The organism is Amycolatopsis sp. NPDC104863 (genome assembly GCF_055582965.1).
In genome coordinates this window covers 341,600-395,622 of record NZ_JBVJOW010000008.1, presented here as the reverse complement: position 1 = coordinate 395,622, position 54,023 = coordinate 341,600, and the positions used below count along the sequence as shown (strand labels likewise).

Below are 54,023 nucleotides of genomic sequence, written 5' to 3'. Positions count from 1 at the left end.
GTAGAGCTCGTTCGGCCCGGTGAGCCCGGCGTCGCCGATGGTGCCGATGACGCGGTGCGGGAAGCGGGGCCGCAGCAGCTCACCGTCCGGGGAGGCGAGGAGTGCAACGAGCGCCGGAGAAAGAACGGCTTCCCCGGGCCCGGGCAGCCGCCCGACACCGGGGGCGGCGGGTGGGTGCGGGCCGGTCGGCTGTACGAGGTAGCCCTCCAGGCCGCGACCGCGGAACTCGTCGTCCCGCTGGACGGCGAAGACCGAATCAACGCCACCGACGGCTTCGGCGATCGGCATCCGCGCGGCGCCACGATCGCCTCGGGCGCCGAGCATGTGCGGGAGGGAGGTGGCAGCGAGGAGAACGGCTACACCGAGCCCGACACCGACGGCGGTCAGGCTGAGGCGCAGGAGGGCGGTCCGGGCGCCTCCACCGCCGAGGGCGAGGCGAATGCCGAGGAGAAGGTCGGCTGTCCAGCGGCGGATCATCGGGATACCTCGGGAGTCGGAGCACCGGAGGTGCGCGCCAAGCCTCTGAACCACAGGTCAGTTGGGCTGCGGTGGACCACCGCGAACCTCCAGCCACCGCGCGGCAAGTCAACGGGCCGATGCCGAATCCCGCTGGCCCTCCGGCCGCTCAACCCGCACACCAACGCCACCCCGCGGCCGAGCCTCAGACCGCTCCTCCCCCACCCGATCATCGGGTCATCTCCAACTCTCGAGTCCGGCCGTCGCGAACCACCACTTCACGGTCCGAGTACGCCGCCACCCGGGCCTCGTGGGTCACCAAGACCACCGCCGTGTCGCGCTCGCGGGCTGCCGCCGTCAGCAGCTGCATCACCTGTTCACCGTTGAGGGAGTCCAACGCACCCGTCGGCTCGTCGGCGAACACCACCCGGGGATTCGTCACCAGAGCTCGAGCCACCGCCACCCGCTGGCCCTGGCCGCCCGACACCTCGCCCGGCCGCTTACCCGCCACCTCCGCCAAACCCAGCTCCGCCAGCATCGCCCGCGCTCGCGGTGTGGCCGTCCGGGCGCGGTCGCCGTTCAGGCGCATCGGCAGCGCCACGTTCTCCAAGCACGTGAGCTCCGGGACCAGCTGGCCGAACTGGAAGACGAACCCGAACTCCGTGCGGCGCAACGCCGATCGCCCGCGGTCGGTCATCTCCGCCAGGTCCGCGCCCTGGTAGCGGACCGTGCCGGCGTCGGGCCGGACGATGCCCGCCAGGCAGTGCAGGAGCGTGGACTTGCCCGCCCCCGACGGCCCCATCAGGGCCACGATCTCCCCCGCGCGCACCCGCAGGCTCGCGCCGCCCAGTGCGTCGGTGGGGCCGTACGCCTTCCGGACGTCCAGTGCCTCCAGCAGGACCTCGCTCACGCGATCTCCTTCGCCAGCTGGTCGAGCCGGGCCGCCGTCAGCTCCAGCCAGCGGAGGTCGGCCTCCAGGTGGAACAGCGCGTGGTCGCAGATCAGCTGGTCGACCAGGTCACCCGCGGTCTTGCGGCGGGTCAGCTCGCGCATGGCGTCGAGGTGGGCCGCGCGCTGGACGTCGAGGACCTCGGCCGCGGGGCGCCCGGACAGCAGCGCCAGCACCACCTTGGTGTACAGCGTGTTGTGCAGGTACGCGTCGGGCTTCTCCGGGGTCGCCAGCCAGCTGCCGACGTCGGCGACCCCGGCGTCGGTGATCGCGTAGCGCTTGCGCTCGGGGCCGCCGTCCACCTCGACGCCGTCGGCCTCCACCAGGCCCTGCTTCAGGAGCCGGGCCAGCGTCGAATAGACCTGCCCGTAGTGCACCTGGCGGTCGTGCCCGAACCGGTCGTCATAGGCGCGTTTCAGGTCGTAGCCGTGCCGGGGGCCGTTCTCCAGCAGGCCGAGCAACGTGAGTCCGATCGACATGCCGACGACTCTACACGGTGTGTATAGCCGGAGTTTATACACCCCGTTCATAGTGATCTTTTGCGCGTTTCGTGCGCATTTTCGGGTTCCGGCGTAACACCTTCCGGACGTCCGACGGCATATCGGACAGCTTCGACGCTTTTGTCCGGTCCCCGGCGTTCAGGAGTTCGTCATGCGTTCCTCGTCCCGAAGATCCCGAAGATCCCGGCGCGCCCTGGCGGCGGCCGTCGTGCTGCCGCTGGCCGGCGCCCTCGCGGTGGCCGTCGCGCCGCCCGCCGCCGCCGTTCCCACCGGCTTCGTCGACACCGTCGCGATCGGCGGCCTCAGCTCGCCGACCGCCGCGGCCTTCGCGCCCGACGGGCGGGTGTTCGTCGCCGAGAAGAGCGGGCTGCTCAAGGTCTTCGACTCCCTCGCCGACCCGACGCCGACCGTGTTCGCCGACCTCCGCACGCAGACCCAGGACTTCTGGGACCGCGGCCTGCTCGGGCTCGCGGTCGACCCCGCGTTCCCCGCGCGCCCGTACGTCTACGTCTCTTACACCCTCGACGCCCTGCCCGGCGGCGCCGCGCCGAAGTGGGGCGACACCTGCCCGACCCCGCCGGGCGCGACCGACCAGGGCTGCGTCGTGACCGGCCGCGTCTCGCAGCTGACCATGGGCCCGGCCGGCATCGCGGTCAGCGAGAAGCCGCTCGTCACCGGCTGGTGCCAGCAGTTCCCCAGCCACTCCGTCGGCGCGCTGGCGTTCGGCCCGGACGGCGCCCTGTACGCCGGCGGCGGGGACGGCGCGAGCTTCAACTTCGCCGACTACGGCCAGGTCGGGAACCCCTGCGCCGACCCGCCTTCGCCGGCCGGGACCAACCTCGCGCCGCCGTCGGCCGAAGGCGGCGCGCTGCGGTCGCAGTCACCCCGGCGCACCGCCGGGCAACCGGTGCTGCTCAACGGCGCGCTGCTGCGCCTGAACCCCGACACCGGCGAAGGCCTGCCCGGCAACCCCTTCGCCAGCAGCGCCGACGCCAACGCCCGGCGGGTCATCGCCTACGGCTCGCGCAACCAGTTCCGCTTCGGGTTCCGGCCGGGCACCGGCGAGCTGTGGGCCGGTGACGTCGGCTGGAACACCTGGGAAGAGATCAACCGGGTCGCCGACGCGGGCGACGCGGTGGCGGAGAACTTCGGCTGGCCGTGTTTCGAAGGCGCCGCCCGGCAAGCCGGTTACGACGGCGCGAACCTCGACCGGTGCGAGTCCCTGTACTCGGCCGGCGGGCAGAGCGCGCCGTACTACGCCTACAACCACAACGCCAAGGTCGTCGCGAGCGACCCGTGTCCCACCGGCGGTTCCTCGATCAGCGGGATCACCTTCGAGGCGGGCAGCAACTACCCGGCCGCCTACGCCGGCGCGTTGTTCTTCGCCGACTCCTCGCGCGGTTGCATCTGGGCGATGCAGACGGCGAACGGCCAGCCGAGCCCGAGCCGGATCGTGCCGTTCGTGACCGGCGTCAACGCGCCCGTGCAGGTGCTCACCGGGCCGGGCGGCGACGTCTTCTACGTCGCGCTGGGCAGTGGTGAGCTGCGGCGGGTGAGCTACCCTGGCGGCACCAACCGCCCGCCGGTCGCGGCGGCCACGGCCACCCCGTCCAGCGGGCCGGCGCCGCTGGCCGTCCGGTTCGACGGCACCGGGTCCACCGATCCGGACGCCGGTGACGTGCTGACCTACGCGTGGGACCTCGACGCCGACGGCGCGTACGACGATTCGACGTCCCCGCAGCCCACCTGGACCTACACGGCCGCGGCGGCGGTCGACGCGGGGCTGCGCGTGACCGACTCCCACGGCGCGACGGCGACCACGACGGTCCGGGTGACCGTCGGGAACCCGGCGGGCCTCGATCCGGTGCCGGTCATCGACTCCCCCACCGCCGCGCTGACCTGGTCGGTCGGGCAGACCGTGCCCTTCGCCGGCCGCGCGATCGACGCCCAGGACGGCACCCTGCCGCCGTCGGCGTTGTCGTGGCGGCTCGCGATCCGGCACTGCGCGGCCAACGGCACCTGCCACACCCACAACGTCCAGGACTTCCCCGGGGTGGCTTCGGGTTCGTTCGTCACGCCGGACCACGAGTACCCGTCGTACCTGCAGCTGACCCTGACGGCGACGGACTCGACGGGCCGGACCGGCTCGAAGACCGTCGACCTGCAGCCGAAGACGGTGACGCTGAACTTCACGTCGAACCCGGACCAGACGCTGCTCACCGTCGGCGGGACCCAGCAGCGCACACCGTTCTCCCGGACGGTGATCGCCGGGTCGACGAACTCGATCAGCGCGGACAGCCCGCAGAACCTGCCGCCGCTCAACCTGAAGTACGCCTACACGAGCTGGGCGCACGGCGGGGCGCGGGCGCAGAACGTCGTCGCGCCGCCGGCGGGTGCGACGTATCAGGCGAAGTACCGGCTCTGCTGGCTGCTGCAGCCCTGCTGAGCGGATGACCCGGCCCCGCGGGGCCGGGTCATCCCTCCGGGTTCTTCGTCTTCTCGGGTTTTGCCGACCTGGACGCTTGCTTTTCGGCCTTCCTCGACTCTTTCGCCGCTTGTTTCGACTCTTTCGCGGCCTGCTTCGACTCCTTCGCCGCCTGCTTGTCGTTCGTGGCCGCACCGGTCTCCGTCGCGGACTCCGACTCCGCGGCGGCGGCCGTCTCGTCGGGCGAGGTGGGCGGCGCCGACGTGAGCTGCGCCGACGACGTGTCGCGCGGGCCCCCGTCGGCCGGCACCGCGCCGCCGGGCCGGGTCGGAACCGGTTGCACCGTCGTGGTTTCGCCGCCGGGAGCCGGGGGCGGCGCCACGACGGCGGTGCTCGCGCCGATGGTCACCGTCGTCGCCAGTGCCGCGCCGGCCGCGGCCACCTTCGCCGCGGTGACCCACGAGAGGGTGGACGCGCTCGTGGCGCCGGAGGAAGCCAGGGATCCGGTGGCGGACAACACTTGCGTCACGAGCGGGACGCCGAGGATGAGCGGCGCGACGGCGGCGGGCAGCTCTTCGTTCAGCTGCCGCAGGCCGCCGGCCAGCTCGCGGCACTCCGCGCAGCGGGCGAGGTGCGTGGTGATCCGGTTCGCCTTGTGGTCGCCGATCCCGTCCCGCACCCACCGCGCGAGCTGGCCGGAGACGTCCCGGCAGGTGCGCCGGCGGGCCACCGGGACGTGCTGGTCGAGATAAGCCTGGCGCAGCCCTTCCCGGGCGCGGTAGGCCAGCGCGGCGACGCTGTTCGGCGTCATCCCGAAGTCTTCGGCGATCCGGGCGGGCGACTCGCCTTCGATCTCGGTCCGCCACAGCACGGCGCGCCAGCGTTCGGGCAGGCTCGCGAACGCGTTCGCCGCGACGGAGGCGTGCATCCGGCTGCCCACGCGGTCGTCGCTGCCTTCGCCCGGCAGGACGTCCGGCACCTCGGCGACCACGGCCACGGCGGAGTCGCGCCGGCGCCAGCTGATCATGGTGTTCCGGATGGTGGTGAGGAGATAGGGGCGGAAATCCTCGTCCGGCCCCTCGCCGGAGCGCAGAATCCGCAGTACGCGGGTGAAGCCTTCAGCGACCAGGTCGTCCCGCTCGGCCTCACCGTCCGCGATCGCGGCCGCCACCCGCCGCGCGGCGACGTAGTGCCGGTCGTACAGATCCCCATACGCGGCAATGTCTCCGCCGCGCACGGCTTCGATCAAAGCCGCGTCGCTCGAACCGGTCATCGCCGGCGCCAGGTCGGTCACCACACATCCCCTCGCCCGTGCGCTTGCACGTGCAGAACATCGTGCATGGTGGCGTAACGGGTGGCCGGACGCAAGGTTCGGAGCCCGCCGAGAATGTGCGCCGCGGTCGGCCACGGCGACGCCGGGTCACCGAAACCGTCGCCGAGGCGCCAACCGGACGCGCGGCTCGCTCTTTTTCCGCCGCCCGCCACCGGATTTCGAAGTGACACCCGGCTTCGAATTGACTCTTCCCAGGCCGGCGGCCGGGCCAAGCGGGCGTTTCCGGCACAGGAACCCGTTCCACCGGCCCGCGGCGCGGACAAGTCTTGCGCGGGGAGGGTACAGTGTCGAAAACAGTAACGTGTTCTAGTTTGCGCCGTGGAGGGAACCGGGATGGACGAGCAGCCGATGCGGTATCCGAACCACCTCGGTCACCTGGTCGTCTCCGCTCTGAAACGCCACCGGGACGCCTCGGTGATGGTGCTGGGCGAGACCACGATGACCGGGGGCCGGACCGCCGAGCAGGTCAGCCAGTACGCCCAGGCCTTCGAGACGCTCGGGGCCGGCACCGGCGCGGCGGTGGCGCTGCTGTCGCTGAACCGCCCCGAGGTCCTGCTGATCATCGCCGCGGGCCAGCTGCAGGGCTCCCGCCGGACGGCGCTGCACCCGCTCGGCTCGCTCGACGACCACGCCTACATCCTCGGCGACGCCGGGATCACGACGCTCATCATCGACCCGGTGCCCGCGTTCGTCGACCGGGCGCTCGGCCTGCTCGAGAAGGTGCCCGGCCTGACGAAGGTGCTCACCATCGGGCCGGTGCCCGACAAGCTGGCCCACGTCGGCGCGGACCTGACCGCGGCCGCCGCGGAGTTCGAGCCCGGCCCGCTGGCGCCCGCCGACCTGCCGCCGGACCAGGTCGTCTCGATCACCTACACCGGCGGGACGACCGGCAAGCCGAAGGGCGTCATGGGCACCGCGCAGGCGATGGCGACCATGACCCAGATCCAGCTCGCCGAATGGGAGTGGCCCGAGGCGCCGAAGTTCCTCATCTGCACTCCGCTGTCGCACGCCGGCGCGGCGTTCTTCGCGCCGACGCTGCTCAAGGGCGGCTCGCTGGTCGTGGTGCCGAAGTTCGACCCCGCCGACGTGCTGCGCATCATCGAAGAGCAGCGGATCACCGCGACGATGCTCGTGCCGACCATGCTCTACGCGCTGATGGATCACCCCGACTCGCGCACCCGCGACCTGTCCTCGCTGCAGACGGTCTACTACGGGGCCGCGTCGATCAACCCGGTGCGGCTGCGCGAGGCGATCGACCGGTTCGGGCCGATCTTCGCGCAGTACTACGGCCAGTCCGAAGCGCCGATGGCGATCAGCTACCTCGCCAAGGGCGACCACGACGACGCGCGCCTGGCCTCGTGCGGCCGGCCGTCGGCCTTCCTGCGCACGGCGTTGCTCGACGCCGACGGCAACCCGGTCGCCCCGGGCGAACCCGGGGAGATCTGCGTGGCCGGGCCGCTGCTCGCCGGCGGCTACTGGAACCTGCCCGAGATCACCGCGGAGACGTTCCGCGACGGCTGGCTGCACACCGGCGACGTCGCCCGCGAGGACGAGGACGGCTTCTGGTTCATCGTCGACCGCGTCAAGGACATGATCGTCACCGGCGGGTTCAACGTCTTCCCCCGCGAAGTCGAGGACGTCGTCGCCGAGCACCCCGCGATCGCGCAGGTCGGCGTGATCGGCACGCCCGACGACAAGTGGGGCGAAGCCGTGACGGCGGTGGTGGTCCTGCGCTCGGACGCCGACTCCGGCGAGGCCGCGATCGAGAAGCTGACGGGCGAGATCCAGGCGTCGGTCCGGGAGCGCAAGGGCCCGGTGCACGTGCCCAAGCAGGTGATCGTCGCCGCGTCCCTGCCGATGACCGGGCTGGGCAAGCCGGACAAGAAGGCCCTGCGCGCCCAGTACGAGCCCCGGAGCGCGACCGTGTAGGGCGTTATACGGCCGCGGTGAGCTTGCCGGGGTTCATCATCCAGAGGACCTGGTCGATGCCTTCGGCGGACGCGGTGATCGTGACCACGGCGAAGACCTCGCTGTCGCGGGTGAGGCGCATCGCGTGCGCGCCGTTCACCTGGGTGGGGGTCACCTCCACGCCGGTCCAGAAGCGGTCGGCGAACGCGCGGACGTACTTCGCGACGGTGGTCGCGCCGCGGACCGGGATGCGCGACGCGCGGGCGACGCCGCCGCCGTCGGAGTAGCTGACCACGTCGGCGGCGAACAACCGTTCCAGGGCGGGCAGGTCGCCGGCCTGGGCCGCGGCGACGAACGCGGTCAGCAGCCGCCGCTGTTCGGGCGGCGCGGCCGGCGCGCGCCGTTCCGCCGCGAGGTGCTTGCGCGCGCGGCTGACCAGCTGGCGCGCCGCGACCTCGGTCGTCTGCACGATCTCGGCGATTTGGCGGTACGGGTAGTCGAACGCCTCGCGCAGGACGTAGGCGGCGCGCTCGGTCGGGGTCAGCTTTTCCAGCAGGAGCAGCACGGCGAGCTCGAGCGCGGCGCCCCGTTCGGCGCCGAGCTGGGGATCGGCAGAGGTGTCGACGGGCTCCGGCAGCCACGGGCCGATGTAGGTTTCGTGCCGCGCGTAAGCGGTCCTGGTCGCGTTGATCGCCAGCCGGGTGGCCGTCGTCGCGAGGTAGGCGCCGGGGTTGGTCACGACGGACCGGTCGCACAGCTGCCAGCGCACCCACACCTCCTGCAGGAGGTCCTCCGCGTCGGCGGCGCTGCCCAGCATCCGGTAGGCGATCCCGAACAGCCGCGGCCGCACCCCGGCGAAGACGGCGGCCGCGTCGTCGAGGTCCTCCATGCGCGCGGATTCCTTCCGGGGGGCGGGTTTTCGGATGGGGTGACCGGACGGCAGCGTACTCGCCACCGTCCGGTTCCCGGGGCAGACGAGCCCGTGATCAGCCGTTGGGGCGAACCCCGCGCGGCGCCGGCATCGGCTGGCCGGGCACGTAAACCATCATCACGGCCAACGCGGATTCCGTGTCGGGCAAGTCGTTTCCTCCCTGAAGGTCGGCTCGACTACTCGGACAAGACGTGTCGCGCGGCTGTGACACGACCTGCGTCACACCTGGGCGGGCTGCCTTGTCGAAAGGGCGACCCCGAAAGGAGCGCCGCGCATGGCCGATCCCCCGCTGGCCGAGCTGCTCGCCGAACGCGGTCACCTGCTCGCCGTGGCGGACTGGCTGACCGGGCCGGGCGCCGGCCGGGTCGTCGACGAGGCGTACCGCGCGTGGTACGCGCTCACCGGGCCGGAACGCGCCGCCGTCGGTTCGCCGGGTGCCTGGCTGACCCGGGCCACCGGACGCCGCTGCGTTCACTGGCTCGCCGCTCCCCCACGCCTCAAGCCTCCGGAGTCCCGGCCGCCGTCCGACGAGTTCGCGAGCCGGGTGCGCGCCGCCTGCGAACACGGATCGGTGACGGCGCTGGGTGTGCTGCTGGCGGACGGTGTCACCGCCTGGTTCGACGGCGGCGGGAAGGTGCGCACGGCGGACCGGCTGGTGCGGGGGCGCGCCGCCGTCACCGCCGCGGTCCTGGCGCTGCTCGCGCCCGCACCCGGCACGCGGGTGCGCGAACAAGCGGTCAACGGCGGCACGGGCTTGGTGGTGCAGGTGGCCGGCGAAGTCGGCGCGATCGTCCTGTGGCGGGCCCCCGACCGGGTGATCACCGAGCTGTGGGTGGTGCTCAACCCGGTGAAGGTGCGGAACTTCGTCACGAACGCGGACGCGGCCTTGTCGTAGTGGGTGCGCAGCCGTCCCGGACCCACCGGGAGCGCGCCGAGCGGAGGGAACGGACATGAAGGTCGTCGTCATCGGCGGAACCGGTCTGATCGGCAGGAACCTGGTCGCACGGCTGGCCGAGCACGGCCACGAGGCGGTGCCCGCCGCCCCCAGCACCGGGGTGAACACCCTGACCGGCGAAGGGCTGAAGGAGGTGCTGCAGGGCGCGGACGTCGTCGTCGACGTGTCGAACTCGCCGTCGTTCGCCGACGACGACGTCATGGCCTTCTTCCGCACGTCGACCGGGAACCTCACCGAAGCCGCGCGGGAAGCGGGCGTCGGGCACTACGTCGCGCTGTCGGTGGTGGGCACCGACCGCCAGCCGGACGTCGGGTACTTCCGCGCGAAGGTCGCGCAGGAAGAGCTGATCACGGAGTCGGGCCTGCCGTTCTCGATCGTGCGCGCCACCCAGTTCTTCGAGTTCGCCGGCGGGATCGCCGACGGTTCGACGACCGACGGCAAGGTGCACCTGCCGGGCGCCGGGGTGCAGCCGATGGCGGCCGCCGACGTCGCCGCGGCCGTGGGCCGGGCCGTCGCCGGGAGCCCGGTCGGCGGGGTCACCGAGGTCGCGGGCCCCGAGGTGCTCGGCCTCGACGAGTGGGTGCGCCGGGTGCTGTCGGCCCGCTCCGACGCACGGGAGGTCGTCACCGACCCGGCGGCGCCGTACTTCGGCGCGGTCCCGGGACCGGAGGACCTGCTGCCCGGCCCGGACGCGCGCCTCGCGGAGACCACGCTCGCCGAGTGGCTGGCCCACGATTCCCGGGCCTGACCCCGCCCTATACACCACCACCGTGACGGTGGCCGGCGGTCCGCTCGCGCACGGCCGGGTGTCCGGTTCTGCGCGTTCCGCGGACGCGGGGCTGTGCGTCGAGCTGCGGCTTCCGCCCGCCCTCGGCGGCGCCGGCGACGGCACGAACCCGGAGCAGCTGTTCGCGGCCGGGTACGCCGCCTCGCTGCACGGCACGGTGAGCGTGCTCGCGCGCGAGGCCGGCGTCGACCCGGCCGCCGTGACCGTCGCGGTGACGGTGGCCGTCGGCCCTGACCCGGCCGGCGGCCACCGGCTGCGCGCCGGTGTGGTGGTCACCGGCGTGGCGCCGCACCTGGTCGAGCGGGCGAAGACCCGCTGTCCCTACACCAGGCTGGTGGCCGGCGGGGACCAGCCGTATGCTCCGGGGAGACTACTAAATTAGTTGACTATGCGAGGTGTGGGTATGAGCAGCTTCCGCAAGGCCGTCGAGGCCCGTGATCCCGACGCCATGGCCGCGGCGCTGGCGGACAACGTGGTGTTCCGGAGCCCGGTGGCGTTCCGGCCGTACCCGGGGAAGGCGATCACCGCCGCGATCCTGCGGGGCGTGCTGCGGGTGTTCGAAGACTTCCGTTACGTGCGCGAGCTGACCGGCGGTGACGGCCGTGACCACGCGCTCGTCTTCGAGGCCCGGATCGGTGACGCGCGGGTCGAGGGCTGCGACTTCCTGCACCTGGACGACAACGGCCTGATCGACGAGTTCACGGTGATGGTCCGCCCGCTCTCGGCCGCCCAGGCGCTGTCGGAGGCGATGGCCGCGCAGTTCGACCAGATCCAGCGCGAAGCACTCAACTAGGTGAGTATGGCACTCCGGCACGCGCTGATGGCGGCGCTGCTCGAGGGCGAGGCGTCGGGCTACGACCTGGCGAAGGGCTTCGACGCCTCGGTGGCGAACTTCTGGGCCGCGACCCCGCAGCAGCTCTACCGCGAGCTCGACCGCATGGCGTCCGACGGCCTGGTGCACGCCCGCCTCGTCCACCAGGAGCGGCGGCCGGACAAACGGCTGTTCGCCCTGACCGAGGCGGGCCACCACGCCCTGCACGAGTTCACCTCGCGACCGCCCCGGCCCGGCGTGATCCGCGACGAGCTGATGGTGCAGGTCCAGGCGCTCGACGCGGGTGACGAGCCGGCGGTCCGGCGCGCCCTCGAGGAGCGGATGACCCGCGCGAAGGACAAGATCGCCCGCTACGAGCGCCTGCGCGCCCGGCTCCTGGACGGCCGTTTCGAGGAGGACTACCTCGCCGAGGCCGAGCGGATCGGGCCGTACCTGACGTTGATGCGCGGGCTGTCGTTCGAGCGGGAGAACCTGCGGTGGTGCGAGCAGTCGGCGAAGATCCTGGACCGCCGCGCGGCGCGGTAGGCCTCAGCTCAGCCCGGCGTCGTGGACGGCGATCGCCACCTGGGTCCGGTTCGCCGCCTCCAGCTTCGCCATGATGTGTCCGATGTGGACCTTAACCGTCGACTCGCTCACCACCAGGGCTCTGGCGATCTCCGCGTTGCTCAGCCCGCGTCCGATGTGGACGGCCACGTCGTGCTCGCGCGGGGTCAGCACCGCCAGCCTCGCTTGGGCCCGGGAGGTCCCGCCCCCGGAGGCGAAGTCCGTCAGCAGCCGCTTCGTGATCTTCGGGGACAGCATCGCCTCGCCACGCGCCGCGACCCGGACCGCCGTGACCAGCTCGCGGGGCGGGGTGTCCTTGAGCAGGAACCCCGCCGCGCCGTGCCGCAGCGCCGCGTAGACGTACTCGTCGACGTCGAACGTCGTCAGGACCACCACCGCCGGGGCCGCCGGGTGCCCGGCCAGGCGGCGGACCACCTCGATGCCGTCGACCTTCGGCATCTGGACGTCGGTGAGCACGACGTCCGGCCGGTAGCGGTCGGTCAGCTCCACCGCCCTCGAGCCGTCGGTGTCCTCGGCGACGACCTCGACGTCGTCGGCCGACTCCAGGATCATCCGGATGCCGCTGCGGACCAGCTCCTCGTCCTCCAGCAGCACGACCTTGACCGTCACTCCGCCTCCTCGCCCACCGGGAACCCGGCCGCCACCCGGAACCGGCCGTCGCCGGTCGGGCCGGTCCGCAGCTCGCCGCCCGCCAGCTCCACCCGTTCGCGCATCCCCACCAGCCCGTAGCCCGACCCCGGGACGGCACTGCCGTGCGGGGTCAGCCGGTTGGTGACCTCCACCGCCAGCCGGTCGCCGGTGACGGCCAGCCGGACGTCGACGGCCGCGTGCGGCGCGTGTTTGCCCGCGTTGGTCAGGGACTCCTGCACCACCCGGTAGACGGCCCGGCCGACCTGGTCCGGCACCACCGGCAGCGGGTCCGGCAGCGCCAGCTCGACCCGGGCCCCGGTCGCGGTGACCTCGTCCACCAGGTCCTCCAGCGAGGCCAGCACCCCCGGGTTCGCCTCGCCGGCGGGAGCGTCGTCGCGCAGCACCCGCAGGATGCCCCGCAGCTCGTCCAGCGCGGTCGCGCTGGTGGCGCGGATCGTCTCGGCGGCCTGCTCGGTCTTCTCGTCCGGCGCCCGCAGCGAAAGCGCGCCCGCCTGCAGCGCGACGGCCGTGACGCGGTGGGCGACGACGTCGTGCATCTCCCGCGCGATCCGCCGCCGTTCGGCGAACACGGCCTGGTCGGCCAGCAGCGTCCGGGTGCGCTCGGCCTCGTCGGCCCGCTCGCGCAGCACGGCCAGCAGCGCGGCGCGCTGGTGCATCCACAGCCCGGCCAGCACCGGCCCGAGCACGAACATGACCAGCGCGAGCGCGAACGTCGTGAGGTTCACCGCCTCGGTGAAGACCCGGAAGAGCTTCCCGGCGACCGCGGCGGCCACGACGGCGACACCGGTCCGCACCCCGACGCCGTGCCGGGCGGCGACCGAATACACGGCCACCGTCATCGGCAGCAGCGTCACCCCGGCCGGCAGGCAGGCGACCGCGACGACCAGCACCACGAACGGGTACCGGCGGCGGGCCAGCAAGGCGAGGCCGGAGACGACCACCGCGGGCACGTACAGCGCCGGGTGCGGGTCGCGCGGGTCGCCGCCGGTCAGGCTCACCACGATCACGGCCGCGGCCACCGCGACGTCGAGCGCGAGCAGGACGACCCGGCCGTCCCACCAGCTCAGCCACCGCTTCATCGCGACCAGGGTAGAGCGCGCCCGCTCAGCCGGCACGACGTGCCAGGGTGAACGCCGTCGCGCCCAATGCTAAGACGACCAGCGCCGCGTACACCGCGGTCCCGGTGGCCGCGGCCAGCGCCGTGCCGCTGAACGGCAGCGCGGTCACCGGCACGCGGGCCAGCGCCGCCAACGTCGTCTCCGCGACGAACGCCCACACCGCGAACAGGCCGACGGCGAGCCCGGTGTGCCGCAGCAGCCCGCCGAGCGCCACGCCGGCGAGTCCGGAAAGGACAGTCAGCGCCAGCACCGCGCCGGCCGCCCTGCCCGCCGCCCCCGCGTCGGCGGGCAGGGCTCCCCCGCCGGTCAGCACCCCGGCCGCGGTCAGCACGACCATCAGCAGGCCGGCGAGCAGCCCGAGCCCGGCGGTGACCAGGGCCCGCGCGGTGACGATCCGCGCCGGCGAGCGCAGCACCAGCCGGGTCGTCGCGAGCGTGCCGTGCTGGTGGTCGAGCCCGAACGCGGCGACGCCGACCGCCGCGACCAGCAGCGCGCCCAGCCGGTCGACGAGCCCGAACGCCGAGGTGAACGCGTCGAGGTCCCCGAGGTCGCGCTTGAGCCCCCAGTACAGGCCGGACGCGAACTGCAGCACCCCGGCGCCGACCAGCAGCAGCCACGTCGAGCGCAGCGACCGGACCCGGACCCATTCGTAGGCCAGCGCGTTCTTCACGACGCCTCCCCCCGGTGTTCGACGGCGGCGGAGGTGGCGGCGAGGAAGGCGTCCTCCAGCCCGCTCTGCCGCACGAACAGCTCCCGCACATCAACGCCTTCCCGGCCGGCGATCGCCGCCACGCGGCCGGTGTCGGCGGTCTCGACGACGAGCTCGGCGGCTTCCTGCCGGACGCGCAGCCCCTCGCGGGCCAGGGCGACCAGCAGCACGCTCGGCCGGTCGGCGCGGACGACGACGTCGGCGCGGGCGTGCCGGCGGACGAACTCGGGCAGGGGCCCGGCCGAGACGAGCCGGCCGGCGCCGATGACGATGAGGTCTTCGGCCAGCAGCGACATCTCGGCGAGCAGGTGTGACGACGCGAGGATCGTGCGTCCCTCCCCCGCGAGCCGGCGCAGCAGGTCGCGGATCCAGCGCACGCCCTCGGGGTCGAGCCCGGTGGCCGGCTCGTCGAGGATCAGGTACTCGGGGTCGCCGAGCAGCGCCGTGGCGAGGCCGAGCCGCTGCTTCATGCCGAGGCTGAACCGGCCCGCGGGGCGGCGGGCCACGGACTCCAGGCCGACGGTCGTGAGGACCTCGCGCACGCGCCGGGCCGGCAGGCCGCCGCCCGCGGCGACCATCCGCAGGTGCGCGGCGGCCGTCCGCGCCGGGTGCACCGCCGCGGCGTCGGTGAGCACGCCGACTGTCCGCAGTGGACCGGGCACCCGTGCGTAGGGGCGGCCGCCGAAGGTGGTGTGCCCGCCGCCGCGGGTCAGGCCGAGCATCAGCCGGATGGTCGTCGACTTGCCGGCGCCGTTCGGCCCGAGAAAACCGGTCACCACGCCGGGCCGCACGGTGAACGACAGGTCGTCGACACCGCCGCCGCCGCGGTAGGTCTTGGTGAGCCCTTCCGCGACGATCATCGGCGCACCGGGACGTAGGCGTCACGCCGGCCGACCACGAACCACAGCACGCTGCCCAGGAACGGCGCGCAGAAGGCGAAGATCACCCAGACGAGCTTCATGCCGCCGGTCAGCCGGGAGCCGAGGATGCTGACGAGCGCGGCCAGGAACAGCACGACGAAGGCCAGCACGACGGCGCCGGTCAGGCCGAGCACGAGCCACGACCAGGTCTCCTCGTGGCCTTGGATCAGGGCGGCCGGGTGCATGGGTCTCCTCCGGGGCTGCGGCCCGCCGGGTGCGGGCTCCTGACACCACGATCGCGGGTTCCGCGGGCGCGCACATCGGATCTTCGGCGACGCCGGGATAGGCGGAAAGTACTAGGCCGCCCGCCGCCGTTGTACGGCTCTTGTACGGCGGCCGCCCACGATCCCTCCCGACATCCCGATGGAGGAAACGTGAAAACCACACTCAAGGCGGCGGTGGCCACGGTCGGCCTGGCCGTCGCGGCCACCGGGCTGGCCGCCGCGCCCGCGGCGCAGGCCGCCTCGACCTACCCCGTCACGACCACAGTGGACGGTCGCACCGTCAAGGACCCGGACGTCGCGGTGGGCGCGCAGCGCATCGCGAACATGTACCAGTCCGGCACTTCGGTCACCCTCGCCTGCCAGGACAGCGGCCCGGCCTACGGCGGCAGCAGCATCTGGGACCTGACCACCGACGGCCTGTGGATCCCGGACGCCTACGTCAAGACCGGCTCGACGTCGATGGTCGCGCCGCAGTGCACCACGCCGCACGCGTACCCGGCGAAGGCGGACCTCAACGGCCGCGCGAAGAAGGGCGACGCGGCGGACGCGGCCGGCAGCGTGGCCAACAAGTACCTGACCGGCGCCTCGGTGCCGGTGGTCTGCCAGGCCACCGCGAAGGACGAGATCTGGGACTTCACCGCGGACAACCTGTGGGTGCCGGACGAGTTCGTCAAGACCGGGACCGAGGGCTTCGTGAGCGGCGTCCCGCACTGCGACACCGACGGCCTCAAGCCGGGCGGCTCGGCCAACCCCGCGGACCCGCGCGCCGACAGCGCGATCGCGTTCGCCAAGGCCCGCCTCGGCCACACCGACTGGAACAACCAGTGCGAGCTGTTCGTGGAACGCGCCTTCGGCACCAGCGGCCGGTTCGCCAGCGCCACCACGCACTACCAGTGGCAGAAGAACAACGGCCGCATCCACACCGGTTCGGTCGCGCCCGCCGGCGCCGCGGTGTTCTTCACCAGCACCACCAGCAACGGGCACATCATGCTCGCGCTCGGCGGCGGCGTGGCGATCAGCACCGGCCCGTCGGTGTACCAGACCAGCACCTACGCGCAGCGCTCCGACTACCTGGGCTGGGCGTACGTCCCGTCCGGCTGGTGAGCGCGGTCGTCCCCGTCGAGGTCGACCTGCCACCCGGCGAGCACCAGGGTGCGGCAGGCGCGCTCGAGGCACACCCGGTGCTCGTCACCCGGCGGCCCGGGCTCGGCGTCGTCGGCCATCAGCGTCTCCTTCCCGACGGATGTGATCACAGCACACCGCCCGCACCACACAGGTCTCAATGTGAGACGACGTGGAACGCTCTCACCACATCGGACTATTTGGGGGTCTCATGACATCGCGCCACCGATGGGCCCAGGCGGCACTCGCCGCCGGGGTGCTCGCGGGCCTGCTCGCCGCTCCGGCGGCCGCCCAGGCCGCGGCCGGACCGGCGACCCTGCCGGCCACGCAGTACACGCTGAACGCGAACTACCACCAGTTCGACGCCGTGAACTCGGCGCTCGTCTCGACGCTCGGCACCGCCGCAGTCCACACCGTGATGGACAACGCGAACCACGACCGCACGGCCCTGCCGTCGTCGTTCTCGGTCGCCGGGCTCTCGACCGGGTTCCGGTTCGACTCGGGCGACAACTCCGACTGCGCGAACTACCCGCAGGGCATCACGACCAGCCGGGACGCGGTCGGCACCGCGAACAGCGGCAACTACGACGGGCACCAGCTCGTGCTGGTCAGCTGGTACACCAAGGACGGCTGCGACGGCGGTCAGGCCCGCAGCCGGATCACCCTGGCCGACTGGGACGCCACCTACCCGAACAAGTACCGCAAGGTGCTGCTGGTCGAGCCGACCGGCACGGCGGCGGCGCCGGACTTCAAGGACATCCCGATCCACGCCGGCGGGGTGTCCTGGTACGGCGACTACCTCTACGTCGCCGACACCGGACGCGGCATGCGCGTGTTCGACATGCGCAAGATCCTCAAGACGGACTCCGGCGGCACGGCCGACCAGATCGGGCACGCGACCGGCAGCACGTACTACGCGCACAACTACGCCTACGTCCTGCCGCAGGTCGGCACGGTCACGTCGGCGACGACGTCGGGCACGAACCTCGCGTGGTCGTCGATCTCGCTCGACCGGGTGAGCAAGTCGATCGTCATGACGGAGTACACCTGCCCGTCCGGCTGCACCGACTACCCGAACCGCGCGCCGCGGGCGATCCGCTACCCGTTCGCCTCGTCCGGGACCTTCGCCGCCACGACGACGGCGAGCCAGGCGTTGCAGCTGCCCTGGTACAAGCTCAACGGCGTGGCGTCGCACAACGGGCGCTGGTGGTTCAACTCGTCCGGCCAGAAGCAGCTGTACTACTGGACGCCGTCGGCCGGCTCGTCGACGTTCCCGTGGGTCAGCAGCGGCGAAAGCCTCTCCTACTGGGAGGACGACACCAGCGCCGACCTGCTGTGGTCGCTGCAGGAGGGCGCGGGCAACCGCAACGTCTTCGCGGTGACCCAGGCCACCTACGGCGGCGGCTGAGCCACCGGCCGGTAGCCTGACCACATCGGACGAACCGGACAGCACCCAGCACCGAGGCGGGCACCGCGTGCCCGCCTCGGTCTGCTGCTCGCCGTCCTCCTGCTCTTCGGCGGCGCCGCACCCGCGCTCAGCGCGGGGACATCCGCGCCCGACAGCCGGGCGGCGATCACCGCCCCGCCCACGCACGACCTCATCTCCGGCCGGGGTGCGCCTTTGCGCGTCTCGGCCGTGCCCACGCCGGTCCCGTGGGCCGTCCTCCCGGCCGCCCCGGGCTTCGGCCCGGCTTCCCCGGTCTTCCGCGTCGACACGGCCGATCTCCACCTTCCGGCCGACGCGATCCCGACGTCGCACCCGGCCCGGGCACCGCCGTCCTCAGTGAGCTGATCCCTTACCCGGCACCGCTTTCCGCGGTGTCGCGCTCACTACTGCCCGAAGGACGGGACCCATGTCCGTTGTCGTGTTGACCCTGCTGACCGCCGTCGTCGTGGTGGCCGTCGACCTGTTCGTGAAGATGCTCCGGGACGACGAGCCACTGCTCGGCGGGCTCGGCCTCTGCCTGCTGGTCGGCCCCGGCGCCGTGCTGACGTTCGCCCACGTCGGCCTGGCCGCCTAAGCCGGCGAGGAAGCCGTCGACGGGGCGGCGGCAGCGCGCCCGCCAGGGGTCATCGATCCGACGGGTCGACGCCGTAGCGCTCCCAGGTCAGCGCGCCGGCGGTGATGTCCGCGCAGACCGCGCGTGCCCAGTCCAGCTCCGTCGTGGTCAACCCGCGGGTGTACTCGTGCTCCAGCAGGTGCACCCGCGGGACTCCGTAGTCGACGGAGCTCGCGAGCACCGCCTCGGTCGCCGCGAGCCGCTGCTCCAGCGCGACGATCCGCCGCTCCAGCCGTTCACGCGCCTCCCGCGGGTCGAGCAGGTGCAGGAACGACACCACCGCGGGGAACAGCGGAAACTCCCGGGCCGGCGTCGCGAGGCTCTCCCGCAGCCCGTCCAGGAGCGCTCCGCGCCCAGCCTGCGTCACTTCGTAGACCGTGCGCTCGGGGCGTCGCGCGTCGCGCTCGACGGCGTGCACGCGGATCAGCTCGTCGCGGACCAGCCGGTCGAGCGCCGCGTGGAGACCGGACCGGGTGCGCACGTTGACCACCAGGTCGACACCGCGTTCCCGGATCAGCTGCTGCATCCGGTAGGCGTGCATCGGCCCTTCGGCCAGCAGGGCCAGGACGGCGATCACGACCGGGGAAAGTTGTCCACGCGACGGCATAGCGCGTACTGTACTAGTCTGTGACGGACTAATCATCTTGAGGGGGGATTCCATGACGAAGCCGGCCGGATTCCTGACGGGCCTGCTGGAGCTCGCCTTGTCCATCGGGGGCTACTACCTGCTGCGCGCCTTCGGCGTCGGCGTCTTCTGGGCGCTCGTCGGCCCGGCAACGGCGGTGGCCGTGGTGGCGGTGGCCGCCACCGTCCGGAGCCGGCGCGTCGATCTCCTCGGGCTCCTGGTCCTCACCGAGATCGCCGCGACGCTCACGTGCTCGCTGGTGACGCAGAGCCCGAGGATCGCGGCGCTGCGCGAAGTCGCCTACATCTTCGTCGCCGGCGCGTTCTGCCTCGCCACTCTGCTGCGCCGGAGACCGCTCACGCACGTCAGCACCTCGTCCGTCGCCTCCTTCGGCGACCCGCGGCGCGTGGCGGCGTTCGACCGGGCCTGGCGGGACATCCCCCGGTACCGCGCATGGCAACGGCTCCTGACCGCCTCGCTCGGGGTGATCATGGTCGGCGCGGCGGCAGTCCGGGCCGTCGTGCTCCTCTCCGCCCCGGACACCGGGATCGCCCATGCCGTCGACGTCTCGACCACGCTCGGCCTCGTCATGATCGCCGCGCTGGTCGGCACGAGCGCGATCCTCATCCAGCCACCACGCCGGATCATTGAAGGATTGCTCAAGGACACCCACGAAGTCCGGTAACCTGAAGTCCGTGTTCACGAAGTGAACAGTGATTCCAGACTTCCGGCGGAGGCCCCCGTGACCAAACCGACGCGGTCCCCGGACACGCGCGGGGACCAGGCGGACATCCAGGCGGTCAGCCGGGTCAGCCAGATCCTGTCGCTGTTCGACCCGGCGACCCCCGAGGTCACCGCGACCCAGGTCGCCGAACGGCTCGGCCTCAACCGCACCACGGCGTACCGCTACTGCACGTCCCTCGTCGCGGCCGGGCTCCTGGAGCGCAGCGCCGAAGGCGGTTACGTGCCCGGCGGCCTGCTGCTGCAGCTCGGCGCGTTCGCCATCGGGCACCGCCGGGTGGTCAACCTCGCGCCGCGGCACATGCAGGCGCTCTCGCGCGCGACGCAGACCAGCGTCGTGCTCAGCCTCTGGGGCCTCACCGGCCCGGTGGTCTCGCGGGTGGAGGAGAACGCCTCGACCATCGTCATCGTGTCCGTGCGGGTCGGCAGCCACCTGCCGCTGGACACCGCGCAGAGCAAGGTCTTCCTGGCCTACCACGCCGACCAGCTGTCGATGGAACGGCTGATCGGCAATCTCTCCGGCACGGCGCGCGACGAGCTGCGCGCGGACGTCGACCGGGTGCGCGCGGTCGGCCACTGCTCGGCGATGAGCACGCCCGGGATAGTGGCGGTGGCCGCGCCGGTCTTCGACGAGTACGGCATCTGCGCCACGCTGGCCATCGTCGGCCCGGACAACACCCTGTCGATGGCCGACGAGACGCCCGAGCTGCGCGTGGTTGTCAACACCGCGCGCGAGCTCACCGAGGAGCTGGGCGGCCACTACCGCCCGGACGACGTCCAGCGCGCGGTGTAGGGCAGCCAGGCCGGGTTCGGCGACGGCGGGACGTCCGCGTACTCGCGGGCTCCCGCCAGCGCGCTGCCGACGAAGTCGTCAGGGACTCCGGTGACCCCGTCGACCAGCTCCCGGAGCACGGCGGGACCGCCGATCCACAACGCCGTCACGACTTCGACGGCCCGGGCGCCCGAGGCGAGGAACCGCAGCACGTCGGCCGCGGTGCGCGCGCCGTTGGTGCCGATCACGGGCACGTCGAGCTGTCGGAAAGCCTTGCTCACCCAGTAAAGGCTCATCGGCAGGCATCCGGGTGAGCTCCACGCGCCCCACGAGCCCAGCACCGCGCCGCCGTCGAGGTCGGGCAGGAAACCCGGGTACCGGCCGACCAGCCCGACCGCGTCCGCACCGGCCGACCGGGCCGCGCGGGCCAGCGCGACGACGTCCGAGGCCTGGCCCGGCAGCTTCACGAACAACGGGACGTCGACCGCCGCCCGCACAGTCCGCACCGCGTCGCGGACACCGTCCACTTCGGTCAGCTGCCGCACCGCGCGTGCCTCACGGCCGTGCGGGGCACCGATGTTCAGCTCCACCGCCGGGACCACCGAAGCCAGCGCACGCCCGATCCGCGCGGCCGCGGCGGGGTCGCCGAGCGTGATGCTGCCGACCACCGGGCAGCCCCGCGCCGCGCCGTGGGCGACACCCGCGGCCAGGATCCCGAGCCAGTCGTCCAGGTCCACCTGCGCGAGCCCGGACCGGTTCAGCAGGCCGTCACCCAGGTACGCCCGGCCCGGTGGCCGCACCTGCCGGTCGCCGGAGACGAACGCGTAGTCCGCGATGTCCAGCTGACGGCGGGCCGCGGCGCTTTCGTTCACCGACTTCGCCACGACGGCACCGGCGCCCGCGTCGACGCAGGCGGCGATGCCGTCGAGGGTCATGGTCAGCTCGGACGAGCCGACCCACACCGGGTTGGCGGCGACCAGCCCACCGACATCCACTTAGGACAGTGCCGGGATCGTGCTGTCGTCGGCCATGTCGACGTCCTTGGTCTCCGGGCCGAGGAACCCGCCGAGGCTGATCAGCGCGCCGGCCAGGACGATCAGCACGGCCGGGGCGAGGTGCGCCGGCATGACCCCGTCGAAGCGCTGCAGGTAGAACTGGTAGAACGCGGGTGCGATGAGCGCGAGGCTGTATCCGACCCCGTACCCGGTCGACCGGATGCCCGCCGGGAACCGTTCGGTCAGGTAGGCCGCGATCGGACCGAACGTGCCGACGGTGAACACGCCGATCAGGACACCGAAGCCCAGCGCCGCGCCGAAACCGCCGTTCGACGCCATCAGCAGCGTGTAGGAGCCGGCGCCGATCACCAGCACCGCCAGGCCGTAGCCGATGTAGAACCGCCTCCGCCCGATGCGCTGGGAGAGCAGGCCGAACAGCGGGTAGGACAGCGCCGCCGCGGCGTTGATCACGAGCATCGTCAGCGTGACCTCCTTGCTCGACAGCTGCAGGTGCGCCTTCAGCTGCGCGGGGGTCACGGCGGCCTCCATGTTGGTCGCCAGCCACGTGCCGGTCATCAGCACGAACACCTGCGCCAGCGCCCGCGGGTACTTCACCAGCAGCCGGACGAACGGCATCTTGTGCTTCTCGCCGGTCAGCTCGACCGGCGTCTCGTGCACGTTCTTGAGGTAGTAGCGGAACAGCACGGCCGCCAGCGCCGCGCCGACGAAGAACGGGATCCGCCAGCCCCACTGGACGTACGCGCTGTGCAGCCCGGCCGAGGGCAGCAGCTGCAGCATCAGCAGCGTGATCGCGGCGATCACCGCGTACGCGGCGGGCGAGGTCGAGGTGATGATCGACGCGTAGAGCCCGCGCTTGTGCTTCGGGCTCCACTCCATCGCCAGCGGCACCGCGGTCGTGTACTCCCCGCCGAGGAAGATCCCGTCGACGAACCGCAGGGCGATGAGCAGGCCGACCGACCACATCCCGATCGTCTCGTGCCCGGGCAGGCACGCGGTGAGCAGCGTGATCGTGCCGAACCCGCCGACCGCGACCAGCGTCGTGCGCTTGCGCCCGACGGTGTCGGCGAAGTGGCCGAAGATCACCGCGCCGAGCGGGCGGCCGATCAGCGTCGAGGCGAAGACGAGTGATGCCAGCAGGGCCGTCGTGCTCGCGCTGAGGTTCGCCGCCTGGAAGTACGCCGTCGCCGGCGCCAGCACCACGATCGGCAGGTAGATGTCGAACTGGTCCACGAAGTAGGCGAGAGTGCCGCCGCCGACCGCGGCCCGCACCTTCGTGATGTCCGGGCCGTGCGGGGTGCCGGGACGAGCGGCCGTCTCTGCGGCGCTGGGCGGTGTGGACATCGGCGTCCTCCGTTTTCGAACCAGATGTTCACGAAGCGAACGTGAGTCACTCTAAATACCGCCAACCGTGAACACAAGAGCGGTCACAGGGTTGACAGCCGGTCTTATAGTGAACTTTGACTTCATAATGCGAACGAAAGGCGACCCATGAGCCCGCGCCCCGCCATCGCGACCGTCCTGGACGGCCTGGCCGACATGCACGTCCACTCCGGCCCCAGCCCGTTCCCCCGCCGCTTCGACCACGTCGAGGCCGCGCAGGACGGCGCCCGGATCGGGATGCGCGCCATGGTCGCGAAGTCCCACCACCACAACACCCAGATGGACGTGCTCGCGATGAAGGGCCGCCTCGCCGACGTCGCCGCGTCGGTCTACGGCGGGATCGCGCTGAACAGCACGGTCGGCGGGCTCAACGTGCACGCCGTGCGGATGACCCTGCGGATGGGCGGCAAGGTCGTCTGGTTCCCGACCATCTCGTCGGGCCGACACATCGACTGCCACCCCGAGGACGGCGCGTTCCCGACCACGACCGTGCCCTTGACGCTGGAGCGCATCGACATCGTCGACGGCGAAGGCGCCCTCAAGCCCGAGGCGATCGAGATCCTCGACGAGATCAAGGACCAGCAGGCCGTCCTCAACGGCGGGCACATGTACCCGGAATACATCAGGACGCTGTTCCAGGAGGCCCACGAGCGCGGCCTGAAGCGGATGGTCGTCAGCCACCCGGACTTCGTGATCGGCGCCGACCCGGCCGTGTGCCGAGAGCTGATCGAGCTCGGCGCGTTCATCGAGCACGAGGTCGGCATGTACGACCCCGAGGGCACCCAGAAGTGGGACCCGAAGCAGCTGCTGACCTGGATCGAGACCCTCGGCCCGGAGCACACCGTGCTGGCCTCGGACTTCGGCCAGAAGGCCAACCCGAAGCCGGTCGACGCCTGGATGCGCGTCGGCGAGGCGCTGCTCGACCTCGGCCTGCCGGAGAAGGACCTGCGGCGGATGGTCCGTGACAACCCCGGCTACCTGCTGAACCTCGACGCCTGAAAGGACGCTCCCGTGTACGAAAAGGACGATCCCCGCGCCGGCCTGGCCACCGCGGCCCGGCCCGACAGCGGCGACTCGATCGCGGCCGCGCAGTACCTCGACCTGCACACCACCCCGGTGGTGCGGGCACAGAACGTCATCCTGGTCCACACGGAGGCCCGCTCCGGCGCCGACCTGGACAACGGAACCCTGGAAGGCGAGCTGGCGATCGTCGTCACCGACGCCTCGCCCGCGTTCACCGTGCTGACCGACGACGGCGCGACCAAAGTGGACTCCCCCGGGCTGGTGGTCGTCCCGCCGGGGGCGTCGCGGATCAGCGTCCACGGCGACGGGCCGCTGGTCTGGCTCGTCGAGGCGACCGAACCGGCGTGGCGCGACCGCGTGGCGAACGCCGACGCCTACGTCGAGGACCACCCGCGTGTCGCGTTGCTGAAGCGCTGGCCCGCGCCCGCTGAGACGCGCGTCCGGTTCTATCCGCTTTCGGAGGTCCCGGACGACCCGAAGCGGTTCGGGCGCATCTTCCGGACGCGGTCGTTCATGGTGAACTTCCTGCCGCTCCAGCACGGCCCGCGTGACGCACGGAAGCTCTCCCCGCACGACCACGCCGACTTCGAACAGCTTTCCCTTGCCGTGCAAGGAGAATACGTCCACCACATCCGGACGCCGTGGCTGCCCGACAGCACCACCTGGCGCGAGGACGAGCACGTGCGGATCGGCAGCCCGTCGGTGACGGTCATCCCGCCGCCGACCGTGCACACGTCCGAAGCGAGCGATCCCGGCGTCAACCAGCTGATCGACATCTTCAGCCCGCCGCGGGTGGACTTCTCGGAGAAACCGGGTTGGGTCCTCAACGCCGACGACTACCCGATGCCGTGAGCGGGCGCACCGGGGGCGGGCTGTTCACCCGCTCGCACACTCCCGTGGGCACGTGGCTGAAGATCGCGTCCGGTGAGCCCGCCGAGATCATGGCGTTCGCCGGGTTCGACTTCGTGGTGGTCGACCTCGAGCACGCGCCGCTCGACCTGCAGACGGCGTACCAGCTGATCACCACCGCGGCCGCGCTCGGCATGACGCCGATCGTGCGGGTGCCGGACAAGACGCCGTCGACGATCCAGAAGATCCTCGACGCGGGCGCCATGGGCATCCTCGTGCCGCACGTCGACACCGTCGAGGAGGCGGCCGCGGTCGGGCGCGCGTGCCGGTTCCCGCCGCATGGCGTCCGCGGCGCCGGCGGCACCAGCCGCGCCGGGTCTTGGGGCCTGAAGCCGAACGCCGACTACCTGGCGACGGGCAACAAGGACGTGCTCTGCATCCCCCAGCTGGAGAGCGTCGAGGCGATCAAGGCCGCCCCCGAGATGCTGGCACTGGACACAGTGGACGCGGTCTTCGTCGGCGCGGCGGACCTCTCGATGTCGATGGGGTCGACGCCCGCGTCGCCGGACGTGCTCGACCTGGTCGCGTCGGCGATCTCGGCCGCCCACGCGGCGGGCAAGCGGTGCGGGCTCGCGTTCGGCGGGGTGCCGGAGAAGGCCGCGCAGGCCGTGCGGGACGGCTGCGACTTCGTCCTGCTCAGCAACGACACGACGATGCTGGCCGAAGCGGCCCGCGGGCTGGTGACGGCGTTCCGGGCAGCGACCGGATGACACTCACCCTGCCGCGCACGGCGTTGTCGATCGCCGAGCTGGACAACCTGGACCACAACGGCGTCGTGCGGTTCGTGCGGGCGCTCGAGGAGTACGGCCACCGGATGGTCTGGATTCCCGAGGTCGCCGGGCGCGAGGCGTTCACGACGGCGGCGCTGGTGCTGAGCTCGACGTCGCGGCTGATCGTCGGCAACGGCGTCGCGCGGGCTCTGGAGCGGGTGCCGAAGTCGGCGGCGTCGGCCGCGCGGGGCTTGGCCGACGGGTATCCCGGGCGGTACGTGCTGGGGCTCGGGGTCAGCGGGGCGGTCCGCGAACGCGGGGTCGGACCGCTGCCGTTCCTGCGGGACTACCTCGACGGCGTCGACAAGACGGCGCCCGGGGTGCCGCGGGTGCTCGGCGCGTATTCGGCGGGGATCACGCGGCTGGCGGCGGAGCGAGCCGACGGGCTGATCACGTTCCTCGTCACACCCGAGCACACCCGCTGGGCGCGCGAGACGATCGGGGACCTCTTCCTGTCCGTCGTGCAGTGGGCGGTAGTCGGGCGGTCGCGCGCCGCGGCCCGGGACGTCGCGCGGGAGCGGCTCGCCTACTACCTGACGCTCCCCCACCAGATCGCGAAGCTGACGCGGCTCGGCTTCACCGAAGCCGACCTCGCGCCGCCGGGGTCCGACCGCCTGCTCGACGCGCTCGTCGCCTACGGCACCCCGGCCGAGGTGCGCGAAGCCGTGCGGGCCCAGTACGACGCGGGCGCCACGCAGGTGGCGTTGAGCCTGGTCGGCCCGCTGGACGAAGCGAAGCTGGACGCCTACCGGGCGCTCGCTGAAGAGGAGAACTGATGCGCACGGCCGAAAAGGTCATCATCACCACCGCGATCACGGGCTCGGTGAACATCCCGTCGCAGAGCCCGTACCTGCCGTTGTCCGCCGACGAAGTCGCCGACGCGGCGCTGGAAGCCGTCGAGGCCGGGTCCGCCGTGATCCACCTGCACGCGCGGGAGCCGGACGGGCGGCCCACTCCCGACCCCGAGGTCTTCGAGAAGATCGTCGGGCGGATCACCGCGGAGACCGACGCGGTCATCAACATCACCACCGGCGGCGCGTCGTCGATGACGATGGACGAACGGCTCGCGGCCGCGTACCGGCTGAAGCCCGAGGTCGCGTCGATGAACATGGGGTCGATGAACTTCGTCTACTCGGGCATTGCCGACAAGGTGACGGAGTGGAAGCACGACTGGGAGAAGCCGTACGTGCTGAACACCTACTCCCACCCGTTCGTGAACACCTTTGACAAGATCGAGCACACCCTGCGCGCGCTCGGCGAGTCCGGGACCCGGTTCGAGTACGAGTGTTACGACATCGGGCACCTGTACTCGCTGGCCCACTTCGCCGAGCGCGGCCTGGCCAAGCCGCCGCTGCTGATCCAGGGCGTGTTCGGTGTCCTGGGCGGCATCGGCGCCGACCACGCGAACCTGGAGCACATGGTGCGGATCGCCGACAAGCTGTTCGGGGACGACTACTACTTCTCGGCCTTCGCGGCCGGGCGCGACCAGCTGAGCTTCGGCACGCACAGCGCGTGGCTCGGCGGGCACGTGCGGGTCGGGCTGGAGGACAGCCTCTGGATCGGCAAGGGGCGGCTGGCCTCGAGCAATGCCCAGCAGGTCCGGAAGATCCGGGCGGTCGTCGAAGATCTCGGCAAGCCGATCGCCACCCCGGCCGACGCGCGCGCGATGCTCGCCCTGCGAGGTGTGGCATGAGCTTGCTGACGGGAAAGGTGATTCTGGTCGTCGGGGCCAGTTCGGGCATCGGCGCGGACGCGGCCCGGGTGTTCGCTTCGGACGGTGCGTCGGTGATGCTGGTGGCCCGGAACGAAGAGCCGTTGGCCAAGCTCGCCGCGGAGCTGTCCGACTTCGACGTGGCCTACACGACGGGCGACATCACCTCGGCGTCCGATGTGGACGCGTTCGTGGCGGCGACGGTGACGCGCTTCGGCCGCCTCGACGGCGCGTTCAACAACGCGGCGATGGGCGGCAGCGGCCGGCTCGACTCGGTTTCGGAGGCGGACTTCGACCGGATCATGGCGGTGAACGTCAAGGGCACGTGGCTGTGCCTGCGCGCAGAGGTCCGCGCGATGACGGGGGCCGGCTCGATCGTGAACGTGAGCAGCATCGGCGGCCTGCGCGGCAGCTCCGGAATGGGCGCGTACCAGGCGACGAAGCACGCGGTGATCGGCCTGACCCGCACCGCCGCCCACGACTTCGGCCCCCGGGGCATCCGGGTCAACGTGATCGCCCCCGGCCCGACGGAGACACCGATGCTGGACGAGCTCCGCCGCACGATCCCGGGCGGGGTGGAGGCCCGGATCGCGGCAACGCCGTTGCGAAAGGCGGGAACGGGCCAGGAAGTAGGCTCGACGGCGGCGTTCCTGTTGAGCGACCGGGCAAGCCACTTGAGCGGCGTTGTGCTACCGGTGGACGGCGGCTTCACGGCGTAGCGCTGGTTCCTTCCGGGCGGCGGGATCTCTCGACCCGCCGCCCGGCTACTCGTCACCGGGCACCGACGTGACCTGAATCCGGAACCTCGGCCTCCTCCGAAACCCGCTGACTCGCAAAGGATTCAGATACAGATCCGAACGAGCTCGTGCGATCAAGGCGAACTCGCGAAGGCACGGCCACACCGGCGTTCCCTCCTGCTGCGAGTCACGGAGAGCGAGAAACCCCGTTTTCTCCGCCGCATCGACGACGCGCACGACAGTCAGTCCCCACAGCGCGATCGCGTCCCGCATCGAGACATACCGCCGGCAGCACAAGAAACCGAGCATGTTCAACGAGGACAACGCATGGTTGGCCGACCGGAAGTCTTCAGCGGACAAAGCGTCAGGTGACCCACCGGTCTCGCGCATCTCGAAGACCACCCGCCGGCCATGCTGGTTCTCCGGCACCAGCTGCCGCTCGTGTGCGTCGAGGAGGAGATCCCTGCGGGAGGTGCGCCGGTTGTAGACGAACACGAACGTGCTGACCAGCACCGCGATGAACGATACGACGACAGCCATGTCCGGAGGATGCCCGACAACCGCCGGCGCGACAACAACCGGCCGCCCCACCGGGGGTCACGCCAGGTCGGGGATCAGCTCGCCGACCAGGCGGATGCTCTTCATGACCTGCTCGTGCGGGATGCCGCCGATCTGCTGGAGGCACATCATCCGGTCGATGCCCAGGTCGGCGTACGCGCGCAGCTTCTTGCGGCACGTCTCCGGGCTGCCGACGATCAGGGAGTCCTGCGCGCTCAGCACCTCGAACACCTCGTCGTCGGCCACCTGCTCGCCCTGGAGGATGCGGGCGATCAGCAGGTTCGCCTCCGACGGCGCGTTTTCCGCTTCGCCGCGGAGGAAGTCGCCCGTCAGGCCCGGGGACTTCACCAGCTCCTCGTTGCGGGCGTTGGCCCTCACGAACTCCGTGGCCGCTTCGAAGAACGTCAGGGCCGTCACCGTGTACCAGGCCGCGGCCGCTGCCGCGCCGTTGCGCATCGCCTCTTCGTCGGTGTCCGCGCAGTGGACGAACGTGAAGAACCCGACCTGGTTGTTGACGAACGCCCCGACCGGCGACGTGCACTGCGAGGCCGCCGCGCGGTAGAGGCCGATCAGGCGGCCCGCGCGTTCCAGGGACTCCCACATCGTCGTGCCCAGCACGCCGACGCCGCGCCGGCCGGCCTCCTCGAACGACGCCGGGCTCGCCGCCGCCTGCCAGAGCGGCGGGTGCGGGCGCTGCATCGGCTTCGGGCCGATCGAGACGCCGTCGACCGGGTACGCGCCGCCGGTGTGGGAGAACCGTTCGGACGTCCACATCTTCGGCACCATCTCGAACGCCTGCTGCGTCTCGGCGCGCGCGTCGTCCGGGGTGATGCCGAACAGGCGCCACTCCGGGATGGTCGACCGGGTCAGCCCGAGCTCCACCCGGCCGCCGCTGAGGTGGTCGAGCGTCGCCGCCCGCTCGGCGACGCGGATCGGGTGGTTGAACCGCCCCGGCGCGAGCACGGCGGAGTGCCCCAGCCGGATCCGGCTGGTGCGCTGGGAAAGCGCCGCCAGCATGAGCTCGGGCGCCGAGGAGAGGCTGAACTCCCCCGCGCCGTGGTGCTCGACCTGCCACCAGCAGCCGTAGCCCAGCTCGTCGGCGAGGACGGCCTGCTCGATCGCCTGGCGGAACCTCAGCTGCTCGTGCCCTTCGGTCCAGGGGCGCGGGTTCTGGATCTCGTTGAACAGGTCGATCTTCATGCACGGCCTCCGCGTCGTCGGGGTCACCGAGAAGTCAGTCCCCGAGAGCGACTGCACCGTTACGGGTAGTCACTCGGAAGGAGCAGTTCCCCCGACGAGCGGAGCCGATCGGTCAGCCGGGCCCGAGGTCGGCCGACAGCCAGTGTTCCGGGCGCATGAAGACGGCCGCGTGCTCGCCGAGCTCCGTGCGCTCGAACTCGACGAAGCCGTCGACCTTCTCCGGGGGCAGATAGCGCGCCGCCATCTCGCGGGCGCGGCCCGGGTCGTCCGGCTCGGTCGCCGTCACCGGTCCTTCCACCGAGACGTACCGGACCGTCGGCTCGGTGCGCTGCACCAGCAGGCTGAACCGGCCGGCGGCCTCGATCGCCCGGGTCTTCCGCGCGTCCGGGGCCGTGCGGATCCACAGGTCGCCCCCCGGCGTGTACTGGTACCAGATCGGCACCGTGAGCGGCGCGCGATCGGGCCGCTCCACGACCGAGAGCGCGCCGACGTGGGGCAACGCCAGGAATTCTTCGCGTTCTTCCTTGGACAGCACCATGCGCCCGAAGCTACCCGGGGGGTCCGACAAAAACGCGCTGAGATCCAGGTCACGTCCGGCGCGCTCGGCGCGCCGCGGCGCCGGGTGGCTGCCATCCTGTGCCGTCAGGAAGGCACCCGGAGGAGGACACCCGTGGGAATCATCGGCTGGATCGTGCTCGGCCTCATCGCCGGCATCATCGCGAAGGTCCTCATGCCCGGCAAGGACCCCGGCGGCTGCATCATCACGATGCTGCTCGGCGTCGCGGGCGCGTTCGTCGGCGGCTGGATCGGCAAGACGCTGTTCCACACCCAGCTCGGCACGTTCTTCGACCTGCGCACGTGGGGCCTGGCGGTGCTGGGCGCGCTGGTCATCCTGCTCGCCTACCGCCTGCTCTTCGGCGGCCGCAGCCGCCGAGACTGACGGCGGGCCGCCGGGGAACTCCCCGGCGGCCGGCCGTGCTCAGTTGAGGCTGACGCCGTACGCGCTCAACGCCTCGCCCACCGGCTGGAAGTAGGACGAGCTGCCGCCCTTGCCCGAGGTGATGCCGAGGCCGACACTGCCGGCGAACAGGCAGCCGCCCGAGTCGCCCGGGTTGACCAGCGCGTTGGTCTGGATCAGCTGGTACACCGAGCCTTCCGCGTAGTTGACCGTCACGTTCGTGCGCTGCACCGAGCCCGACGTCAGGTGCGTGGTGCTGCCGCTCTTGCTGATCCGCTGCCCGACGGCCGCCGTGCCGGCGGAGCTGATCCGCTGCGTGGAGCCGTTCCACAGGGTGACCGCGCCCGGCGCGCTGCCGGTGGTGTTGCGGATCAGGCCGTAGTCGTTGGTCGGGAAGCTCGACCCCTGCGACGGGCCGACGTTCCACTGCGAGACCGCGCGGGTGCAGTGGCCGGCGTCGATGAGGTAGTTCTGGCCGCCGCGGTTGGTGTTGAAGCCGGCCGAGCAGCGGGTGCCGCCGCCGGTGATGGCTTCGCCGTTGTAGATCGCGGTGTGCATCTCGCCGGCGACGCGCTCCACGCGGACGCGGTCGCCGAGCGTCCCGGCCACCCGCAGCAGGGCCTCGGTGCCCTTGGCCGCGTCGGCCACGGTGAGCACGACCTGGTTGGTCTTCGGGTCGAGGCCGACCGAAGTGTGCGCCACCGCGGGCAGCGCCTGCAGCGCGTCCTGCGCGCTCGCCAGCGCGGCGCTGGAGTGCTTGACCAGCTTCGCCTGCGCGCCGGCCGCGGTGACCCGGTCGGCGGCCGCCTGGTCGAGGACGTTCACCACCGGTTTGGCGGCGGCGTCGAGGTAGCCGTCGGCGGCGCGGGCGCCGAGCGACGCCGTCGCCTTCTGCAGGGTCTCGACGCTCGCCGACTGCGTGCGCAGCAAGGCGACCGCGGCGGACTCGCTGATGCCGGCCTCGGCGGCCAGCGACGCGACCGCCTCGCTCTGCACGGTCGGCGAGTAGCCGTCGAGGGTGGTGGCGGTGGCCGGGGCGGCGAAGCCGATGACCGCGGCGGCGGCCACCAGGGTGGTGGCGGAGCGGGCGAACAGGTGGTGTCCCGGGGACGTTCTGCGCATGCCGGTAACTCACTTTCGCGGGAAGACCGGCGCGAGGGGTGGCCACGCCGGCCACGGTGGGGGAAGCCGGCCACGAAGGCCGGCGCCGGTGGTCCGGTGCGGTCGAGGGTGATCGGCGGCCGGGACCGGCGGTACCGACTTTCGTCGGACAGGACAAAAGATAGGTACCGGGCAAAACGGCCACAGCGGTTTCGCGCACAGTAACCGGACAGCGAGCCGGCGGGCCGCACGCCAGCGGAGATGTTGTTGTGCAGGGCCGTTTTAGCTGAGGTGAACAAGAATCGGCTGTTCGCGTGAACGTGTTAATCGCTTCGCCCGGTTAAGCTGGACTCTGGTGTGACCGTCGGTTCGGAGAAGATTCGCGCATGGAAGACCAGCGGCAGGTGCTCGTCCGGGCGGAATCCCGGCGCGTCAAGGTGTCCGATCTCGACGGCGCCCACGAGACGCTTTCCTACCCTGGTGTCACTCTGACCCGCGTCAGCGCCGGCTCCCCGCACGACGAGGTCTGGCTGCCGATGGGCGACCTGCCGTCCGAGGTCGACGACGAAGCCCTCATCGCCGCCCTGCGCGAAGCCTTCCTCTGGCGGACCGAGCTCAACCGCTGACCGGCCCGGATCGCTGCACAACCGCTCACGCGCCTGCCCAGGTTCGACCCGGTCACGGAGTGCTCGTCGCCTAGCAGCGCCCGCCGGGGATAAACCTCGCCGTCCTGGGTAGACCTCCCTCGAAGGAGGGTGCTGCGTGCGGGTCAGCTGGAGCATGACGGGACAGCCGGGGTGGCAGGTGCTGGACGTGGCCGGGAGCGGCTCCCCTGGCCTGGCAGCCGCCCGCCGATGGGCGGAGAAGGTGCTGGCCACGCTCGCCGAACGGCACCTGATCGACGCGCTCATCGTGGTCGGCGAGCTGCTCGAGAACGCCCACGTGCACGCCGGCGGACCCGGCCAGCTGCGGATCCACCGCACGGCGGACCCCTGCGAGGTGACCGTGGCCGTCACCGACACCGGGAGGGGCGAACCCCGGCTGCGCGTGCCCGACCGCGGTGGCGGCCGCGGCCTGCTGCTCGTCGACCAGCTGTGCCTGGCCTGGGGTGTCAGCCGTCACGACGACGGAAAACTCGTGTGGGCCCGGCTCGACTGTGACGAGGCGTGACCACCAGAACGATGCGTGACCGATGCGGTCCACTTCGGACCAATTTTCGTCCCTTATGGACGACGACCGACCGGGTCCGAATAGGACAATCCTCTGTGGAACACCGGAAGAGCGTTACGGCACCACAGAAATGTCCGGCGTGGTTTGCCGCCTACCGGCGTGGCGCGCCGGGCGGCACCTGCCGGGGCCGCGCGACGGGCGGCCGGGCCTGCCGCCGCGCCGGGGGCTGCTGCTGCGGCGCCCGGTCTCGCTCTCGCGCCGGGGGCTGCGGCGCGCGGTCCCGCACCGGGCGTCGAGGCGGTTCCGGAGCCGGGGGCGGCGGCGGGGCCGCCGAGGGCCGGTTGGCCCAGGAGTCGAAGAGCACGATCAGCGCCGCGAACACGGCGCAGCCCAGCCCCAGCAGCAGGTTGACGAGCGCGCCGAGGATCCCGGCGACGAGCAGCACCGGCAGCACCGCCATCAGGCAGAACGGGTCGATCCGGCCGAACTTCGGGCGCTTCCCACCCGCGGCCGGGCTCACACCCGCCCCCACGCGCGACTGGCTGTTCTTCGGGCCATTGTCGCAGTATGCAAGACTCGGCCGGGCCCGGCCAGTGGCGTGGGCCACCTCCGTCGAACCGGACGGAAGTTCCCGAACCGGACAGCACGGCTCGCGGCCGGACATCTCGGCCCGGCTTGATCACGGAGCCGGTCGAGCCGATCACGCTGACGGGATCACGACGCGCGCAGGGCCGTCTCGACCTCGGCTTCGCTCAACCGCCGGGGGCTCACGTAGTACAGCACCGCGCCGGCCGGGAGGTCCCGGTCCCAGGCGGGGTTCACCACGAGGTCGCCGGCCGACCGGGCGGCCAGGATGGTGGCTCCGAACGTCCGGCCCAGCGCGAGCCGGCAGCGCTCGGCGGGCAGCCGTCCCAGCGACTCCGGCAGGGTCACCGAGTACGTCCCCGCGCCGCCCGTGGTCATCAGCTCGGCGTAGACGTCGGTGATCCCGGGCGAGGTGAGCTCTTCGGTGACCATCCGGGGCGTGTGCCACTGGACGCACCTGATCCGCGGGTTCACGTACCGGACCAGCTCGGACTTCTCCATGTCCCGCAGCGCGACCACCACGTGCGCCGACGGGCTCGCGTGGTCGACCGTGACCGCCACGGCCAGCGCTTCGTTGTCGTCCGCCATGTCGACCAGGACCGCCGCGGCCCGGGGCACGGCCGCCCGGTCCAGCACACCGGCCGCCGTCGGCTCGCCGCGGACGAAGTCCACCGGCTGCGCCGGCATCGGGTGGACCGCGACCTCCTCGCCCGCGCAGACCACCAGCCCCGCCACGCCGTCGGCCAGCAGCTGGGCGACGATCCGCTCGGTCCGCCCGGCCGTGTAGCCGATCAGCACCGTGTGCCCGGTGGCGCGCACCGGCTCGGTCCCCTGCATCCGCCGTCCCTTCGCCTGCTCGAGCTTCGCGGCGAGCTTGGTGAACACCGTGGTGAGAGTGGCGATCCCGCCGACGATCACGTACGCGCCGACGAAGTGGCCGGCCGTGCTCTCGGGCGAGTAGTCGCCGTACCCGACGGTGGCCGCCGTGACCACGAAGTACCACCAGTAGTTGCCGGCCCGGACCAGGTCGCTGCCCGCCGGTTCGGCGAGCACCATCAGCGGCCAGCTGGTGGCGAACACGAACACGACGACGAGCACCGGCAGCGTCCAGCCGCGGTTCGCCAGCCAGCGCGAGAACAAGCGGGAGAGGAAGAACGGCACCGCTCCTCCTCACCGGACCGACCGCGAATTCCCGCCAGCCGATCACACCGGCGGGCGGGGAAACAACGGCGGTTACCGGAATGAGTCCTCTTGAGACGGTCCGGTTATCCGGGACGGCCGGTCCAGTGGACGACGTCCGGGTACTCGAGGAACTTCCGCAGGTGCTGGTCTTCCGTGCGGCCGTGCAGCGGGAACTGCAGGCTCGAGCCGTCCGGCCACGTCAGGGTCCGCTTGCGCAGGCTGAGCTGCGGCGCCGCCGCCCCGCGTGCCTCCCAGTCGACCTTCGGCTCGGGCGCGTCGGCGAGATCGGTGGACGTCGACCCGGTGTCCACCACCGCGAGGCTCGACGGCGAGCACACCAGCCACGGCCCGTCCAGCCGCCGGAACCGGTCGGCCAGGTCGAGCACCTGCGCGTCCGCCGGGCCGGAAACCCGGACCTCCCGCTGGAACGGCCGCCCCGGGGCGCCGCCGTTCGCCAGGGCGAAGACGGCGAACACCGCCGTGCCGATGCCGCGCAGGATGTTCCAGAAGAACCGCCGGACGAGCCGCTTCCCCTGCACGGTGCCGTCCAGCCGACGGCCGGGGACGGCGAAGCCCAGGTCGGTGTCGCCGAGGCGCAGCACGATGACCGGCTCCTGCCACCGCGTGCGCATCAGCTCCTCGACGCGCTCCCGGAACCCGGGCCGGACCCGGGCCTCGGCCGCCGAGTGTTCGACCTGGTCCTGGAGCCGGGCCGCCCAAGACTCTAGATGTCGAGGTCCTTCAGCGTCTCCTCCGGGCTCCGGTCCCCGCCGATCTCGCTCTTGTCGAACCACGGTTCGTCTCCTTCGGGCGTGACGGCGTCCTTGCCTTCGGCGAAGGCGCCCTTCGCGGCCCCGATGCCCGCCTTGACACCCGCTCCGGCGAGCAGCGGCCCAGCGCCCGCGCTGGTTCCAAGCATCGTGGTGAGCATCCGGTTGCTCGGCTGCCAGCCCTCGGCGACCTTGCCGAAGCCGAACTTGGTCTGGCCGGGCATCACGCCGACACGCAGCTTGGTGGTGAACTCGACGAGCTTCGTCGAGTACTTCTCCAGGAACTTGATGAAGGTCTCGAGCAGCTTGCCGAACTTGCCCAGGTAGCCGGTGACCTTCTTCAGGACCGTCGCGGCCTTGGCGATGGACGCGGTCATCGCGGCGGCGACCGAGCTGCCGAAGCTGATCACCGACGCGGCCAGCGCGGGCAGCCAGAGCGTGATCAGCCAGGACACGAGCTCGGTGATGATGCCCTTGATCACCTCTTCGATGACCACCATGACCATCGACCACATCTGCAGCACCTCGGCCACCGAACCGGCGGCCGAGCCGACCCCGCGGATGCCCGAGGAGAAGTCGCCGAGCGCTTCCTTCGCCGCGTTGCCGGCGTCGTCGACCCACTCGGCCAGCGCCGTGTCACCGGTCTTCTCGAAGTCCTCGGCGAGGGCGACAAAACCCTGGGCGATCGTCACGAAGTTCTCCGACGCGTGCCCGATCGCCGGGCCGTCGCCGGTGACCTGGTGCAGCGCGTCCTGCAGCGGCTGGACCAGCTCGAGCAGCATGTTCAGCCCGTGGCTGACCAGCCAGCCGATCGGGTCCATGGCGAAGGTGACCATGTCGCCCGCCGCGGCCCCGACGAACTTCGCGCCGTCGCCGACCAGCGCGCCACCCGCGGAGGCCAGCTCCCCGAAGTTGCCCGCCTGCGCGGCCTGCTGGGCGTGCTCGCCGATCGACTTGCCCGCCTTGTAGGCGGTGCCCGCCACCGGCACGTAGCCGGCCGCGCGGTCGAGGTTCGCGCCGGTGCTCTCGTCGTAGGCCTGGACGTCCAGCGCGTCGGCGATGCTCTTCTTCGGCTCGGTCATTCGCCCTTCCCCACCGCGTCGATCTCCGCCTCGTACCGGCCGAAGGTGACCTTGCCGGCGTCTTCGGTTCCCTGGTACATCTCCGCGGCCTTGGTCAGCTTCGCGGTGAACCCGTCCACGCCGTCCTTCAGGTCGGTGAGCAGCGAGCGCAGTTCGGTCAGCCGGTCGGTGTAGCCCTGCTTGGCGTAGAGGCCGATGAGGCCCCAGGCCTCGTTCGTCACGTCGGCGGCGTCGATCTTGGCCCCGAACTTGTCCGCTTCGCCCTCGTAGAAGGGGAGCTGGCGGGCGTAGGCGGAGATCGCGCCGATGTTCGTCTGAATTCCGTCTGGCATCGCGTTTTCCTAGGATCGGCGGAGGATGGGGCCCTGGTCGTCGAAGTAGTCGTCGTCGCCGGCCGGGCGACGGCGGGCGGGCCGCGCCGGGTGCTGCGGCTGCGGTTCCGACGCGGGTTCGGCCGCCGCGGTTCCGAACGCTTCGGTCTGGGCCTGGCGCACCTGCTCGGAGACGTTCACGCCGAGCGTGTCGCCGAAGGTGTCGTCCACGATCCCGGCCTGCTGCCGGACGGCGCCGGCCACCGCGGCGCGGATGGTGCTCATGATCGTGGCGGCCAGCTGACCGGCCTCGACGCGCATGGCGCCCGCGGTGAGCCGGACGTCGGTGATCGTGCCACCGGCGCCCGCGGCCACCGTGACGGTGCCGTCCGGCGAGGTGACGGTGGTCTCGACCCGGGCGATCCGCTCCTGCATGTCGCCGACGTCGGCGAAGCGGGCCTCGGCCTGCTGCACCTTGGCCCGGAAGTGCTCGAACTGGGCGATCAGCTCGTCCATCTGGGCGGACATCGTGTCTCCTTGCGTGTATGCGGGGGCGGACAGTGGCCGAATTCTGACAGATTCGTGCGTGCGGGGATCGGTTTTCCGCAGATCCTGCACCGACCGAGGGTTTCAGACGTTGATCAGCTCGACGCTCACGGTCAGCGTGCCCCCGATTTCGAGGCCCTCGGCCTGCCGGACAGCTCGCTTGACGGGCAGCACGTAACCGCCGCGGCCGCTGTCCGGGAAGATCGACGTCCGCCAGGTCGTCGCCCCGACCCGGACCCGGACGCGCACCGCCCCGAAGCCCCGCCGGGGGCCGGCGGCGAACTCCCGGATCTCCTCCGACGCGGCCACGGGCAGGCTGACGAAGGTCCAGCTCTCGGTGCGCCGGGCGTCCCACTCCCAGAGCTCGGCGTCGAAGACGAAGTTCACCTCGCCAGTGTCACACGCACCACCGACACTAAACCGGATCACCGCGGCGCGCGTGCACCTGCGTCAGCACCCTCGGATTCGAAAGGCACGACCATCAGCAGCACCTTCACCGCCGACCCGGACGCGATCGGGAAGCTCGGCGCGCTGGCCGGGCGGGCCGGCGCCGCGGCCGGGCTCTACCGCGCCGCGGCCACCGACGGCCCGAACGAATGGGGTGAGGGGCTGCTGGGCAAGCTGGCCGCGCCGCTCGACCGGTGGCAGGAGCTCGCCGTCGCCAACGGCGGCAAGGCCGAGTCGCTCGCGCACGCCTACGACACCGCGCTCGTCGCCGTGGCCAAGCTGTACCGGGAGACCGACCACGAGGCCGCGGCGAAGGCCGACGCGTCCTATCCGGACGCGCTGTCCGAGCGGGTCGCGCCCGGCGACGTCGCCTCGCCGGAAACCGCGGCGGCCTTCACCGACTTCGAGAACGCGTCCCGCAACCCCCGGCACCCCGAGCTCGAGTACACCGGCCCGGACAACCCGGGCGAAGACGCGTTCGGCGGCTGGAACATCGAGCTGCAGCGCATCGCCGACCGGATCGCGGGCGGGGCGTCGATCTCCGGGGCGGCGCGGGGCCTGCTGACGAAGCTGGTCGGGATCGACCTGCTGACCGTCGTCGAGAAGCTGGTGGCCGGCGACTGGGACGCGCTGCTGCGGCAGGGCATGGTGTTCGAGGACACCGGAATCGCGTTCGGCAAGATCAAGCAGAACGTCGACCGCGGCCGGTTCGGCATCCAGGAACGCTGGACCGGGCACGCCGGCGAGGCCGCGCGCGCCTGGCTGACCGACTACTCGTACGCCTGCGCGGAACACGCGAAGTTCTGCACCGAAGCCGGCTGGAAGATCAAGAACTTCGCCCGCGCCGCCTACGACGCGATGCAGGCGCTCGACATCGCGCTCGAAGGGCTCCTCGACGCCCTGCTCGGCAAGGTCCTCAAGCTCGGCAAGGCTCTCGAGTTGTTCCTGCTGGGCATCGCCGGTCTCGGCGACGGCGAGTCCGTCCGGCAAGCGATCGCGGGGGTGCTGACCGAGGTGACCCCGCTGCGCACGGCCATCGACACACTGAACACGCTGGCGCACACGATCGCGTCGATCGCCGAACTGGTGGCGGGGAACGGCGAGATCGCCGCGAAGGCCTGGCCCGGCGAACCCTACAAGCACCCGGGGACCTGACGTGGAGAGCTCACCGTGGCGCACCGAGCAGGGCCGGCGCGCGAGGCACAACCAGATGGTGCTGCTGGCCCGCGGCGAAGGCGACCTGGCCGACTTCGCCCGCGACGTCCTGGCCGGCCGGGCGAAGCCGGAAGACCTGCTGTACCGCTCGTATCTGAGTGACGAGACGCTCGAAGCGGCGCACGCGGGCATCGCCGAGTGGCACGCCCTGCCCGAGGCGGACCGGCAGGCGGCCCTCGACGGCGCGGCGGCCCGGACCCAGGAGGAGATCGCGGCGCTCGCGGCCCTTCCGGATGCGGAGCCGGGACCGGAGCCCGGCCCGGACGACGACGACCACGACTACGGCGCGGAGTTCCTGAACTCGTTGCGGTGAAACCGTTCCTTCTCGCTGGGTAGCCGAACCGGCGCTCAGCGTGGTCCTTGACGCGCGCGCACGCGCCTCCTAGGTTGTCGGGACATAGGACGTCGGACATCCCATGTCCTAGCTCTCCATTCCTCAGCGAGGAGGCGGCGCCGGTGGCACCGACACGCAGGTTCGGCACGATTCTGCTGGCAGCGGCCGTGGTCTGGCTGCCCCTCACCCCGGCGGCCACGGCCGCGCCGGCCCACGGCTGCGCGTCTTCCGTGCCGTTCACCTCGGGCACCGAGGGGTACGACACGTTCCGCATCCCGGCCGTGGTGCGCGCGGCGAACGGCGCACTGGTGGCGTTCGCGGAGGGCCGGCGCGACTCGGCGGGCGACTCGGGCGCCATCCAGACCGTCTCGCGCAGCTCCCGCGACGGCGGCTGCACCTGGGGCGCCTTGTCCGTGGTCACCAGCAACGGCGACGCGACCGCGGGCAACCCGACTCCGGTGCTCGCGCGCAACGGCGACCTGGTGCTGCTGACCGTCCACAACGGACTCGTCTCGGAGAAGCAGATCATGTCCGGTGAGGCGTCCGAGCAGGACACCCGCCGCGTGTTCGTCCAGCGCAGCGGGGACAACGGCCGCACCTGGACCGCCGCGCGCGACATCACCGCGGACACGAAGCTGCCAGGCTGGCGGTGGTACGCCACCGGTCCCGGGCACGCGACGCTGCTGCGCCACGGCCCGCACGCGGGCCGGATCGTGGTGCCCGCCAACCACTCCAGCTCCCCGCCGGCCGGCTCGGCCGACGTCGGCACGGAGCCGAAGTACTACGGCGGCCACGACCTCTACAGCGACGACAACGGCCGCACCTGGCACATCGGCTTCACCGACGACCGCACCGACGGCGTCGTCGCGGCGAACGAGACGACGGCGACCGAGCTGCCCGACGGCACGCTCTACTTCTCCAGCCGCAACCAGGGTTCCGCGCCCGAGCACCGCGTCGACGGTTACAGCGTCGACGGCGGCAAGACCCTGGTCCGGCCGTACCGGGCGCAGCCGTCGGTGTCCGGGACGAAGGTCGAGGGCAGCGTGCTGCAGACGACCCTGCCGTGGCTGGTGCTGTACTCCGGCCCGGCCGACCCCGCGACGCGCACGGTGATGCGGCTGCGGCTGAGCACCGACCGCGGGCACACCTGGCACGCGGGCCGCACGCTGACCACCGGCCCGGCGGCGTACTCCGACCTCGTCCAGGCCGACCCGCTCACGGTCGGGCTGCTGTACGAGACGGGCACGGCGGGGCCGTACGAAACCATCGTGTTCCAGCGGCTCCCGCTGACCCAGCTCGGCGGGTAGCGCACCCCCTTGACAAGCAACCGCGTCACCCTGTCTGCTTACTCCTGCGCAATCCAGCGCAGTAACGAGCAACTTCTCGCACTTACTGGAGGCTCGGGTGCAGCGACGCACACTGGTGTTCGGGACCATCGGCCTGCTGCTCGCCGGCGCGACACCGGCCGCCGCGGCCCAGCAGGCGTCGCTGACCGTGCCTCGCAGCGGCGACGCCCCCGGCTACCAGCTGCGCGTCGACACGCACCGCCTCGGGATCAGCGTGTCCCGGGGCGGTGAGCAGCTCCTGCGCACGGCTCCCGACGCCTTCACCTTCGCCGGCGGGGTCGCCACGCGGGTGCGGTCGGTCGAGAAGCACGGGGACACGCTCGTCGCGGTGGCCGACAGCACCGCCGGCAAGCCCGTGACCTTGCGGTTGACGCCGAAAGCGGACCGTTTCGAGCTCAGCTGGTCGGTGGCCGGCGAGGCGGCCGGCGACCGGGCGACCCACTTCGACCTGGCGACGTCCGGGCACTGGTACGGCGGCGGTGAGACCAGCGAAGGCAAACCCCAGCCCTACCCGCTCTCCGCCGGCGTCGTCGACGAACCCGAGTTCTCCCCCGCCAGCTACATGATGCAGGAGCCGTACTTCTCGACGTCGAAGTCGATCGGTCTCTTCGTGCGCACCGCGCAGCCGATGAAGGTCGCGCTCGCGAACGGGCGCGCCGACCTCACCGTCACCGGCTCGGCCGAGTACTCCAGCACGATCTTCGTCGAATCGAGCCGGCGGGCGGTTTACGACGACTACCTCGGCGAAGTCGGCAAGCCCGCCAAGAGCGACGCCTCCGACGCCGAATACACCAGTCCACTGTGGAACTCGTGGGCGCAGTACTACCGCAACATCGACCAGGACAAGGTCCTCGCCTGGGCACGCGACCTGAAGACCGCGGGGGTCGCCGGGCACACCGTGCAGCTCGACGACAAGTGGGAGTCGAACTACGGCAACCTGACCTTCGACCCGAAGACGTTCCCCGCGCCCAAGAAGCTCGTCGACGACGTCCACGCGCTGGGCCAGAAGTTCGGGCTGTGGACGACGTTCTGGATCAACCTCGACTCGGCCAACTACGCCTACGCCCGCGACCACGGTTACCTGCTGCGCGCCAAGGGAACCAGCGAACCGTGCACCGTCAAGTGGTGGAACGGTACCGCGGGCATCATCGACCTCGGCAACCCGCAGGCGCGCGACTGGTACACCGGCAACCTGCGCACGCTCATGGCCGGCTACGGCGTCGACGGCTTCAAGTTCGACACCCGCTTCTTCGACGACAGCTGCGCCACCTCGGGCGGACTGACCCCGCAGGACTACCAGCGGCTCGGCGCGGACATGACCGACAGTTTCGACCAGCAGGGCGCCGGCATCCGCACCCACTGGGGCACCCAGCGCTACGGCTTCGTGATCCGGGCGGTCGACGCCGACACGACGTGGGACGGCCTGCGCACCTCCGTTCGCCGGGCCTCGGTCATCTCCACCGACGGGTACCCGTTTGTCGAGACGGACATGATCGGCGGCTCCAACAGCGAGCCGCCGCCCTCGCCGGAGGTGCTCGTGCGCTGGGCGCAGGCGGCGTCGCTGATGCCGCTGATGTACGCCTCGACGTCGCCGGTGACGACCGTCGACACCACCACCGGCCAGACGGTGACCTACCCGGCCGGCACCGCCGAGCGGTACGCCGGCGCCGTGCGGACCCACGCGAAGCTGGCGGACTACTTGAAGACCCAGGTGAAGCAGGCGGTCGCGGACGGGACGCCGATCATGCGGCCGGTGTTCTTCGACTTCCCGCGGGACCACCGCTTCGACACGATCGACGACGAGTGGCTGCTCGGCCCGGCGCTACTGGCCGCACCGGTGCTCGCCGCAGGCACCACCCGCGACGTCGTCCTGCCCGCCGGCCTGTGGTTCGACCCGCACACCAAGCGGGTCGAGCTCGGCGGTCGCACTCTGCGCAACTACCCCGCGCCGCTCGACGTCACGCCGATGTTCGTCCGCCTCGGCGCGCCGGGGTCGGCCGGGCTGGTCGCGGCCCTCTCGCGGTGACCGGCCCGCTCACGGCAGGGCGAACGCCGCCCCGCCGTCGTGCCACCACCGCCGGTAGCCCGGCGTGCTCTCGACGAGGGCCAGGTAGCCCAGCCGGATCTCCTCGCACACCTCGTCCACCAGCGCGGCGAGCGCGGACTCCGTGCGCCAGGCGAGCACCAGCCCGCGGTGCAGCGGGGTCCCGGTGAGCGAGAGGGTCGCCAGGCCGTCGCGGGCCGTGCCGATCGGGTAGAGCGGGCAGATCGCGCGGTTCTCCCGCGTCAGCGCGAAAGCGACGTGCGCTTCGTTCGTGAAGTGCGTGATGCGGTGCTCGAAACCCGCCGACGCGCAGACGCGCGCGAAGTAGTCGTTCATGCCGCTGTCGTCGGGGTCGGGCATCACCCACTTCTCGTCGGCCAGCTCGGCGAGGCCGATCTCGCCCCGCCCGGCGAGCGGGTGTCCTTCCGCGACACCGACGAAGAACGGCTCCCGCAGCAGCAGCCGGTGTTCCACGCCTTCGGGCAGCTGCAAGGGGAAGCCGGGGAACTCGCGCAGCACCGCGACGTCCAGCTCGCCCGAACGCAGCAACGCGGTGAGGGCTCCCGTCTCGCGGATCGTGCGGCTGGTGACCTCCCGCCGCGGCACCATCGCGGTGAGCGTGTTGACGAGCAGGCTGAACTGCTGCGCCGGGATCCCACCGACCTTGACCGGCGCGCCCGCCTCGACGCGGGTGTTCACGCGCGCGGTGCGTTGCAGGACTTCGAACTGGCGCAGCAGGGTGCGCGCGTCACGCACGAACTCGGCGCCGGCGTGGGTGGGCAGCACACCCTCGGCCGAGCGGACGAACAGCGAGCCGCCGACGAGCTGCTCGATCCGCTTGAGCTGCGTGGTCACGGCGGGCTGGCTCAGGTGCAGCCGTGCGGCCGCCCGCCGCAGGCTGCCGGCCGCGGCGACCTCGACCACGAGTTCCAGGTGCCGGATTTCCAGACGCATGATCGGAACGTTATCGCCCGATGCAATAGGGCCGACTCCGTGACGATCATCGCCACCGAGCCGGGCGCGCGTTTACGTTTCCGGGGTGACTGTTCTGGTTTCGGTTCCGGTGAGCGGGAAGCCGGCTCTTCCCGTGCTGTTGTCCGACGACGTGCTGCGCCGCTTCCTCGACGCCGCGGCCGCCGAATACGCGTTCATCACCCCGGAAGAACCGAGACCCTGTTTCGCGGTGCTGCTCGGCGCGTTCGCCGACGACGCCGTCGTCGTGTCCGACCTCGCCTTCGGCCGCAATGCCCGCACGACGGATCCCAGTGCCCGGGCGGAGTTCGCGGCCGCCATCGTCCCGCGGTTCGGCTCCGCGTACGAAAACCCGGTGCGCGCCTGGTGGTTCGACCCCGCCGACCTGCTTCGCATCACGCGGGACGCCGGCGCGCGTGACCTCGACGTGCTCGGTTCGATCCACCTGCATCCGGACTGGCACCGGCTCGGCCCGGAATGCGAACGCGACCGTCCGCTGAGCGACCGGCCGACCCCGATGGACGAATACGTGTTCCGCGGCGCGGGCTGGCCGCTGAACGTCGTCTGTTACCTCGAACGGCGGCACGGCGCGTTCTACTACTCACTCGGCGCGTGGGACGGCGACTGTGCGCCGCTGTCCCTGCGCGTCCACGCCTCGGCGGCCGTGGTGAGCGCGTGACCGACCACCGCATCCCGGCCCTGTGGGACACGATGGCGGCGGGCTGGGCGGCCGGCGACGCGGCGCGGTTCGCCTCGGTGTTCGCCGCCGACGTCGCCTTCGTGAACGTCCGCGGGGAAGCCGTTTCCGGTCGTGCCGCGGTCGAGGACAGCCACGGCCGCCTCTTCGCTTCGGCCTACCGCGGGACGACGCTGTCGGCGTCGGTGACCTTGGTCCGTCCCCTGGCGCCGGATCTCTCGCTGGTGCACGTCACGTCGGAGATCCACCCCGCCGGGGTGGTGACGCACGCCGCGGCCGTCGTCCGCCACGGCGACGTCGCCGAGATCGCCGCCTTCCACAACATGATCCCGAAGGGACCCGCATGACCCGCCCCCGCCTGCGCCACCTCGCCTTCGTCGTCCGGGACGCCCAGCGCATGGCCGAGTTCTACTGCACGCAGTTCGAGATGGAGCTGTTCCACACCGACCCCGACGGCAGCCACTTCGTCACCGACGGGTACCTCAACCTGGCGCTCATCCAGCAGCAGCTGACCGGCGACGTCGCGACGGGGTTCAACCACTTCGGCTTCGAGGTGCCGGCGGTGGCCCCGCTGGCGGAGACGCTCACCGCGGCCGGTGTCCCCCGCCCGGCCCTGCGCGGCGGCGACCGCCCGTTCGCCGAATACCGCGCGATCGACCCGGAAGGCAACTGGTTCGACCTGTCGGAGCACGGGTTTCTGCCGCCGTCGGTCGATCAGAGCAGCCGGACGACCTCGGCGGCGACCACCTCGGGTTCGGTCAGCGGGACGTAGTGCCCGGAGCGCGCGGCGACCACGTGCCGGCCACCCGCCGCCCGGCGGGCGTGGGACGCGTTCGCCGCCGCGCGCATCGCCGTGCTCATGCCGTCCCCGGGACGGCCGCCCGAGATGACGGTCACCGGGACGCCGCCCAGCTCGGGCGGCGCGGACCGCCACGTCGCCAGCTCGTCGAGGAACGTCTTCGCCTGCTCCCGCTGGGTCCGGACCACCCCCGGCCCGAACGCCTCGCGGCGCAGGTCGCGGCCGACATCGTCCGGGACACCCTTCAGCAGCCCGCGGAAGACGACCCTGAGCAGCCCCAGCCGGGCCAGCACGGCGCCCGCGCCGAGCGCGAGCCGTTCGGCGCGGCGGAACGTCCGTCCGAAAAGGACGTCCGCGGCTTCGTCGGTGGGGTCGACCAGGACCAGGCCGGCGATCCGCTCCGGGCGCGCGGCGGCCGCGAGCCGGGTGATCGGGCCGCCGGCGCTGTGCCCGACGAGGACGAACGGGCCCGGGCCGAAGTGGTCGAGGACCGTGGTGAGGTCACCGGCCAGCCGCGTCAGGGTACGGCCGGCGGGATCGGGCTCGCTGCGCCCCAAGCCCGCGCGGTCGTAGACGATCGCCCGGGTGTGCCGGGCGACCACCGGCTGCACGGCGGCCCACGACGAGCGGCTCGCCGCGGCGCCGGCCTCGAAGACGACCGTCGGCCCGGCGCCGGAGCCCAGCACCATCGTGTGCAACCGGCGGCCGTCCGGGGTGGGAACCCATTCCGAGGTCCCCTGGGTGTGCGTCGGGGGCGCCCCCCCGGCGGCCGCGCCCGCACCGTCCTTTCCGGACCGGAACGAGCCCATCGCGCGCCCGTGGTACCAGTAGGCCCGCCCGTGCACGTCGGTCTTCGGCAGTCCGAAGCTCCCCCGCAACCGGGTGCGCACCTGCCGGAACGATCCCGACTCGGTCGCGACCCACGCCCGCCAGCCCGACCAGTCCCGCTCCTCGATCGCCGCGGCCAGCGACCCCGCGTCCCGCCGCGGTACCCAGTGGACCCGCGCGCGGGGGTGCGCCCGCAGCGGGATCAGGCGGTCGTCGGGGACGTGTTCCTCCAGGTAGACCGCCACCGGCAGCTCGGCGGGGACCACCGCCAGGATCGCGTCGATCGCCGGCATCGACGCGGCGTCGCCGACGAGGAGCCACCCCGCTGGGGTGCCGGGCTCGAACGTGGTGGATCCCAGCGACGTCACCGGAACCGTCGTCCCGGGCCGCGCGGACCGGGCCCAGCGTGACGCGGGCCCGGCCGGGGTGTGCAGCACGACGTCGACCGCGAACGTGCCGGCCGCCGGGTCCGCTTCGGAGATCGTGTACGCCCGCTGGTGCTCGGCCGGCCCGCCGTCCGGGTCGGGGAACCAGAAGCGCAGCCACGCGGCCGGCCCGGGCACGACGTCGTCGAACAACGTCGGCGCGGTGAACCGGATCCGGACGAAGTGCGGCGCGAGCTGTTCGGTGCCGGTGACCGTCGCTTCGTGGTCCCGCGCCCCGAGCCCGCGCAGGATCGCGCCCTGGACACCGCGTGCCATCTAGAGCTCCCCTCCGGTGGCCGCCAGCTCGGCCACCATCTCGGCCACCGGGCGGCCGGGCGGGCAGACCGCCACCAGGCCCCGGATCGCCGCGGTCAGCAGCAACCGCACGTACAGCGGCCGCTCGAGCTGCGGCAACGTCGTGTGCGCGGGCCCGAGCCGCTCGTCGGAGACCAGCCGGCCGACCACCGCCCGCCGCTCGCGGTCCAGGCCCTCGCCGTCCTGGTCTTCGGCCGTGGCACTGGCTTCTTCCGACACGGTCATCGCGACGGTCAGCGAGGCGACCGCGCCGCTGAGCACGATCGCCGCGTCCACCGCGTACCCGCGCCGGCCGAGCGCCTCGACCTCGGCGGCCAGCGCCCGCTGCCCGCCCTCTCCTCGCGGGAACAGCAGCTGCAGGTACCCGGCGAGCCCCGGGTGCGCCAGGGCGAACTCCCGCAGCTGCAGCGCGAACGCCACGAGGTGCCGGGTCGTGTCGTGCGCCGGGTCGTCCCGCAGCCGGAGCTCGGCCAGGAGGCTCTCGCCGACCAGCCGCTCCAGCCCCCACCGCCCCTCGACGTGCCGGTACAGGGCCGTCGACGTGACCCCCAGCCGCGTCGCCACCGCCTTGACGCTCAGCTGCCGCAGCCCCAGCTCACGACCGGCCCGGACAATGTCGGCCACCGCGATCTTCGCGGGACGGCCGCCTCCGGTGCTCGTCACCGCAGTTCCCCCCACCAGTTAGTTACCCCCTAAAACTAAAGCGACCCTAACCGGCCTGTCAAGCGGGGTGCGGGCGACCCGCACCCCGCTCGCCGATCAGGAGAAGGTGACCGGGACGAAGACGTCGGCGGTGCGGTCGGCCGCGGACAGGTGGTCCCGGCGCGACACGATCGCACACGTGACGGCGGGGTCGCCGCAGTCGAGACCGCTGTTCGCGCGGGCGATCCGGATCCGCGTGGTGAACGTGCCGTTCGCGGCGATCGTGGCGGTGCCGCCCGGCAGGTTCGTCACCCACGCCGACGGGCCGACCCCGGTGCCGCCCTGGCCGTCGCCGCCCGCGCACGGGCTCGGCTTGACGCCGTAGGAGTAGTCCTCGGGCACCGCGCACAGCGCGACGTAGTAGCCGTTCGCCGGGTTGTACCCGCTGCCGGTGACGGTGATCGTCTCGCCGGCGGCGGCGAGCCCGGTGGCATTGGACGCGCTGAGGGTGAAGCCGTTGTGCGTGGCCGAGCTGGCGGCCGCGAAGGCGGGCGCGACCGCGACGCTCCCGAAGGCAGCTGCGGCGGTGGCGACCACGGCGACGCGGGCCAGGACGGATCTCTTCGACATGACGGGAATCCCTTCGATCACAACGAGGTAACGGAGATTAGGTAAGCCTTACCTACTCGTGATCAATATGGTTAGCCTTACCTAATGTTGTCAAGGGGGTTGCTGCCCGCTGCCGTCCTGCTGCTGGCCACCGCGGTCGCCGGCTGCACGACGGCACCCGCGGAGCAGGTCACCGCGGCGCCCGCCGCGCCGCTATCCGCGCTGAAACCGTTGGCGGACCCGAGGTCCCGCACCGGGCCGAGCACCGCGACGCTCGCCCAGCCCGACATCGCCGCCCCGCCGCCGGCGCAGCACCTGCCGGTCACCGTGACCGACCACCAGGGCACCCGCGTCACCGTCACGGACACGAGCCGGGTGCTCGCGTTCGACATGGCGGGCACGCTCGCCGCGACGGTGTTCGGCCTCGGCCTCGGCGACCGGGTCGTCGGCCGCGACGTCTCCACCGGCTTCCCGGCGGCACAACGGCTTCCGCTCGTGACGCGCAACGGCCACCAGCTCAACGCCGAAGCGATCCTCGCCCTCCGGCCGACGGTGGTGCTGACGGACACGACGCTCGGGCCGTGGGACGCCGTGCTGCAGCTGCGCGGCTCGGGCATCCCGGTGGTCGTGCTCGACCCGAAGCGGACGATGGACAACGTCGGCGCGCTGGTGCACGACGTCGCCGCCGCGCTCGGTGTTCCCCAAGCGGGACAACAGCTTTCGGCGCGCCTCGACCACGACATCGCCGCCAAGAAAGCCGAGATCACCCGCCTCGCGCCCGCCGAGCCGGACCGGAAGCTGCGTGCGGTGTTCCTCTACCTGCGCGGGCAGGCGGGCGTGTACTACCTGTTCGGCCGCGGCTCCGGCGCCGACTCCCTGATCACCGCGCTCGGCGCCGTCGACGTCGCGAGCGAAGCCGGGGTCGAGGGGATGCGGCCGATGACGCCGGAAGCGCTCGTGCGTGCCCGCCCGGACGTGATCCTGCTGATGACCAAGGGACTCGAGTCGGTCGGCGGCCCCGACGGGCTGCTGACCGTCCCCGGTGTCGCGCAGACCCCGGCCGGCCTGCACCGCCGGTTCGTCGACATGGCCGACAGCCAGATCCTGAGCTTCGGGCCACGCACTCCCGACGTCCTCGACGCGCTCGCCCGCGCGCTCTACGCCCCGGGGTCCGGCGAATGACCCGTCCGGTCAAGGTGACGGCCCTGTTCACCGGGCTCGTCGCCGCGCTGGTCGTCGTGGCCTGCGTTTCCGCGGGCACCGGCCAGTTCGCCATCCCGGTGTCCGACGTCGTCACGTCGCTGCTGCACCACATCGGCATCGGGCCGGGCCTGGCCGACCCGTTCGCCGAAGGCACGCTCTGGCAGGTCCGCTTCCCGCGGGTCGTGCTCGGCCTGCTGGCCGGCGGGGTGCTCGGCGTCGCCGGGGCGCTGATGCAGGGCCTGTTCGGCAACCCGCTCGCCGAGCCCGCGGTGGTCGGCGTCTCCGGCGGCGCGGCGGTCGGGGCGAGCCTGTCCATCGTGGCCGGCTGGACGTTCCTCGGCGCGTTCACCACCCCGGCCCTCGGCTTCGCCGGCGGGCTGCTGACGACCTTGACGGTGTACTTCCTGTCCCGCTCCGGCGGCCGCAGCGAGGTGGTGACGCTCATCCTCACCGGGGTCGCGGTCAACGCCGTGGCGAGCGCGGTGATCGCGTTCCTGCTGTTCTCCGGTGACCAGGCCGCGCGGGAGCAGATCGTGTTCTGGCAGCTGGGTTCCCTCGCTTCGGCGCGGTGGCCGTACGTCGGGTCGATCCTGCCGCTGGTGGCCGTCGGTGTGGCCGTCTCCCTGCTGCTCGCGAGGCGACTGGACCTGCTGGCGCTCGGCGAACGCCCGGCGCGGCACCTCGGCGTGCACGTGGAACGCCTGCGCGCCACCGGGATCGTCGTCGTGGCGCTGATGGTGTCGGCGGCCGTGTCGTACTCGGGGGTCATCGGGTTCGTCGGGCTGATCGTGCCGCACGCGGTGCGGATGCTTACCGGGCCGGGCCACCGGGTGCTCGTGCCGGCGTCGCTGCTGGCCGGCGCGGTCCTGCTCGCGGCGGCCGATCTGGCCGCCCGCACCACCTTCGACTACGCCGACCTGCCGATCGGCATCCTCACCGCGCTCGTCGGCGGGCCGGTCTTCTTCTGGCTCCTGCTGCGGACGCGCCGACGCGCGGGAGGCTGGGCATGACCGCGGCGGAGCTGGTGGACGTCACCTACAGCGTCGACGGACGGCGGCTGCTCGACGGTGTTTCGCTGGCGGTGCACGCCGGGGAGGTCCTGGTGCTGGCCGGCCCGAACGGCGCTGGGAAGTCGACCGCGCTGGGCCTGCTCACCGGAGACCTCACGCCCGCGCACGGCCGCGTCCGGCTCGACGGCAGTGAGCTCGGCGGCTGGTCGCTGGCCGAGCAGGCGCGGCGGCGGGCCGTGCTCCCCCAGCTGAACACGGTGAGCTTTCCGTTCACCGTGGCCGAAGTCGTCGCGATGGGCCGCGCGCCGTGGCGGGGCACCCCCGCCGAAGCCGGGGACGACGCGGCGGTCGCGCGGGCGCTGGAAGTCACCGGCATGGCGGCGTTCGCGAGCCGCCGGTTCCCCACCCTGTCCGGCGGTGAGCAGGCCCGCGCCGCGCTTTCCCGGGTGCTGGCGCAGGAGGCCGGGGTGCTGCTGCTCGACGAGCCGACCGCGGCCCTGGACCTCGGGCACACCGAGCGCGTCATGACAGTGGCCGCCGAGCGCGCCGCCGCCGGGGACGCCGTGCTCGTCGTCCTGCACGACCTCGGCCTCGCCGCCGCGTACGCCGACCGGGTCGTCCTGCTCTCCGGCGGCACCGTCGCCGCGGCCGGGCCGCCCGCCGAGGTCCTCACCGAAGCCCTGCTCAGCGAGGTCTACCGGCACCCGGTCGAGGTGTTCCCGCACCCCCGGACCGGCCGGCCTGTCGTTCTGCCCCACCGTCACGCCGAGGAGAACTGATGCGGCGAACCGGCCTCGTCCTGGCCGCGGCCGTGTTGCCGCTCGTGCTCGCCCCGCCCGCCGAAGCCGCGGCCCGGGTCACCGTGTCCCCCGCGGCCGCCGACCCCGGCTACGCCACGGTGCTCACCGTGCGCGGCAGCGGATTCCAGTCCGTGCCGAAGGCGTACGGCGGGATCTACCTGCTGTTCGGGTGGGTCGGCGACGGCGCGTGGCAGCCCAGCAAGGGCGGCGCGTCCGGGGCCACCTACCGGTACGTCCCGGACAAGGAGGCCAAGGACAACCGCGGCTTCCAGCGGTTCGTCGCCTTCCCGGGCAGCGACACCGCGGCCTCGGCCAACGGCGGCGTGATCGCCGCCGACGGCAGCTGGAGCACACAGCTCGTGGTGCCCGGCGCGAAGTTCCGCGCGACCGACCGCGACGGCGCGGTGGTCGACGTCGACTGCCTGAGGGTCCGATGTGGACTGATCACCGTCGGCGCGCACGGTGTCGTGAACGCGAACAACGAGACGTTCACCCCGGTGACGTTCGCCCTGCCGAAGCAGGCGGCCGCCCCTCCCCCGGCGACGAGCGCACCACCGTCGAGCCCGCCCGCGAGCACCACGGCGCCGCCGACGACGTCCTCGAGTGCTGTCGCGGCAACCACTTCCGCGGCGCCCGCACCGAAACCCGCCCCCGTGACCGCGGCGGCCGCCGAACCCGCCCGCGGCACCTGGTGGTGGCTCGTCGCCGCCGGCGCGCTGGTCGTCACGGCCGCCGCCTTGATCGTCCCCCCTCTCCTGCGACGCCGTCGCACCCCCAGGAACCAGGAAGGAAACCCCTCGTGAGACTGCGAAGACTCCTCGCCGCGGCCGGAGCCGCGACCCTGCTCGGCTGCCTCCTCGCCCCACCGGCGCTGGCCGCCGCGCCCGCGGTGACCGTCATCTCGGCGACCGGGCTCGACCCGGCGGGTACCTCGATCACCGTCAAGGGCACCGGGTTCGACCCGGCGGCCAACGACGGCAAGGGTTTCGGTGTCCGCGTCGGCCCGGCCAAGGACGACGTCCGCGCTCGCACGGCGACCGGGTTCCAAGTCAGCAAGCTGGTCAAGAAGGACCCGGTCGGCACGCAGATCCCACTGAACGCCGACGGCAGCTGGGAGCTGACGGTCACCGTCAAGGCCGAATACACCTCCGCGGGCACCACCTACAGCGCGAAGACCCAGCCGTTCAGCGTTTTCGTGTTCGGCTGGGACACCCCGGACCTGACGTGGGACCGCACGACCCCGCTGAAGTTCACCGGCATCGGCGACCCGGACCCCGGGGACACGGAGACCGGCCTCGCCTGGGGGATCAAGCAGAGCTGGCGCGGGTACATCAGCCGGTTCGGCGGCACGATCGCCGCGGACCAGGGCGCCGCTCTCGACGCGGCCGCACCGAACACGGCTCCCTTCCCCTACCGCTGGCCGGCCGGGACGGCGGCCTGGGACGGCAAGAAGGGGTCCGTCGGCTTCGACGGCCGCGTCACCTTCACCCTCGAACCGCACCTGATCTGGCAGTTCAGCCTGGCCGACCCGAAGCTCACCCTGGCCGGCGACGGCACCGGCAAGCTCAGCGCCACCGTCGGGTACCGGTTCTACGGCACGAAGACCGCACCCGAGCAGGTCCGCGAACCGGCCCCGGTCGACTTCGCCGACCTGACCGTCAAGGAGGTCCGCAAGGACGGCGCGAACGTCGTCGTCGACCTCGCCTCGGCCAAGCTGACCGAAGCCGGCGCGGACGCGTTCGCCGGGTTCTACCCGGCCGGGACCGACCTCGACGCCGGCCGGCTCGTCTTCCCCGGTGAATCGGCCCCGCCGACGTCCACCCCGCCGGCCACGACTCCGCCGTCGACGACCACTCCGCCGCCGGCGTGCACCCTCTCCCCCGGCTCGATCGCGCAGGGAAACCTGCTGTGGGGCTTCAAGAAGAGCTTCCGCTCCTACGTCGGCGGCGGTGCCGGGAACACGATCACGGCGGACGGCGGTGCGGAGATCACGAACATCGACGAAGTGGCGGGCAAGGCGATCCCGACCGGCGCCTACCGGTTCCCGCTCGGCACCGGCAGCCTCACCTCCGACGGCGAGTACACGGCGTCTTTCGGCGGCAAGATCACGTTCGGTTATCCGGCACACTTCTTCACCCTGACGCTGGCGAACCCGAAGCTCACCGTGGCTGGGGGCAAGGGGACGCTCTACGCCGACGTCGACCTGAAGACGACCGCCGGTGCGCCGTCGCCGCCGGTCAGCAAGCCCGGTGTCGCGCTGGCGAACCTGGACCTGGCGACGGCGGTGAAGACCCCGGGCACCGGCACGCTGACGGTCTCGGCGATCAAGGCCACCCTGACCAGCGCCGAGGCGTTCGCGAACTTCTACCAGGCCGGGGACGTCCTCGACGAGCCGACGGTCACCTTGGCGGCGCGGTGCGCGACGCTGCCCCCGGCGGGCGGCCCGAACCCCGGCGGCGCGGCCGGCGGATCCGGTGACGACCTGGTCCCCGACGTCGCGTTCCGCCCGTCCGGGCTGGCCGACACCGGGGTCTCGCTGATCGGCGTCTACTGGGGAGCCGCCCTGCTCCTCGCAGGCGGCGGCCTGGTGCTGCTGACTCGCGGGCGGGCCCTGCGGCGCCGGTGACCACGTCGGGGCGGCCGGGGAAACCGGCCGTCCCGACCCGGTGCTCCCGCGTTTCTCGCCGGACCACAGCCGGCACCGGAGGCCCCGTGGTGACGAACTGCGTGCCCGGTTCGTGTCCGA

At 72.2% G+C, this 54,023-nt stretch carries 62 protein-coding genes (1 of these 62 cut by a window edge); 33 read left to right on the top strand and 29 right to left on the bottom strand.

Going from position 1 to position 54,023, the window contains the following annotated elements:
* The 3 genes from ACZ63J_RS37965 to ACZ63J_RS37955 form a co-directional block, all read right to left on the bottom strand.
* On the bottom strand, positions 1-477 hold the 5' portion of the coding sequence (locus tag ACZ63J_RS37965) for an FtsX-like permease family protein (RefSeq protein WP_465407278.1). The gene continues 1,749 nt to the left of window position 1, outside the view; only the first 477 of its 2,226 coding nucleotides appear in the window; the start codon lies at positions 475-477; the stop codon falls past the left edge of the window.
* Between the two features lie 208 nt (positions 478-685).
* Positions 686-1,366 carry an ABC transporter ATP-binding protein gene (locus tag ACZ63J_RS37960; RefSeq protein WP_465407280.1) on the bottom strand — a complete coding sequence of 227 codons (681 nt, stop codon included), beginning with the start codon at positions 1,364-1,366 and terminating at the stop codon, positions 686-688.
* The gene (locus tag ACZ63J_RS37955) at positions 1,363-1,884 is read right to left on the bottom strand and encodes a PadR family transcriptional regulator (protein ID WP_465337155.1); all 522 of its coding nucleotides are present in this window, start codon (positions 1,882-1,884) and stop codon (positions 1,363-1,365) included. The genes ACZ63J_RS37960 and ACZ63J_RS37955 overlap by 4 nt, the downstream gene beginning before the upstream one ends.
* Before the next feature lie 172 nt (positions 1,885-2,056).
* Here ACZ63J_RS37955 and ACZ63J_RS37950 point away from each other — a divergent pair, with 172 nt between their 5' ends.
* Positions 2,057-4,351: a PQQ-dependent sugar dehydrogenase gene (locus tag ACZ63J_RS37950; protein ID WP_465407282.1), complete on the top strand. Its 2,295-nt coding sequence runs from the start codon at positions 2,057-2,059 to the stop codon at positions 4,349-4,351.
* Positions 4,352-4,379: 28 nt separating this feature from the next.
* Here the strand turns inward: ACZ63J_RS37950 and ACZ63J_RS37945 are convergent, their stop codons facing one another.
* Positions 4,380-5,624: an RNA polymerase sigma factor gene (locus ACZ63J_RS37945; protein WP_465407284.1), complete on the bottom strand. Its 1,245-nt coding sequence runs from the start codon at positions 5,622-5,624 to the stop codon at positions 4,380-4,382.
* Positions 5,625-5,996: 372 nt separating this feature from the next.
* Between ACZ63J_RS37945 and fadD8 the strand changes: the two genes are divergently transcribed.
* Positions 5,997-7,592 carry a fatty-acid--CoA ligase FadD8 gene (gene fadD8, locus ACZ63J_RS37940; protein ID WP_465407286.1) on the top strand — a complete coding sequence of 532 codons (1,596 nt, stop codon included), beginning with the start codon at positions 5,997-5,999 and terminating at the stop codon, positions 7,590-7,592.
* Between the two features lie 4 nt (positions 7,593-7,596).
* Here fadD8 and ACZ63J_RS37935 read toward each other — a convergent pair whose 3' ends face one another.
* Complete coding sequence (locus tag ACZ63J_RS37935) at positions 7,597-8,460, bottom strand: RNA polymerase sigma-70 factor (protein WP_465407288.1); 864 nt, start codon at positions 8,458-8,460, stop codon at positions 7,597-7,599.
* A gap of 316 nt (positions 8,461-8,776) precedes the next feature.
* Here ACZ63J_RS37935 and ACZ63J_RS37930 point away from each other — a divergent pair, with 316 nt between their 5' ends.
* The 5 genes from ACZ63J_RS37930 to ACZ63J_RS37910 are packed head-to-tail and all read left to right on the top strand — an operon-like array spanning position 8,777 to position 11,601.
* Positions 8,777-9,397 carry a sigma-70 family RNA polymerase sigma factor family protein gene (locus ACZ63J_RS37930; protein WP_465407290.1) on the top strand — a complete coding sequence of 207 codons (621 nt, stop codon included), beginning with the start codon at positions 8,777-8,779 and terminating at the stop codon, positions 9,395-9,397.
* 55 nt (positions 9,398-9,452) lie between these two features.
* The gene (locus tag ACZ63J_RS37925; protein WP_465407292.1) at positions 9,453-10,205 is read left to right on the top strand and encodes an SDR family oxidoreductase; all 753 of its coding nucleotides are present in this window, start codon (positions 9,453-9,455) and stop codon (positions 10,203-10,205) included.
* A gap of 22 nt (positions 10,206-10,227) precedes the next feature.
* Complete coding sequence (locus ACZ63J_RS37920; protein WP_465407294.1) at positions 10,228-10,626, top strand: OsmC family protein; 399 nt, start codon at positions 10,228-10,230, stop codon at positions 10,624-10,626.
* 21 nt (positions 10,627-10,647) lie between these two features.
* Entirely contained in the window at positions 10,648-11,037 is a 390-nt protein-coding gene (locus tag ACZ63J_RS37915) for a nuclear transport factor 2 family protein (RefSeq protein ID WP_465439832.1), read from the top strand.
* Between the two features lie 6 nt (positions 11,038-11,043).
* Positions 11,044-11,601, top strand: coding sequence for a PadR family transcriptional regulator (locus ACZ63J_RS37910; protein ID WP_465407366.1), 558 nt, complete (start codon positions 11,044-11,046; stop codon positions 11,599-11,601).
* Between the two features lie 3 nt (positions 11,602-11,604).
* On the opposite strand, the gene ACZ63J_RS37905 is transcribed toward ACZ63J_RS37910, so the two are convergent.
* Genes ACZ63J_RS37905 through ACZ63J_RS37885 form a run of 5 tightly spaced genes read right to left on the bottom strand, consistent with a single transcriptional unit; the run spans position 11,605 to position 15,223 of the window.
* A complete protein-coding gene (locus ACZ63J_RS37905; protein ID WP_465337165.1) occupies positions 11,605-12,249 on the bottom strand; it encodes a response regulator in 645 nt (214 codons plus the stop codon).
* Positions 12,246-13,370 (bottom strand): sensor histidine kinase, encoded by a 1,125-nt coding sequence (locus ACZ63J_RS37900; RefSeq protein ID WP_465407298.1) that lies wholly within the window; start codon positions 13,368-13,370, stop codon positions 12,246-12,248. Before ACZ63J_RS37900 ends, ACZ63J_RS37905 begins: the two co-directional genes overlap by 4 nt.
* Before the next feature lie 25 nt (positions 13,371-13,395).
* The gene (locus tag ACZ63J_RS37895) at positions 13,396-14,079 is read right to left on the bottom strand and encodes a hypothetical protein (RefSeq protein WP_465407300.1); all 684 of its coding nucleotides are present in this window, start codon (positions 14,077-14,079) and stop codon (positions 13,396-13,398) included.
* Positions 14,076-14,978: an ABC transporter ATP-binding protein gene (locus ACZ63J_RS37890; RefSeq protein ID WP_465407302.1), complete on the bottom strand. Its 903-nt coding sequence runs from the start codon at positions 14,976-14,978 to the stop codon at positions 14,076-14,078. Before ACZ63J_RS37890 ends, ACZ63J_RS37895 begins: the two co-directional genes overlap by 4 nt.
* Positions 14,975-15,223: a PLD nuclease N-terminal domain-containing protein gene (locus ACZ63J_RS37885; protein WP_465407304.1), complete on the bottom strand. Its 249-nt coding sequence runs from the start codon at positions 15,221-15,223 to the stop codon at positions 14,975-14,977. Before ACZ63J_RS37885 ends, ACZ63J_RS37890 begins: the two co-directional genes overlap by 4 nt.
* Positions 15,224-15,412: 189 nt before the next feature.
* Here ACZ63J_RS37885 and ACZ63J_RS37880 point away from each other — a divergent pair, with 189 nt between their 5' ends.
* On the top strand, positions 15,413-16,366 hold the full coding sequence (locus ACZ63J_RS37880; protein ID WP_465407306.1) for a hypothetical protein: 954 nt from the start codon (positions 15,413-15,415) through the stop codon (positions 16,364-16,366).
* On the opposite strand, the gene ACZ63J_RS37875 is transcribed toward ACZ63J_RS37880, so the two are convergent.
* On the bottom strand, positions 16,330-16,485 hold the full coding sequence (locus tag ACZ63J_RS37875) for a hypothetical protein (RefSeq protein ID WP_465305808.1): 156 nt from the start codon (positions 16,483-16,485) through the stop codon (positions 16,330-16,332). The genes ACZ63J_RS37880 and ACZ63J_RS37875 overlap by 37 nt on opposite strands.
* Positions 16,486-16,595: 110 nt before the next feature.
* Here ACZ63J_RS37875 and ACZ63J_RS37870 point away from each other — a divergent pair, with 110 nt between their 5' ends.
* Positions 16,596-17,792: a hypothetical protein gene (locus ACZ63J_RS37870; protein WP_465407308.1), complete on the top strand. Its 1,197-nt coding sequence runs from the start codon at positions 16,596-16,598 to the stop codon at positions 17,790-17,792.
* A 445-nt stretch (positions 17,793-18,237) separates the two neighbouring features.
* Positions 18,238-18,405, top strand: a complete 168-nt coding sequence (locus ACZ63J_RS37865; protein ID WP_465439830.1) for a hypothetical protein — start codon at positions 18,238-18,240, stop codon at positions 18,403-18,405.
* A gap of 49 nt (positions 18,406-18,454) precedes the next feature.
* On the opposite strand, the gene ACZ63J_RS37860 is transcribed toward ACZ63J_RS37865, so the two are convergent.
* Positions 18,455-19,051 (bottom strand): PadR family transcriptional regulator, encoded by a 597-nt coding sequence (locus tag ACZ63J_RS37860; RefSeq protein WP_465407312.1) that lies wholly within the window; start codon positions 19,049-19,051, stop codon positions 18,455-18,457.
* Positions 19,052-19,103: 52 nt separating this feature from the next.
* Between ACZ63J_RS37860 and ACZ63J_RS37855 the strand changes: the two genes are divergently transcribed.
* On the top strand, positions 19,104-19,754 hold the full coding sequence (locus tag ACZ63J_RS37855; protein WP_465407314.1) for a VC0807 family protein: 651 nt from the start codon (positions 19,104-19,106) through the stop codon (positions 19,752-19,754).
* 57 nt (positions 19,755-19,811) lie between these two features.
* A complete protein-coding gene (locus ACZ63J_RS37850; RefSeq protein WP_465407316.1) occupies positions 19,812-20,603 on the top strand; it encodes an IclR family transcriptional regulator in 792 nt (263 codons plus the stop codon).
* Here ACZ63J_RS37850 and ACZ63J_RS37845 read toward each other — a convergent pair.
* Positions 20,570-21,577, bottom strand: coding sequence for a hypothetical protein (locus ACZ63J_RS37845; RefSeq protein WP_465407318.1), 1,008 nt, complete (start codon positions 21,575-21,577; stop codon positions 20,570-20,572). The genes ACZ63J_RS37850 and ACZ63J_RS37845 overlap by 34 nt on opposite strands.
* Positions 21,578-22,939 (bottom strand): MFS transporter, encoded by a 1,362-nt coding sequence (locus ACZ63J_RS37840; RefSeq protein ID WP_465407320.1) that lies wholly within the window; start codon positions 22,937-22,939, stop codon positions 21,578-21,580. It abuts the gene before it with no gap.
* Between the two features lie 147 nt (positions 22,940-23,086).
* Here ACZ63J_RS37840 and ACZ63J_RS37835 point away from each other — a divergent pair, with 147 nt between their 5' ends.
* Genes ACZ63J_RS37835 through ACZ63J_RS37810 form a run of 6 tightly spaced genes read left to right on the top strand, consistent with a single transcriptional unit; the run spans position 23,087 to position 28,110 of the window.
* Positions 23,087-23,977, top strand: coding sequence for a DUF6282 family protein (locus ACZ63J_RS37835; protein ID WP_465407322.1), 891 nt, complete (start codon positions 23,087-23,089; stop codon positions 23,975-23,977).
* 12 nt (positions 23,978-23,989) lie between these two features.
* On the top strand, positions 23,990-24,853 hold the full coding sequence (locus ACZ63J_RS37830; protein ID WP_465407323.1) for a cupin domain-containing protein: 864 nt from the start codon (positions 23,990-23,992) through the stop codon (positions 24,851-24,853).
* Between the two features lie 44 nt (positions 24,854-24,897).
* Positions 24,898-25,620 (top strand): HpcH/HpaI aldolase family protein, encoded by a 723-nt coding sequence (locus tag ACZ63J_RS37825; protein ID WP_465439828.1) that lies wholly within the window; start codon positions 24,898-24,900, stop codon positions 25,618-25,620.
* Entirely contained in the window at positions 25,617-26,456 is an 840-nt protein-coding gene (locus ACZ63J_RS37820; protein ID WP_465407327.1) for an LLM class flavin-dependent oxidoreductase, read from the top strand. Before ACZ63J_RS37825 ends, ACZ63J_RS37820 begins: the two co-directional genes overlap by 4 nt.
* Positions 26,456-27,373: a 3,5-dioxohexanoate:acetyl-CoA acetone transferase gene (gene kce / locus ACZ63J_RS37815; protein ID WP_465407329.1), complete on the top strand. Its 918-nt coding sequence runs from the start codon at positions 26,456-26,458 to the stop codon at positions 27,371-27,373. The genes ACZ63J_RS37820 and kce overlap by 1 nt, the downstream gene beginning before the upstream one ends.
* Positions 27,370-28,110 (top strand): SDR family NAD(P)-dependent oxidoreductase, encoded by a 741-nt coding sequence (locus ACZ63J_RS37810; protein WP_465337188.1) that lies wholly within the window; start codon positions 27,370-27,372, stop codon positions 28,108-28,110. Before kce ends, ACZ63J_RS37810 begins: the two co-directional genes overlap by 4 nt.
* 45 nt (positions 28,111-28,155) lie before the next feature.
* Here ACZ63J_RS37810 and ACZ63J_RS37805 read toward each other — a convergent pair whose 3' ends face one another.
* The 3 genes from ACZ63J_RS37805 to ACZ63J_RS37795 form a co-directional block, all read right to left on the bottom strand.
* Positions 28,156-28,668 carry a hypothetical protein gene (locus ACZ63J_RS37805; RefSeq protein ID WP_465407331.1) on the bottom strand — a complete coding sequence of 171 codons (513 nt, stop codon included), beginning with the start codon at positions 28,666-28,668 and terminating at the stop codon, positions 28,156-28,158.
* A 57-nt stretch (positions 28,669-28,725) separates the two neighbouring features.
* Positions 28,726-29,886: an LLM class flavin-dependent oxidoreductase gene (locus ACZ63J_RS37800; protein WP_465407333.1), complete on the bottom strand. Its 1,161-nt coding sequence runs from the start codon at positions 29,884-29,886 to the stop codon at positions 28,726-28,728.
* Positions 29,887-29,998: 112 nt separating this feature from the next.
* Positions 29,999-30,424 carry a pyridoxamine 5'-phosphate oxidase family protein gene (locus ACZ63J_RS37795; protein ID WP_465337194.1) on the bottom strand — a complete coding sequence of 142 codons (426 nt, stop codon included), beginning with the start codon at positions 30,422-30,424 and terminating at the stop codon, positions 29,999-30,001.
* A gap of 132 nt (positions 30,425-30,556) precedes the next feature.
* Between ACZ63J_RS37795 and ACZ63J_RS37790 the strand changes: the two genes are divergently transcribed.
* Complete coding sequence (locus ACZ63J_RS37790; protein ID WP_465305836.1) at positions 30,557-30,826, top strand: GlsB/YeaQ/YmgE family stress response membrane protein; 270 nt, start codon at positions 30,557-30,559, stop codon at positions 30,824-30,826.
* A gap of 39 nt (positions 30,827-30,865) precedes the next feature.
* Here ACZ63J_RS37790 and ACZ63J_RS37785 read toward each other — a convergent pair whose 3' ends face one another.
* A complete protein-coding gene (locus tag ACZ63J_RS37785) occupies positions 30,866-31,966 on the bottom strand; it encodes a S1 family peptidase (protein WP_465407335.1) in 1,101 nt (366 codons plus the stop codon).
* Positions 31,967-32,331: 365 nt separating this feature from the next.
* On the opposite strand from ACZ63J_RS37785, the gene ACZ63J_RS37780 reads away from it, so the two are divergent.
* Positions 32,332-32,571 carry a hypothetical protein gene (locus ACZ63J_RS37780; RefSeq protein ID WP_465407337.1) on the top strand — a complete coding sequence of 80 codons (240 nt, stop codon included), beginning with the start codon at positions 32,332-32,334 and terminating at the stop codon, positions 32,569-32,571.
* Between the two features lie 136 nt (positions 32,572-32,707).
* Positions 32,708-33,115: an ATP-binding protein gene (locus tag ACZ63J_RS37775; RefSeq protein WP_465407339.1), complete on the top strand. Its 408-nt coding sequence runs from the start codon at positions 32,708-32,710 to the stop codon at positions 33,113-33,115.
* 151 nt (positions 33,116-33,266) lie between these two features.
* Here the strand turns inward: ACZ63J_RS37775 and ACZ63J_RS37770 are convergent, their stop codons facing one another.
* The 7 genes from ACZ63J_RS37770 to ACZ63J_RS37740 form a co-directional block, all read right to left on the bottom strand.
* Positions 33,267-33,635: a hypothetical protein gene (locus ACZ63J_RS37770; protein WP_465407341.1), complete on the bottom strand. Its 369-nt coding sequence runs from the start codon at positions 33,633-33,635 to the stop codon at positions 33,267-33,269.
* 194 nt (positions 33,636-33,829) lie between these two features.
* Positions 33,830-34,861, bottom strand: coding sequence for a potassium channel family protein (locus tag ACZ63J_RS37765; RefSeq protein WP_465407343.1), 1,032 nt, complete (start codon positions 34,859-34,861; stop codon positions 33,830-33,832).
* A 104-nt stretch (positions 34,862-34,965) separates the two neighbouring features.
* The gene (locus ACZ63J_RS37760; protein ID WP_465407345.1) at positions 34,966-35,514 is read right to left on the bottom strand and encodes a hypothetical protein; all 549 of its coding nucleotides are present in this window, start codon (positions 35,512-35,514) and stop codon (positions 34,966-34,968) included.
* 92 nt (positions 35,515-35,606) lie between these two features.
* Positions 35,607-36,734 carry a hypothetical protein gene (locus ACZ63J_RS37755; RefSeq protein ID WP_465407347.1) on the bottom strand — a complete coding sequence of 376 codons (1,128 nt, stop codon included), beginning with the start codon at positions 36,732-36,734 and terminating at the stop codon, positions 35,607-35,609.
* The gene (locus ACZ63J_RS37750) at positions 36,731-37,066 is read right to left on the bottom strand and encodes a hypothetical protein (protein ID WP_465305850.1); all 336 of its coding nucleotides are present in this window, start codon (positions 37,064-37,066) and stop codon (positions 36,731-36,733) included. The genes ACZ63J_RS37755 and ACZ63J_RS37750 overlap by 4 nt, the downstream gene beginning before the upstream one ends.
* A 9-nt stretch (positions 37,067-37,075) precedes the next feature.
* Positions 37,076-37,573 (bottom strand): YbaB/EbfC family nucleoid-associated protein, encoded by a 498-nt coding sequence (locus ACZ63J_RS37745; RefSeq protein ID WP_465407349.1) that lies wholly within the window; start codon positions 37,571-37,573, stop codon positions 37,076-37,078.
* Between the two features lie 102 nt (positions 37,574-37,675).
* Entirely contained in the window at positions 37,676-37,978 is a 303-nt protein-coding gene (locus tag ACZ63J_RS37740; RefSeq protein WP_465305854.1) for a DUF1905 domain-containing protein, read from the bottom strand.
* 330 nt (positions 37,979-38,308) lie between these two features.
* Here ACZ63J_RS37740 and ACZ63J_RS37735 point away from each other — a divergent pair, with 330 nt between their 5' ends.
* The 4 genes from ACZ63J_RS37735 (at position 38,309) to ACZ63J_RS37720 (ending at position 42,959) form a co-directional block, all read left to right on the top strand.
* On the top strand, positions 38,309-39,193 hold the full coding sequence (locus tag ACZ63J_RS37735) for a hypothetical protein (protein WP_465407350.1): 885 nt from the start codon (positions 38,309-38,311) through the stop codon (positions 39,191-39,193).
* A 1-nt stretch (position 39,194) separates the two neighbouring features.
* Positions 39,195-39,566 (top strand): hypothetical protein, encoded by a 372-nt coding sequence (locus tag ACZ63J_RS37730; protein WP_465407352.1) that lies wholly within the window; start codon positions 39,195-39,197, stop codon positions 39,564-39,566.
* A 143-nt stretch (positions 39,567-39,709) separates the two neighbouring features.
* A complete protein-coding gene (locus ACZ63J_RS37725; RefSeq protein WP_465407354.1) occupies positions 39,710-40,894 on the top strand; it encodes a sialidase family protein in 1,185 nt (394 codons plus the stop codon).
* Between the two features lie 97 nt (positions 40,895-40,991).
* A complete protein-coding gene (locus ACZ63J_RS37720; protein WP_465407356.1) occupies positions 40,992-42,959 on the top strand; it encodes a glycoside hydrolase family 31 protein in 1,968 nt (655 codons plus the stop codon).
* Positions 42,960-42,968: 9 nt separating this feature from the next.
* Here the strand turns inward: ACZ63J_RS37720 and ACZ63J_RS37715 are convergent, their stop codons facing one another.
* Positions 42,969-43,931, bottom strand: coding sequence for a LysR family transcriptional regulator (locus tag ACZ63J_RS37715; RefSeq protein WP_465407358.1), 963 nt, complete (start codon positions 43,929-43,931; stop codon positions 42,969-42,971).
* Between the two features lie 85 nt (positions 43,932-44,016).
* On the opposite strand from ACZ63J_RS37715, the gene ACZ63J_RS37710 reads away from it, so the two are divergent.
* From ACZ63J_RS37710 to ACZ63J_RS37700, 3 genes are read left to right on the top strand one after another with little or no spacing between them, the layout of a single operon-like run.
* Positions 44,017-44,628 carry a hypothetical protein gene (locus tag ACZ63J_RS37710; protein WP_465337219.1) on the top strand — a complete coding sequence of 204 codons (612 nt, stop codon included), beginning with the start codon at positions 44,017-44,019 and terminating at the stop codon, positions 44,626-44,628.
* Positions 44,625-44,993 carry an SgcJ/EcaC family oxidoreductase gene (locus tag ACZ63J_RS37705; protein WP_465407360.1) on the top strand — a complete coding sequence of 123 codons (369 nt, stop codon included), beginning with the start codon at positions 44,625-44,627 and terminating at the stop codon, positions 44,991-44,993. Before ACZ63J_RS37710 ends, ACZ63J_RS37705 begins: the two co-directional genes overlap by 4 nt.
* A complete protein-coding gene (locus tag ACZ63J_RS37700; RefSeq protein WP_465407362.1) occupies positions 44,990-45,418 on the top strand; it encodes a VOC family protein in 429 nt (142 codons plus the stop codon). The genes ACZ63J_RS37705 and ACZ63J_RS37700 overlap by 4 nt, the downstream gene beginning before the upstream one ends.
* Here ACZ63J_RS37700 and ACZ63J_RS37695 read toward each other — a convergent pair.
* From ACZ63J_RS37695 to ACZ63J_RS37685, 3 genes are all read right to left on the bottom strand, one after another.
* The gene (locus tag ACZ63J_RS37695; protein WP_465439826.1) at positions 45,361-46,974 is read right to left on the bottom strand and encodes an alpha/beta fold hydrolase; all 1,614 of its coding nucleotides are present in this window, start codon (positions 46,972-46,974) and stop codon (positions 45,361-45,363) included. The two genes, ACZ63J_RS37700 and ACZ63J_RS37695, sit on opposite strands and share 58 nt — an antisense overlap.
* Positions 46,975-47,676, bottom strand: a complete 702-nt coding sequence (locus ACZ63J_RS37690) for a TetR/AcrR family transcriptional regulator (RefSeq protein WP_465404264.1) — start codon at positions 47,674-47,676, stop codon at positions 46,975-46,977.
* A 96-nt stretch (positions 47,677-47,772) separates the two neighbouring features.
* Positions 47,773-48,285 (bottom strand): hypothetical protein, encoded by a 513-nt coding sequence (locus ACZ63J_RS37685; protein WP_465404266.1) that lies wholly within the window; start codon positions 48,283-48,285, stop codon positions 47,773-47,775.
* Positions 48,286-48,369: 84 nt separating this feature from the next.
* Between ACZ63J_RS37685 and ACZ63J_RS37680 the strand changes: the two genes are divergently transcribed.
* The 5 genes from ACZ63J_RS37680 to ACZ63J_RS37660 are packed head-to-tail and all read left to right on the top strand — an operon-like array spanning position 48,370 to position 53,903.
* A complete protein-coding gene (locus tag ACZ63J_RS37680; protein ID WP_465404268.1) occupies positions 48,370-49,446 on the top strand; it encodes a heme/hemin ABC transporter substrate-binding protein in 1,077 nt (358 codons plus the stop codon).
* Positions 49,443-50,477, top strand: a complete 1,035-nt coding sequence (locus ACZ63J_RS37675; protein WP_465404270.1) for a FecCD family ABC transporter permease — start codon at positions 49,443-49,445, stop codon at positions 50,475-50,477. Before ACZ63J_RS37680 ends, ACZ63J_RS37675 begins: the two co-directional genes overlap by 4 nt.
* Complete coding sequence (locus ACZ63J_RS37670; protein ID WP_465404272.1) at positions 50,474-51,256, top strand: heme ABC transporter ATP-binding protein; 783 nt, start codon at positions 50,474-50,476, stop codon at positions 51,254-51,256. Before ACZ63J_RS37675 ends, ACZ63J_RS37670 begins: the two co-directional genes overlap by 4 nt.
* The gene (locus tag ACZ63J_RS37665; protein ID WP_465404274.1) at positions 51,256-52,080 is read left to right on the top strand and encodes a hypothetical protein; all 825 of its coding nucleotides are present in this window, start codon (positions 51,256-51,258) and stop codon (positions 52,078-52,080) included. The genes ACZ63J_RS37670 and ACZ63J_RS37665 overlap by 1 nt, the downstream gene beginning before the upstream one ends.
* Positions 52,077-53,903 (top strand): HtaA domain-containing protein, encoded by a 1,827-nt coding sequence (locus ACZ63J_RS37660; RefSeq protein ID WP_465404275.1) that lies wholly within the window; start codon positions 52,077-52,079, stop codon positions 53,901-53,903. The genes ACZ63J_RS37665 and ACZ63J_RS37660 overlap by 4 nt, the downstream gene beginning before the upstream one ends.
* The last annotated feature ends 120 nt before the right edge of the window (positions 53,904-54,023 follow it).

Excerpts from the sequence above, each read along its gene's own strand:
- ACZ63J_RS37955 (WP_465337155.1), bottom strand. The coding sequence starts at position 1,884 with ATGTCGATCGGACTCACGTTGCTCGGCCTGCTGGAGAACGGCCCCCGG.
- ACZ63J_RS37950 (WP_465407282.1), top strand. The coding sequence starts at position 2,057 with ATGCGTTCCTCGTCCCGAAGATCCCGAAGATCCCGGCGCGCCCTGGCG.
- fadD8 (WP_465407286.1), top strand. The coding sequence starts at position 5,997 with ATGGACGAGCAGCCGATGCGGTATCCGAACCACCTCGGTCACCTGGTC.
- ACZ63J_RS37935 (WP_465407288.1), bottom strand. The coding sequence starts at position 8,460 with ATGGAGGACCTCGACGACGCGGCCGCCGTCTTCGCCGGGGTGCGGCCG.
- ACZ63J_RS37930 (WP_465407290.1), top strand. The coding sequence starts at position 8,777 with ATGGCCGATCCCCCGCTGGCCGAGCTGCTCGCCGAACGCGGTCACCTG.
- ACZ63J_RS37925 (WP_465407292.1), top strand. The coding sequence starts at position 9,453 with ATGAAGGTCGTCGTCATCGGCGGAACCGGTCTGATCGGCAGGAACCTG.
- ACZ63J_RS37915 (WP_465439832.1), top strand. The coding sequence starts at position 10,648 with ATGAGCAGCTTCCGCAAGGCCGTCGAGGCCCGTGATCCCGACGCCATG.
- ACZ63J_RS37910 (WP_465407366.1), top strand. The coding sequence starts at position 11,044 with ATGGCACTCCGGCACGCGCTGATGGCGGCGCTGCTCGAGGGCGAGGCG.
- ACZ63J_RS37900 (WP_465407298.1), bottom strand. The coding sequence starts at position 13,370 with ATGAAGCGGTGGCTGAGCTGGTGGGACGGCCGGGTCGTCCTGCTCGCG.
- ACZ63J_RS37890 (WP_465407302.1), bottom strand. The coding sequence starts at position 14,978 with ATGATCGTCGCGGAAGGGCTCACCAAGACCTACCGCGGCGGCGGCGGT.
- ACZ63J_RS37885 (WP_465407304.1), bottom strand. The coding sequence starts at position 15,223 with ATGCACCCGGCCGCCCTGATCCAAGGCCACGAGGAGACCTGGTCGTGG.
- ACZ63J_RS37875 (WP_465305808.1), bottom strand. The coding sequence starts at position 16,485 with ATGGCCGACGACGCCGAGCCCGGGCCGCCGGGTGACGAGCACCGGGTG.
- ACZ63J_RS37870 (WP_465407308.1), top strand. The coding sequence starts at position 16,596 with ATGACATCGCGCCACCGATGGGCCCAGGCGGCACTCGCCGCCGGGGTG.
- ACZ63J_RS37865 (WP_465439830.1), top strand. The coding sequence starts at position 18,238 with ATGTCCGTTGTCGTGTTGACCCTGCTGACCGCCGTCGTCGTGGTGGCC.
- ACZ63J_RS37860 (WP_465407312.1), bottom strand. The coding sequence starts at position 19,051 with ATGCCGTCGCGTGGACAACTTTCCCCGGTCGTGATCGCCGTCCTGGCC.
- ACZ63J_RS37855 (WP_465407314.1), top strand. The coding sequence starts at position 19,104 with ATGACGAAGCCGGCCGGATTCCTGACGGGCCTGCTGGAGCTCGCCTTG.
- ACZ63J_RS37840 (WP_465407320.1), bottom strand. The coding sequence starts at position 22,939 with ATGTCCACACCGCCCAGCGCCGCAGAGACGGCCGCTCGTCCCGGCACC.
- ACZ63J_RS37835 (WP_465407322.1), top strand. The coding sequence starts at position 23,087 with ATGAGCCCGCGCCCCGCCATCGCGACCGTCCTGGACGGCCTGGCCGAC.
- ACZ63J_RS37820 (WP_465407327.1), top strand. The coding sequence starts at position 25,617 with ATGACACTCACCCTGCCGCGCACGGCGTTGTCGATCGCCGAGCTGGAC.
- kce (WP_465407329.1), top strand. The coding sequence starts at position 26,456 with ATGCGCACGGCCGAAAAGGTCATCATCACCACCGCGATCACGGGCTCG.
- ACZ63J_RS37810 (WP_465337188.1), top strand. The coding sequence starts at position 27,370 with ATGAGCTTGCTGACGGGAAAGGTGATTCTGGTCGTCGGGGCCAGTTCG.
- ACZ63J_RS37805 (WP_465407331.1), bottom strand. The coding sequence starts at position 28,668 with ATGGCTGTCGTCGTATCGTTCATCGCGGTGCTGGTCAGCACGTTCGTG.
- ACZ63J_RS37800 (WP_465407333.1), bottom strand. The coding sequence starts at position 29,886 with ATGAAGATCGACCTGTTCAACGAGATCCAGAACCCGCGCCCCTGGACC.
- ACZ63J_RS37795 (WP_465337194.1), bottom strand. The coding sequence starts at position 30,424 with ATGGTGCTGTCCAAGGAAGAACGCGAAGAATTCCTGGCGTTGCCCCAC.
- ACZ63J_RS37785 (WP_465407335.1), bottom strand. The coding sequence starts at position 31,966 with ATGCGCAGAACGTCCCCGGGACACCACCTGTTCGCCCGCTCCGCCACC.
- ACZ63J_RS37780 (WP_465407337.1), top strand. The coding sequence starts at position 32,332 with ATGGAAGACCAGCGGCAGGTGCTCGTCCGGGCGGAATCCCGGCGCGTC.
- ACZ63J_RS37760 (WP_465407345.1), bottom strand. The coding sequence starts at position 35,514 with ATGCGCACGCGGTGGCAGGAGCCGGTCATCGTGCTGCGCCTCGGCGAC.
- ACZ63J_RS37755 (WP_465407347.1), bottom strand. The coding sequence starts at position 36,734 with ATGACCGAGCCGAAGAAGAGCATCGCCGACGCGCTGGACGTCCAGGCC.
- ACZ63J_RS37750 (WP_465305850.1), bottom strand. The coding sequence starts at position 37,066 with ATGCCAGACGGAATTCAGACGAACATCGGCGCGATCTCCGCCTACGCC.
- ACZ63J_RS37745 (WP_465407349.1), bottom strand. The coding sequence starts at position 37,573 with ATGTCCGCCCAGATGGACGAGCTGATCGCCCAGTTCGAGCACTTCCGG.
- ACZ63J_RS37715 (WP_465407358.1), bottom strand. The coding sequence starts at position 43,931 with ATGCGTCTGGAAATCCGGCACCTGGAACTCGTGGTCGAGGTCGCCGCG.
- ACZ63J_RS37700 (WP_465407362.1), top strand. The coding sequence starts at position 44,990 with ATGACCCGCCCCCGCCTGCGCCACCTCGCCTTCGTCGTCCGGGACGCC.
- ACZ63J_RS37695 (WP_465439826.1), bottom strand. The coding sequence starts at position 46,974 with ATGGCACGCGGTGTCCAGGGCGCGATCCTGCGCGGGCTCGGGGCGCGG.
- ACZ63J_RS37685 (WP_465404266.1), bottom strand. The coding sequence starts at position 48,285 with ATGTCGAAGAGATCCGTCCTGGCCCGCGTCGCCGTGGTCGCCACCGCC.
- ACZ63J_RS37680 (WP_465404268.1), top strand. The coding sequence starts at position 48,370 with ATGTTGTCAAGGGGGTTGCTGCCCGCTGCCGTCCTGCTGCTGGCCACC.
- ACZ63J_RS37675 (WP_465404270.1), top strand. The coding sequence starts at position 49,443 with ATGACCCGTCCGGTCAAGGTGACGGCCCTGTTCACCGGGCTCGTCGCC.
- ACZ63J_RS37670 (WP_465404272.1), top strand. The coding sequence starts at position 50,474 with ATGACCGCGGCGGAGCTGGTGGACGTCACCTACAGCGTCGACGGACGG.
- ACZ63J_RS37665 (WP_465404274.1), top strand. The coding sequence starts at position 51,256 with ATGCGGCGAACCGGCCTCGTCCTGGCCGCGGCCGTGTTGCCGCTCGTG.